Origin of the sequence: Streptomyces sp. NPDC047042 (assembly GCF_040644035.1) — a bacterium.
GTDB lineage: Bacteria > Actinomycetota > Actinomycetes > Streptomycetales > Streptomycetaceae > Streptomyces.
In genome coordinates, this window is sequence record NZ_JBEYVP010000009.1 from 57,672 (window position 1) to 115,342 (window position 57,671).

Below are 57,671 nucleotides of genomic sequence, written 5' to 3' on the forward strand. Positions count from 1 at the left end.
TGTACTTCCGGCTCGCGATCGGCGGCAACGACCTGGGCGCGTTCCACACCTGCTCGGGGATGGGCGCCGAGGTCGAGATGGAGACGTACGCCGAGGGCGGCAACAACGACTTCACCTGGCAGTTGCCGGGCCGGGTGACCTGGTCGAACATCACGCTGACCCGGCCGGTCACCGCCGACACGGCGAAGATCGCCCGCTGGCTGGACGAGACGCTGCGGCGGGTGGAGCCGAAGGACGGCGAGATCGTGGCGCTGCGGCCCGACCTGAGCCAGATCATCAGCTGGCAGGTCTTCGGGATCGTGCCGGTGCGCTGGCAGGGCCCGTCGTTCGACCCGGCGGATTCGTCGGCGGCGGTGGAGACGCTGGAGATCGCCCACCAGGGGCTGCGCCCCTCCTGAACCGACAGTCGCAGCACAGACCCACAAACGACCGAACGCAAGGAAAGGAGGTCCCGGCATGTCACCGGCCCGCTCCAGCCGCGTCAGGGCCCAGTTGACGCTGAAAGAACCGCCGCCGTCCGTCGGCGCGAAGCCCGGTGGGACGATCGCGCGCCTCGACCTCCAGTTCAACCCCTCGACCCTGCAACTGAGCAAGTCCACCGAGTGGCGGCGCACCCCGTCCAGGATGGCCGGCCAGTCCGCGCTGCCCGAGTTCGTCGGCAGCGGCCCGCGCACACTCAGCCTCGAGGTGTTCCTGGACGCCACCGCCACCCACGACAACTCCGTGGAGCAGGCGGTGGAGAAGCTGATGAAGGCCTGCGTGCCCACCCCGACCAGCCTGGGCCGGAAGAAGCCCGCGAGCCCGTGGGTGCGGTTCGAGTGGGGAACGGCACGGACGACGTCGTTCGACGGGGTGCTGTCGAGCCTGTCGGTGTCGTACACGCTGTTCGACGTGGACGGCAGGCCCCTGCGGGCCACCTGCTCGCTCACGATCGAGGAGGCGACCGTCGACCCGGCGGGCCAGAACCCGACGTCCGGGGCGCGTACCGCCCGCAGCACGCACACCGTGGTCGCGGGCGACAGCCTCGCCATGCTGGCCTGGCGGGAGTACGGCGACGCGACGGCCTGGCGGGCCATCGCGGAGGCGAACGGGATCGACGACCCGATGGCCCTCGTACCCGGCACCGAACTGGTGGTGCCGGGGCTGCGGGACTCGGGGGCGGAGGAGGAACAGTGGTGAGGGCGACAGGGGAAGGGTCTTCTTCGGGCTCCGGGGGGCGTCGTGGCTGAGCGCAGTGGGCGGGCCTTCGCCGCCGACCCCGTCATCGAGACGCCAGGCGAACTGCCGCCCATCTGGGCCGCGCAGGTGGTGAGTTGCGTGGTCGACGAGAACGTGGGTCTGCCGGACGCGGCCGTCATCACCTTCCGCGACCCCGACCACGAGTTCCTCGCGGCGACCGGCATCACCATCGGCACCCCCCTGCGGGTGTCGGTCGTGACCGTCTCCGGGCAGGCCCGTGAGCGGCTGTTCAACGGCGAGGTGACGGCCCTGGAGATCGACCGGGACCGTACCGGCTCCTTCACGGTCGTCCGCGCCTATTCCAAGGCGCACCGCCTCCAGCGGGGCCGCAAGGTCGTGGCGTACCGGAACATGACGGCGTCGGCGATCGTCCGCAAGGTCGCCGCCGGTGCCGGGCTGCCCTGCGGCACGGTCGACGCCGCGCCGATCACCTACAAGCAGCTCTCCCAGGCGAACGTCTCCGACTGGGACTTCCTCCAGTTCCTGGCCGGTGAGAGCGGCGCCCAAGTCCGCGTGGACGACAAGGGGTTGCTCCAGTTCACCAAGCCGAAGAAGGCGTCCGGCGCACCGGCCCCGACCACGTCGGCCGTCCGTGACCCGATGGTCCTGGAGTACGGCCGCAACCTGCTCTCTCTGCGCGCCGCGCTGTCGGCCGCCGACGGCGCCTCCCAGGTGGAGGTGCGGGGCTGGGACGTCACCAACAAGAAACCCCTGGTGTCCCCGAAGCCGTCGGTCGTCAGCGACACCGTACTGCCGGGCCTGGCACCGCAGTTGGCCGCGAGGTTCGGCAAGTCGAAGCTGACGGTCACCGACACCCCGTACCGAACCGCCGCCGAGACGAAGGCAGTTGCCGACGCCGTCGCCGACCACGTGAGCGCCGGTTTCGCCGAGCTGGAGGTCCTCGCCGAGGGCAACCCCCTGCTGCGGGCGGGCAAGCCGGTCGCGCTCGGCAACGTGGGCAAGGCGTTCTCCGGGAAGTACACGGCCACCGCCGTCCAGCACGTCCTCGAACCGCACGGCGGCTACCGTACGACGGTCTGGGTCAGCGCCAGCCCCGACCGCTCCCTCACCGGTCTGGTCACCGGCGCCAACGCGCCCTCGCGCGGCCCGCGCATGCCCGGCCTCGCCATCGGGGTCGTCACCGACGTGCGCGATCCGGCGGGCGGCCAGCGAGGCGCCGTCAAGCTCAAGTTCCCCTGGCTGGACGACACTTACGTCACCGACTGGGTACGGACCGTGCAGTGGGGCGGCAAGGGCGGCGGCGGGGTGGTGAGCCCCGAGGTCAACGACGAAGTGCTCGTCGGCTTCGAACAGGGGCTGCTGGACAGCCCGTACGTCATCGGGGGCCTCTACAACGGCGTGGACCAGCCCTCCCCGCACGACGTACCGCTCGTGGACGGGACGACCGGGAAGGTCAACCGGCGTTCAGTGGTGTCCCGTTCGGGACATCGGGTCGAACTGCTCGACGCGCGGGCACCGGGCCCGTCCGGGCTCAGGCTGCGCACCGCCGACGAGCGGCTCGAGGTCTTCCTCGACGACCGCCGCGACCGGATCGAGCTGACCGTCTACGCGCGCGGGAAACGGCAGTTGACGTCCGTCGTCCTCGACACGAAGGGCATCACCCTCGACGCGGGGCGCGGGGACGTGAGCGTGTCCGGGCGCAACGTGGACATCCAGGGGCGGGTCGACGTGAAGATCGGCGGGCGGAACGTGGGCGTGGACGGACAGAACGTGAATGTGAAGGGCAAGGCGAACGTCACCGTCGACGGCGGGCTGCTCGGCGTCCTCAAGGCCAAGCTGATCCGGATCAACTGACCCTGTACAGCGAGTACTTCACGCGTAATCCGCGCGCACGTCGCGTGTGTACCCAAGGAGAGTGACATGCCTGCCGCAGCCCGCACCGGTGACCCCACCAACCACGGCGGAGTGATCGCGACACCGCCGCCCGCTGCCGCGAGGGCCGTGGCGACCGTACTCATCGGCGGCCGGCCGGCCGCTGTCATCGGGAGCGTGCACACCTGCGCGATGCCGCCGCATCTGGCGTTGGGCCCCGCGAACGTGGTCATGCCGAACCCGGCGGGGCTCACTTCGGGCGTCGTGCTCATCGGCGGACTTCCGGCGGCGCGGGCCAGGGACCAGACGGCGTGCGGGGCGATGATCGTCAGTGGCGCACCCAATGTCCTGATCGGAGGCGTGTGATGCCCGATCGTGCTGTTCGCCGGGACGTGCGGAACGGAGACGGGTCGTGAACGAGCGCTTCATAGGCCGGGGTTGGGCCTTCCCCCTGCGCGTCGGCCCGACCGGCGGCATCGCCATGGTCGAGAAGGACCGGGAGCTGGAGGAGGCGATCCGGCTGGTCCTCGGCACCGCGCCCGGTGAACGCCCCATGCGCCCCGAGTTCGGCTGCGGCATCCACGAATACGTCTTCGCTCCCGGCGACGGCGCCACCGCCGGCCGCATAGCCCAGCAGGTCCGCGAGGCCCTGGAACGCTGGGAACCGCGCATCGCCGTCGAGGACGTGGTGGTGGCCTACGACGCCGTCGAGGCCGGGACCCTCTACATCGACGTGCACTACACGGTGCGTTCCACCAACGACCGGCGCAACCTGGTCTTTCCCTTCTACACGATCCCCTCCGAGGAGGGGGCCGAGGAAATGGTCGCCGACTGATGGCCCTGCCCTCCCCGAACCTGGACGACCGGCGTTTCCAGCAACTCGTCGACGAGGCGAAGCGGTACGTCCAGCAGCGCGCGCCCGAGTGGACCGACCACAACGTCTCCGACCCGGGCGTCACCCTGATCGAGACGTTCGCGTATCTCGTGGACCAGTTGCTGTACCGGCTGAACCGGGTCCCGGACAAGAACTACACAGCTTTCCTGGACCTGTTGGACATCCGGCTCTTCCCGCCGACGGCCGCTGCCGCCGAGGTCGACTTCTGGCTCTCGGCCCCGCAGCCCGACACGGTCACCCTGCCCCCGGGCACCGAGGTGACCACGGCACTCGGCGAGACCTTCACCGACGACGATGCCGTGGTCTTCACGACTGCCCACGAACTCCCCATCGTCCCCAGCGAGTTGATCCGTCTGGTCACGGCTCCCCGGACCGGTGAGCAGACCGACCGGACCCGCACCCTCGACGAGGGCGGCGACGTACCCGCCTTCCAGCAGACCCCGGAACCGGGCGACGCCCTGCTGTTCGGCCTCCCGACCGCCGTCCCTCGCTGCATCGTCGCCGTCAACCTGGACAGCCGTGTCGAGGGCATCGGCGTGGACCCGCGCCAGCCTCCGCTGGTCTGGGAGGCCTGGGACGGGGCGCGCTGGCAGGAGTGCGAGACCGGTTCCGACACCACGGGCGGCCTCAACCGCCCCGGTGAGGTGGTCCTCCACGTCCCCGCAGGCCACACGGCCTCGGTCATCGGCGGGACACGGGCGGGCTGGCTGCGGTGCCGGGTCACGGAGCCCGAGCCCGGGCAGCCGTTCTACTCCGAGTCGCCGACCGTCCGCGAGGCACAGGTGTTCACCGTCGGCGGCACAATGACGGTCGAGCACGCGGAGACGGTTCTCGATGTGCCGCTCGGCACCTCGGAGGGGGTCGCGGGACAGTCGTTCCGGCTCCCTCGACCGCCCGTACTTCTCGACGGCGACCCGCCCGACGTGGAGGTGTCCTCGGCCGACGGCTGGCAACGCTGGGACGTGGTCGACCACTTCGGCCGCTCCGGCCCCGACGACCGGCACGTCCGCGTCGACGCCACCACCGGCGAGTTCACGTTTCCCCCCGCGCTCCGCGAACCGGACGGGACCCTGCGCCAGTGCGGCGCGGTACCGCCCAAGGGCGCGCAGATCCGGGTGGCGCGCTACCGCACGGGCGGTGGCCCGGCGGGGAACGTCGCCCGGGGCGCGATCTCCGTACTGCGCAGCTCCGTTCCGTACGTCGCACGCGTCATCAACCGCGAGGCGGCACGCGGAGGGGTGGCGGGGGAGACCATCGACAACGCGAAACTCCGGGCGCCCGAAGTGCTGCGCATGCAGGAACGCGCGGTGACCGCCGAGGACTACGAGATCCTGGCCCGCCAGGCGGCACCCTCGGTACGCCGCGTGCGCTGCCTGCCGGTGGGCGGGGAAGCGGGTGCGGTACGGGTACTGGTCGTGCCCGACGCCGTCGCCGACGAGGGGGACGACCGGCTCCGCTTCGAGCAACTCATCCCGTCCGAACAGGTGTTGACGGCGATCACGACCACACTCGACGAACGACGCCTGATCGGCACCCGGTTGGTGGTGGAGCCGCCGGTGTACCAGGGGGTGACGGTGGTGGCCCGGTTCGCGGCGCCCGCGTCGGACACCGACCGGGTCCGTGAGTCGGCCCTCGACGCCCTGTTCCGGTACCTCAACCCGCTGACCGGCGGCCCCGACGGCACCGGCTGGCCGTTCGGCCGGCCCGTCCAGTACGGCGAGATCTTCGGCGTCCTGCAACAGGCGACGGGCAATGTGCTGGTGGAGGACGTGCGGCTGTTCGCGGCCGACCCGATCACGGGACGCCGTGGGACCCCGACGGACCGGATCGACGTGGGGCCGGGGGCGCTGGTGTTCTCGTACCAGCACCAGGTGGTCGTGACGGCGTCGGAGCCGGGGGCCGGCGGATGACCCGTGCCGCCGTCCCCGGCCTGCCGAGCCGGTACCCGATCGGCGGGCAACTGCCCGCCCTCTACGCCGACGACGACTTCGCACAACGCTTCACCTCGGGCCTCGACACCGTCCTCGCCCCCGTCTTCGCGACCCTCGACAACCTTCCCGCCTACTTCGACCCACGGATCGCCCCCAGCGACTTCGTGGTCTGGCTGGCGTCCTGGGTGGGCGCCGAGGACGATCCCCGCTGGCCGCTCGCCCTGCGCCGGGAGGCGGTCGCCCGCGCGGTCGAACTGCACCGGTGGCGCGGTACGGCACGTGGCCTGGTCGAGGCCCTGCGCCTCACCCTCGGCGTCCACGCGGAGGTCACCGGCGACGGTGGCGCGGCCTGGTCCTCGTCCCCCGGCGCCGACCTCCCGCCCGCCTCGGCGGACGGTCCCCTGGTCCGCGTCCGGCAGGACGGGAACGCGAACGTCGACCCCGCCAGGGTCCACGCGATCGTCCGGGCCATGTGTCCGGTCCACACCAACTGCCGGGTGGAAATCCTCCCCGGCCCGCCCACCGACGAAGGGAGGTGACCCGTGCGCGCGTGTCCCGTGTGCGGGACGTCCAACGGGGCCACGGATGACTTCTGCGGCAACTGCGGGGCGTATTTGGGGTGGTCGGAGAGTACGGGACCGGGGTCGGCGTCGCCGACCCCGGATGCGTTGGGTTCGGGGCCTCAGGGCTCGGGTTCTCCGGGTTCGGATGCGTCGGGGTCGGGTTCTTCCGGTTCCGGGTCTCAAGGTTCGGGTTCGGCGGGTTCGGATGCGCCGGGCTCGGGGTCTCGGGGTTCGGGTTCTCCGGACTCGGATGCGTCGGGGTCGGGTTCTTCCGGTTCGGGTACGGCGGGTTCGGACACGTCGAGTTCGGGGACCCCGGGTTCGGGTACGGCGGGTTCGGATGCGTCGGGTTCGGGGGCCCCGGGTTCGGGTACGGCGGGTTCGGACACGTCGAGTTCGGGGACCCCGGGTTCGGGAGCGGCGGGCTCGGATACGTCGACCTCGCGTTCTTCGGGTTCGGGGGCGGAGACTTCAGGGACTTCGGGGCCGAGCACGTCGGATTCGGACACCCCCGCTGCGAGTGCGCCGCGTTCGGGTGGCCCAGGTTCGAGTGGCTCGCCTTCGAGTACCTCAGCGTCCAGTGGCCCGGCGTCCAGTGCACTTCCCTCCAGTTCCCCGGCCCCCAGTTCCCCGGCCCCCAGTTCCCCGGCCTCCACCTCCCCGGCCTTCAGTTCTCCGGCGTCCAGCGCCCCCGCTTCGAGAACCCCCGCTTCGGGCACCGCTTCACGCATCCCCGCTCCGAATACGACGGAGTCGCGCGCGCCAAATCCGGACGAGCCGTCCCCGGAAGCGACCCCGCAGACGCCGACCCGGACCACACCCCCGGCGCCCGCGACACCACCGTCCCCTGCACCAGCCTCACCGCCGCCGGCGCCGGCGCCGGCCGCAGAGGACCCCACCTCCACATCCACCACTCCGCCCCGCACCTCGTCATTGCGTGCCCGCCTGACGAGCCGTACCCGAGGCGGGTCCACGGAGCGGAGTACGACACCCACCCCCGCCGAACCGACACCCCCCACCACTCCCGCACCTCCTGCCCCCACCGCACAACCCCCACAGGCACCACCCCCCGTGCGCCCCACCCTCAACGCCCCAGGTCCGCGAACCCCCACCTTCACAGCCACCCCCACACCCATCCCCGAACCCGATCCCCCCGCCCCGATCCAGCCCGTACTCCCCGCAAAGGCAGCCGCCCCGCGCCCCACGCTCCGCCCCGTACCGGCCCAGGACGAGGTGACCGGCCCTCCCTGTCCCAACTGCGGCACCCCCAACCCCCCGGGTCGCCGCTTCTGCCGCCGCTGCGCGGCCGAGTTGACGGCGACCGCCCGCCCCGCCGCCCTCCCCTGGTGGCGGACGGTATGGCCCTTCCGCCCCCGCCGCGTACGAGCCAGCTCAGGCCGGGGAACGCGCCTCCTGGTGATCCTGGCCGTCGTGCTCGCCCTGTGCGTCGCGGCGTTCTTCTTCCTCCCCGCAGGCCGCGCCCTCTTCGAGGACACCAGGGACAAACTGGGCAAGGCCACCCCCATCACCCCGGTGGACATCAAGGCGAGCACGGAAACCCGCGACCATCCGGCGGCGAACACGTCGGACGGCGTGAGCAACAGCTACTGGGGGGCGACGTCCCCCGGCGCCTCGATCACCTACACCTTCCGCGCCCCCTTCCGTCTGGTGGACGTCATCATCACCAACGGCGCGGGCGCCACCCCGAAGGAGTACGCCGCTCAGGCCAGAGCCCTGGAAGTGGATCTCGAGACGACAACCGACTCCGGTGAGAAGCAGACCAAGAAGCTGAGCCTCAACGACAAACCGGGCCCGCAGACCTTCGTCACAGCCATCAGCGACGTGAAAACAGTCCGCCTCACCCTCAAATCCCCGATGGGCCTCACCCAGGGCCGTCAACTGGCCGTGGCGGAGGTGGAGTTCTTCAAACGATCCTGAGGGCCGCGGGGCTCTCGCTCACTGCCACCGATAGAACCCCTGACCGGTCTTGCGGCCCAGCTCGCCGCGAGCGACCTTCTCCCGCAGCAGTCGCGGCGGCGCGAACCGCTCGCCGAGCGTGGCGTGCAGGTGCTCGGCGATGGCGAGTCGTACGTCGAGTCCCACGACGTCGGTGAGGCGCAGCGGGCCCATGGGGTGCCGGTAGCCGAGGCGCATGGCCGTGTCGATGGCCTCCGGGTCGGCGACGCCTTCCTCGACCATGCGGATCGCCTCGAGACCGAGGGCGAGGCCGAGGCGGCTGCTGGCGAACCCGGGCGAGTCCTTGACGACGACGTCCTGTTTGCCGAGGGCGTGTGTCCAGCGGACCGCGGCGGCCAGCGTCGCCGCATCGGTGTCGGGCGCCAGGACCAGCTCGACGAGGGTGGACACGGGCACGGGATTGAAGAAGTGCATCCCGAGAAACCGCCCGGGACGCCTCAGCGCCGCCGCGAGTTCGGTGACGGACAGAGCGCTCGTGTTGCTGGCCAGCACACATCCGTCGTGCACGACATCCTCGGCGGCGGCGAGCAACTCGCCCTTGAGAGACGCGTCTTCGAAGACGGCCTCGACGACCAGGTCCGTGTGGCGGGGCAGTTGGGTGACCGAGGAGACGACGGTCACCAGGTCCGGCACCGTGAAATCAGTCCGCCCGGCGAGTGTCCCGCGCTCGGTCGCCTGCCGAAGTCCCTTGGTGATCCGGTCCATTGCCGCTGCAGCCGTGGCTCCGTCGCGCTCCACCACGACCACCCGCGACCCGGCGGCGACGAAGGACTGGGCGATACCCGCGCCCATGCGACCCCCGCCGACGACTCCCACCACGGCGGGTGGTGCTGCTGCCGAGGTCATGCCCGGCCTCCCTTCTTCTCCAGGAAGCGCGTCATGCGCTCCTCCTTGTCCGGGCTCTCGAAGAGCACCGCCTGGGCGAGATCGTCGGCCAGCGGATGCGCCCCGTCGGCGTCGGTGACCAGCTTCGTGAGCCGCAGCGCGAGCATCGAGGAGCGGGCCATCCGGTCGAGCAGCGCGTGCGCCTCCTCGACCAGCCGGTCCGCCGGTACGACGTCCATGACCAGCCCGCAGGCGAGTGCGGCGGGGGCGTCGAGGACGCGTCCGGCGAGCAGGACCTGCTTGGCCACCGACTCACCCACCAGCTCGCGCAGCCGCCAGCACGCACCGGCGGCGGCGAGGATGCCGAGGCCCGGTTCGGGATTGCCGAAGACCGCGTCCGTCCCGGCGATCCTGAGGTCGCAGGCGTAGGCCAGCTCGGCGCCGCCGCCCAGCGCCCACCCGGGCACGGCGGCCACGGTGGGCAGCGGCAGCCCGCGTACCCGCTCGAACAGGCGGCTGTTGATCCCCGCCAGCGCCTCGTCCCGCCCGCGCCGCCGAAGTTCACCGATGTCGGCCCCGCCGGCGAAGACCCCGCCGTGCCCGGTGAGCAGCAGAAGCCTCGGGGTTCGCTCCAACTCCTCGCACACCCGGTGCAGTTCGGCGACCATCCGGCCGTTGATGGCGTTGCGTGCGGCCGGTCTGCGCAGGGTGACAACCATCCGGTCGCCACGCTCCTCGACCGTCAGCGTCTCGTACGACGTCGTCTCGTACGACGCGTTCCCGCGCGGGCTCACACCCGCTCCACGAGCATCGCCACGCCCTGTCCGACCCCGACGCACAGGGCCGCGAGACCCCGTCGGCCGCCCTCCCGCTCCAATCGGCCCAGCAGGGTGAGGACGATACGCGCGCCGGAGCAGCCCAGCGGGTGACCGAGGGCGATGCCTCCGCCGTCGGCGTTGACGCGCTCGGGGTCGAGTCCCAGTCGTCGTACGACCGCCAGAGCCTGGGCGGCGAAGGCCTCGTTGAGCTCGATCGCGTCGAGGTCCTCGGCGCTCCAGCGCGCACGTTCCAGGGCCGTGGTGGTGGCCGGCACCGGACCGAGCCCCATCAGGTGGGGCTCGACCCCGGCCGAGGCGGCGGTGACGACCCGGGCACGGGGAGTCAGTCCGTAGCGCACCACCGCCCGTCCGCTCGCCACCACGAGGGCGGCGCCCCCGTCGGACAGCGGTGAGGAGTTGCCCGCGGTGACGATGCCGCCCTGACGGAAGACGGTACGCAGGCCGCTCAGCTGCTCCAACGTGGTCGTCGGGCGCGGCCCCTCGTCCTCGGTCACCTCACCGCCCGCGACCGGCACGGGGACGATCTCCGCCGTGAAGCGGCCCGCCGTCCGCGCGGCCACCGCCCGGCGGTGGCTGCGCAGGGCGAAGGCGTCCGAGTCCAGACGGCTGATGCCGTCCAGGGCGGCGAGGTTCTCCGCGGTCTCGCCCATCGACACGGTCGTCGTCGCGGGCAGCCGCGGGTTGGTGAAGCGCCAGCCGAGCGAGGTGTCGTGGACGTCGCCGGGCCGCGCCCAGGGTGTGCCCGGCTTGGCCATCACCCACGGCGCACGGGTCATCGACTCGACCCCGCCCGCCACGACCACGTCGGCCTCGCCCGCACGTATCGAGTGCGCCGCCGACGCGACGGCCGTGAGCCCCGAGGCGCACAGCCGGTTGACGGTGTACCCGGGCACGGTGTGCGGAAGTCCGGCCAGCACTACGGCCATTCGCGCGACGTCACGGTTGTCCTCCCCGGCCTGGTTGGCGGCACCGAGGATCACCTCGTCCACGGCGTCGGCCGGTACACCGGCCCGGCGCACGGCCTCGCCGACGACGAGCGCGGCCAGGTCGTCGGGACGCACGGAGGCCAGCGCGCCGCCGTAACGGCCCTGCGGGGTACGGGCTCCGTCGATCAGGTAGACGTCATCGGACATCGGTGTGCTCCTCGGTTGGGCCGGACGTTCGGTCGGTGGACGGGTGGCGGGCGCCCGGACACGAGCGCGGCGAGACGGGAAGGTCGGAGGGCCGGTCAGACGTCGGTGAGCAGGATCGCCGGGCGTTCCACGCAGTCGGCCACGAAGCGCAGGAACCCGCCGGCCGTACCGCCGTCGCAGACCCGGTGGTCGAAACTGAGGGAGAGCTGAGTGACCTTGCGGACGGTGAGCGCGCCGTCGACGACCCAGGGTTTGTCGACGACACGGCCCATGCCGAGGATCGCCGCCTCCGGGTGGTTGATGATGGGCGTGGATCCGTCGACGCCGAACACCCCGTAGTTGTTGAGGGTGAAGGTGCCCCCGGTCAGCAGGGCCGGCGGCAGGCTGCCGGTACGGGCCAGTTCGGTCAACCGGGCGAGTTCCGCAGCCAGTTGGGCGGTCGTGAGCCGGTGGGCGTCGCGCACGACGGGGACGACGAGCCCTCGGTCGGTCTGGGCGGCGAAGCCCATGTGCACCTCGTCGAGGCGCACGATCTCCCGACGTTCGGTGTCGACGGTCGAGTTGAGCTCGGGGTAGCGACGCAGACCGGCCACGCAGATGCGGGCGAGCAGCGCCAACAACCCGATACGGCGGCCGGGTTGGGCGGCTTCCAGCGCCCGCTTGGCCTCGAGCAGACCGGTCGCGTCGACGTCGACCCAGGTGGTGGCGTCGGGGATCTCGGTCCGGCTGCGCGCCAACTTGTCCGCGACGGCCTTGCGTACGCCGCGCAGGGGGATACGGACCCCGTCACCGGCGGGAGGCGCTGACGCGGGTCGCGTCGGTGCTGGTGCCGATGCCGATGCCGATGCCTGTCGGGCGGCGGCCTGTTCCACGTCCCGTCGCAGGACCACCCCGGCCGGGCCCGAAGGCGTCAGCGCGGCGAGGTCGATCCCGTGCTCGCGGGCCACCCGCCGGACGAGAGGCGAGATGACACGGGGAGCATGCGCCTCCGGCGCCGGCGCGGGCGTCTCCGGTGCGGCGGCGGCCGTACGTCGGCGGCGACGGCGCGGCGCGGGTCCGTGCCCGGTGCCGTAGCCGATCAGGACGTTGCCCGAACCTGCCTGTTCCTCCTCGCGGTACCGCTCGGCGGCGGCGCCGACGCTGATGCCGGCCTCGACGACGGCCGGCTCCGGTACCGCCGGTGCGCTCGCGCCCACCGTGATCAGCGGCTCGCCCACCCCCAGCGGCGTACCCGCCTCCGCGTGCAGCCGCAACACCGTGCCCGCGTACGGCACCGGCACCTCCACCGCCGCCTTGGCGGTCTCCACCTCGACCACGATCTGGTCGATCGTCACGGTGTCGCCGACGGCGACCTTCCACTCGACGATCTCCGCGTCGGTCAGGCCCTCACCGAGATCGGGCAGCCGGAACACCTGCTCGTTCAGCGTCGCGGTGGTCATGCGACCGCTCCCTTCACCAGGTGCCGGGTGTCGGGCTCGTCGGCGAACTGCAGACGGTCGACGGCGTCGAGGATCCGGTCGACGCCGGGCAGATGCGCGTGCTCCAGCTTCGGCGGCGGATACGGGATGTCGAAGCCGGCCACCCGCAGGACGGGAGCGGCGAGCGAGTGGAAGCAGCGCTCCTGCACCCGCGCGGCGATCTCCGCGCCGACCCCGGCGAAGCCCTGCGCCTCCTGCACGACCACACAGCGCCCGGTCCTGCGCACCGACTCCGTGACCGTCTCGTCGTCGAAGGGCACCAGGGTCCGCAGGTCCACGACCTCCAGTTCGATCCCGTCCTCGGCGGCGGCCTCGGCCGCGGCCAGGGCCACCGGCACCGAGGGGCCGTACGCGACGACGGTGACATCACGCCCCGGGCGCCGGATCGCCGCGCGCCCGAACGGCAGCGCCCCGCGCGTGGTCAGATCGGTCTCCTCGCGTGACCAGTACAGCTTCTTCGGCTCGAGGAAGACCACCGGGTCGGGGTCGGCGACCGCGTCCCGCAGCAGCCAGTACGCGTCCTCGGCCGTGGCCGGGGTGACGACCTTGAGGCCGGGGGTGTGCGCGTAGTAGGCCTCGCTGGAGTCGCAGTGGTGCTCGACCCCGCCGATCCCGCCCGCGTAGGGGATGCGGATCACCATCGGCAGACCGACCCGGCCGCGGGTGCGGTTGCGGGTCTTCGCGACGTGCGAGGCGATCTGCTCGAACGCCGGATAGGCGAACGCGTCGAACTGCATCTCCACCACGGGCCGGAAGCCGCCCATCGCCATGCCGACCGCGAGGCCGACGATTCCTGCCTCCGCGAGCGGGGTGTCGAAGCAGCGCTGCTCACCGAAGTCGCGGGTCAGCCCGTCGGTGATACGGAAGACCCCGCCGAGCGGGCCGACGTCCTCACCGAAGACGAGGACTCGTTCGTCCTCGCGCAGCGCGTCCCGCAGGGCGGTGTTGAGCGCCTGCGCCATCGTGACCTTGGCCATCGTCGTCAGTCCTCCTGGGCCTGGGTGGTGTCGGCGAGCTCGGCCGCCAACTGGGCACGCTGCTCGCGCAGTTGAGGGGTCGGCTCGGCATAGACGTGCTCGAACAGCTCCAGCGGGTCGAGTGCCGAGTCCGCGTTCAGACCGGCGCGCACCCGCGCCGCCAGCTCCTCGGCCTCCTCCCGTACGGCCGCCACGACCTCGTCGGTGAGCGCGCCGCGCGAGCGCAGACAGCTCTCCAGCCGCTCGACCGGGTCGGCGGCCCGCCACCGCTCGACCTCGTCGTCCTCCCGGTAGCGGGTGGCGTCGTCGGCGTTGGTGTGGGCGTCGATGCGGTAGGTGTGCGCCTCGACGAGAACGGGACCGTGCCCTCCGCGGGCGTGTTCGACCGCCGAGGTCAGCACCGCGAGCACCGCGACGAGGTCGTTGCCGTCGACCTGCTCGGAGCGCATCCCGTAGCCGATGCCCTTGTACGCGAGGGAGGGCGCCGCGGTCTGCCGGGCCAGCGGTACGGAGATCGCGTACTTGTTGTTCTGGACGAAGAAGACGACCGGCGCGCGGAGGACGGCCGCGAAGTTCAGCGCCTCGTGGAAGTCGCCCTCGCTGGTCGCGCCGTCCCCGACCAGCGCCATGGCCACCCCGTCCTCGCCCTTGCGGCGCAGGGCCTCGGCCATACCGGTCGCGTGCAGCACCTGGGTGGCCAGCGGCGTGCACTGGGGCGCGGTACGGGTCGCGGCGGGGTCGTAGCCGCAGTGCCAGTCGCCGCGCAGCAGCGTCAGCACCTCGACCGGGTCGATGCCCCGGGTCACCAGGGCCACGGAGTCGCGGTACGTCGGGAACAGCCAGTCGTCGGGGCGCAGGGCGAGCGCGGCGGCGATCTGGCAGGCCTCCTGGCCGCGGCTGGACGGGTAGACGGCGAGGCGGCCCTGCTTGGTGAGGGCGGTCGCCTGGGTGTCGAACCGGCGGCCCAGGACCATCCGCCGCCAGGCCTCGAGCAGGGCCTCGACGGAAGGCGCTGTGTGATCGGCGGGCGGCCGGGCGAGCGGTGTGCCGTCCTCGGCCACGAAACGCACCGGCGTCAGCGACGGCAGGAGGCCCTGGACCGTCTGGCGGAGGCTCTTCACGGACATGGAGGGCACTCGCTTTCTTCTGGACACTTGACAGGAGAATGGTGGCTATAGCGGAATATCTGTTCAATAGCTCGGCCGAACCGGCGATGAACTGCCGAATCAAAGCGCCTGGGAGGGCAAAGTGTCCGAGGAAACCACGCTGCCGGGGGCAGTGGCCGGACGAACTGCCGTCCCGCTCGACGACATCGACCGCGAGATCCTGAGCCGGCTCCTCCAGGAAGGCCGGATCTCGGTCCGCGCCCTCGCCGAACAGGTGCACATCTCCCGGGCCAACGCCTACACCCGCATCGGCCGGCTGGTGGCCGAGGAGGTCATCACGGGCTTCACCGCGCAGCTCAACGCCCAGCGGGCGGGCCTGGGCACGAGCGCGTACGTCACGATGAGCATCGAGCAGAACGCCTGGCGCGACATCTCACGCGGGCTGCGCGAGATCCCCTACGTGGAGCACATCTCCCTCGTCACCGGCGACTTCGACGTCCTGGTACTCGTCCGCGCCCCCGACAACCTCGTACTCCGCCAGGTCGTCCTGGAGAAGGTCCAGGCGATCCCCGGGGTGCGCTCCACCCGGACCTGGCTCGTCTTCGACGAGGTGCGGGGGCGCGGCGCCGTCTGGACGGAGTGACAACCGGCGCGGTCATACGTCGACCAGGTCGGCGGCGACCTCGAGCCGGGCCGGTGCCGGTGCGGGTGCCGGGACGGGGGGCACCGGCGTCGCGTGGCGCCGGGAGCGCACCACACGGAACCGTCCGGTGACGAAGTGGGCGCCGGAGCCCGGCAGTTCGGCGAGGGCCGAGGACGGGTCGGCGGGCAGGTCGTCGAGGTTCTCCACCAGATGCACCCCCGCGTCCAGCGCCGCCGTCTCGGCCGCCGCCAGCACCAGCGGGTCGGTGGAGTGCACGGAGGCGTACAGCGCGCCGTGCCGCCCCACGGTTCGGCGCAGCAGCGCGAGGCTGTGCGAGGTCGAGTCGGTGCCCACCAGGAAGGAGACGAGCCCGGGCCACTCGTGCGTGTACACGCGTTCGTCGCAGGCGCGCAGCCGCACCAGCAGCGGGCTGCGCAGGTCGGCGTACGGGAGGCCGGGACGGTCCACCGGGCCGGAGGCGTGCAGAACAGGTCCGTACCGCGCGGCGTCCGTGAGGGCGTCGCGTACCTCGTCGGCGCTGATCGCGCCCAACTCCCTTGCCGCGCGGGCGGGATGTGCGAGCAGCCGGTCCACGGCGTCGCCGAGGTCGGCCCCGAGGTCCCGCAGCGTCTTGTGCCCCTCGTCGGTGCCGAAGCCCCGCTCCGGGACCAGGATGTTCTGCGGATTGGTGCGCACCGTTCCGCTGCACCGGCACGAGGCGAGGGCGAGACCCCGCACCAGGCCCCGGTAGTCGTCGGTCGAGTCCACGACCACGGTGTTCAGCCCGGTCCGGTTGGCGAACACGGTGGCCTGGTGGGCGTGTTGCTCCAGCCAGTCGGCGAAACGCGCGGGGCCCGTGTAGTCGACGATGCGCATCGCGGGGTCCGTGGCCAGCCGCCGGTGCACCTGCCGTTCGGGTTCGGCCACGGCCAGGGTCACGAGGTCGGGGGAGTGACCGGCCTCCGCCAGCACCTGCCGGGCGACCCGCACGGTGATCGCCAACGGCAGCACGGAGCGCGGGTGCGGAGCCACGACGACCGGGTTGCCGGTCACCAGGCTGGCGAACAACCCCGGATACCCGTTCCAGAGCGGGAAGTCGGGACAGCCGACCAGCAGCGACACCCCCCGGGGCACCAGGCTGCAACTGCCCTCCACTGGCCGCCCTCCCCGTTCGGCGCTCATCCAGCGCAGGTCGGCGGGGACGCGTTCCGACTCGGCGAAGGCCTGGGCCACCACCTCCAGGGCACGGTCCTGGGCGCGTGGCCCGGCGGCGCGCAAGGCGCCCTGGAGGGACTGACCCGTGGTGTGATGCACGGCGAGGGCCAGTTCATGGCTGCGCGTGTTGAGACGGCGCAGGATCTCCACGGCGAGTCCGGCCCGCTGGTACGGTCCGGCGGCCCGCCAGCCGGCCGCCGCCCGCCCGGCTGCCGCGACCAGCTCCGCGGGATCGCAGCGCGGGTAGTCGATGGCCAGAGCGAGACCGTACGGCGACGACTCCGTGCGCACCCGGCCGAGTTCGCCGGGCTGCCCCAGCTCGAAAGGCCGCCCCAGCAGCGAGCGGAACACCTTTCCCGCCGTACGGGCCGACCTCATGCCCGCGTCGGCCGCGTCCCGGCAGGTCGCCTCGGTGAAGGGGCGACGGGACTCACCGGCGGCGATCGCGCGACCGACGCTCAGCAGCAGCTCGCGGTGGCGCTCGTAGGGACCGGCGCGCATGGCCGTCAGCCTCGCCGGCTCGCCGCGAGCGCGAGGAGGGCGTCGTTCTCCTCGGGCAGCCCGATCGTCACCCGGACACCCTCGCCGGGGAACGGGCGGACCAGCACCTTCCCGTCGGCGCAGTGCTCGGCGAAGCCCACGCTGTCCTCACCGAGCGGCAGCCACACGAAGTTGGATCCGGAGTCGGGCACCTCGTGCCCCAGGGCCCGCAACCGCTCGGTGACCCGCTCGCGTTCGGCGACCGTGAGAGCGGCTCGCCGGGCGACCTCCGCGCCCTCGCCGAGGGCGACCACGGCCGCCCGCTGGGCGAGAGCGCTGACACTGAACGGCACCTGCGTCCGGCGCACATGGGCCGCGATCCCGGCCGGCGCGACGCAGTAGCCGACCCGCAGCCCCGCCAGGCCGTACGCCTTCGAGAAGGTCCGCAGCACCACCACGTTCGGCCGGTCGCCGAGGAGGGCGAGCGCGTCGGGGACCAGGGCCGGATCGGCGTACTCCCGGTAGGCCTCGTCGACGACGATCAGCACGTCCCGGGGCACCCGGTCCGCGAAGTCGGTCAGGGCCTGCGCGCCGACCGCCGTGGAGGTCGGGTTGTTGGGGTTGCACACGAAGACCAGCCGGGTCCGGGCGGTGATCGCCGCGGCCATGGCGTCGAGGTCGAGGGCATGCCCGCGCAGGGGCACCCGCACCGCCGTACCCCCCGCCACGGCGGTAAGAATGGGATACGCCTCGAACGAACGCCAGCCGAAGACGACCTCGTCACCGGGCCCGACAACGGTGTGCAGCAACTGCCCGCACACCTCGGAGGAACCGGCGCCCACCGCTATCCGGTCCGGCTCGACTCCGTGGTGCGCCGCCAGGGCCTCGACCAGGGAGGCGGCGTGCAGATCGGGATACCGCGAGACGCCGCCCGCGGCCTCCGCGAGGGTTTCGGTCACCCCCGGCAGCAGCCCGTACGGGGATTCGTTGCTGGCCAGTACGACCGCGCCGGGCAGTTTGCGGCCCGGGACGTAGGCGGGCAGCTGGGACAGGGACGCACGGACACGCACCATGCTGGTCTCGCTTCTGCAGCGCTGGGACCCGAGGCCTGGCGAGGCCCGGCCGTCGGGCACTTGACAGGGCAAATCGTGCGGAGCGGACGACAGGCGCTCAACTGTTTGGGAAATTCGGCTACGAATCGCCGAAATCCGGATACCTGACCGGCAAACCGTCTTCCGGCGCCCCCCGCCAAGCCCTCACCACGAGACGGACGGCACGCCCGAAATGACGGTGACGACAGACCGCCAAGTGCCGCGCGCGGCGCGGCGCGGCGCGGCGCCCATGGCGCGGGTGGCACCTCTAACGCCGGCCCGCACCCTCAGCCCGTCCGGCGTTTGAGGACAAGGCCCGTTCAGGGCCGTAGGGGGGGTCTGGGGGCGCAGCCCCCAGGAACGGGATGGGACGGGTAGGGGCGGCGGGGGCGAAAAACCTACACGAACCGTCCGCCCACGCCGAGAACGTGTCGGTACACCCGTTCGTTGTCGTCGTCGAACACGACGAACACCACGCGGTCGAACCGCCCCGGATGCGCCGAGACCCACTCCACGACGGCACGCAGCGCAACCGGCGCAGCCTGCTCAACGGGATACCCGAAGACGCCCGTGCTGACGGCACAGAAGGCGAGGGTACGAATGCCCTCCACCTGCGCCGCCAGATCCATGCACGCCCGATACGAGGAGGCGAGACCCCGCGCGTCACGCGCACGTGGCTGCCCCTCGACGACAGGGCCGACGGTATGCAGGACGTACCGCGCCGGCAGATGATAGCCCCGGGTGATCTTGGCCGCACCGGTCGGTTCCGCACCACCCTGCGCTGTGACAATCGTGTCGCAGTCGTCGCGCAGACGAGGCCCGGCGGCGCTGTGAATGGCGTTGTCGATGCAGGGATGCATCGGCCGGAAGCAGCCGAGCAGTTGGCTGTTGGCGGCGTTGACCACAGCATCGACGGCCAGCGTGGTGATGTCACCCCGCCACAGCACGGCCTCGGCCGCGGCCTGGAAGGTCGTGCCGGGAAACTCCTCCTCGACCGTGGGCAGTCGAAGCGCCGAGAAGACGGGCCGCAGCTGCCGCTCCGCACCGAGGAGCGCGTCCAGTTCCCGGTCCGCTCCTTCCGGCAGGGGACCAGGATCGCGGACGGTCAGCAGCGCGCGCAGCACCCTGCGGGCCACGGCCGCACCGGCATCGGAGCCGGCGTCGGCATCGGCATTGGCATCGGGATCGGCATCGGCCAGGCTCCTCAGCGCCTCGGAGTCCAACCCGAGCCGGGCCACGGCCGGATCGGTGCTGAGCAGGCGCAGCGCAGAGCGCACATGCGCGTCCACCCGTGCGGCAGAGGCAGGGGCCACCGTCGGGTGGAAGGGCTCGTCGAGGGCGACGGCTGACCGGTAGGCGGTCAGAGGCAGTGCGTTGATCGGTGCCTCCGTCGGGGCGGTTGGACCAGGTATGGGCGGGTGGACGAAGGCTACCGATGGCCGGGCGCCCGCACATAGGCGTGTACGGGGCCGGGCCACCGGCGGGCTCACATCCCTGCGAGTGCGCCGAGGCGACTTCTCCTCGTGGCGCCCCCGGGGTGAGATCAGAACAGGCCGTTGCCGTGCGGCAGTTCGGCCGGTACGGGCGCGATGACGTCCCAGTGCTCGACGATCTTGCCGTCCGCGACACGGAAGAGGTCGTAGTACGCGACGGGCACACCGAACTCGCCCTCGGACTGCGTCAGGACGAAGTCGCCCTCGGCGATGACCTTGTGGACCTTCTTGTAAACGAGGTTCTTGCCCTGCTCGGCCCACTTGGCCGCGGCCGCCCCGAAACCGTCGAGGCCGTCGGCGGCCTCGGTGTTGTGCTGATGGTAGGTCTCGGTGGAGATGTAGTCGGTGAGCACCGAGTAGTCGGCGCCGACAAGGACCTTCTCGGCGAACGCGACCACCAGGGCGCGGTTGGCCTCGGTCTTGTCGGAGTCGGTGACCGCGGCGGGACCGTCGGTCTGTGAGCGGCCGGAGACGGTGTCCTTGACCAGCGGGGTCAGGGCGTCCCAGTGCTCGGCCAGCTTGCCCTCGGCGTCGACCCGGAAGATGTCGAAACCGACGAGAGGGTCCGGACCGAAGCCGTGGTAGGTGCCGTGCAGGGCGACGAGGTCACCGTCGGCGATGACCCGGGCACCGTCGTAGCTGAAGTCCCCGCCCAGGCTTCCGACGAGCCCGCGGAGGGCCTCGGGCCCGTCGGCGGCGAGCGCGCTGTGCTGCTTGTAGTCCGCGGCCACCCAGCGGTCCACGGCGGAGGGATCCTTGTCGCCGAACAGTTCACCGGCGGCCTGAAGGACGATGTTCTTCGCGTTGCTCATGACTGTCTTCCTGGTGGAGGGGCTGTGTATTCAAAATATGTCGCCGATGCCTGCCTCATCGGGGTGAATGGCGCCTCCTTATAGTCAAAAAGCGACACCCTTGTTGATGACGTCCGCAAGTGGCGTGGCCGGGCGGCCGGTCAGACGGGGAACGGCGTCGCTGACGCCGTCGAGTTCGCCGGAGGCGATGGCCGTGTACGTGGACACCCAGGCGTCCAGCTGCCACGGCGGAGCGCCGTAGGAGGCACGGGAGGCGTAGGCCTCCTCGACCGACTCCTGCTGGTAGGTGACGGTGCGGCCGAGCTGCGCGGACAGGATGGCGGCCACTTCGTCCAGCGTGAGGGACTCGGGCCCGGTCAGGTCGTAGGCCGTGCCCGCGTGGTCGTCCGGCCGGAGCAGCACCGCTGCTGCGGCGTCGGCGATGTCCTCCTGGCCGACGAACGCGGCGCGCCCCCGCCCGGCCGGGCCGCGGATGACACCGTCCTCACCGACGAGGTCGGGGACGAACTCCGCGTAGAAGTTGTCCCGGAGGAAGGTGTACGCCAGGCCGCTCGCGCGGATGTGCTGCTCGGTGTGGAAGTGGTCGCGTGCCAGGGTGAAGGTGGCGTGGGGTGCCGCGCCGTAGAACGAGACGTACACCAGGTGCCGTACACCCCCCTCGGCGACGGCGTCCACGAACGCCTTGTGCTGGGCGAGCCGGTCGGCGCTCTCCGAGGCGGAGACCATGAAGACGGTGCGGATGCCGACAAGAGCCGCCCGCACGGCGTCCTGGTCGGCGTACTCGGCTCGCACGGCCACCGCGCCGGGAAGCCGTGGAGCCCGTTCCGGCCTGCGGGCCAGGAGTTTCTGCGGTACACCTCGCTCGGCCAGCCGTCGGGCAACGCGTCCGCCGAGCCGGCCGGTGGAGCCGGTGACTGCGATGGTGGGGGCGGGTGTCTCGGATGCGTCGGGCATGGTGCGTTGTTTCTCTTCCTGTGGTGACGAGGGTGCGCTGCCGCCGCGTGTCAGGGACGGAGCCCGTAGAACAGCTCGTCCGCGCCGAGGGGGACGGACAGAGCCCGTGGTCCGAGATCCGCAGGGACCTCGGGATGGCCGAGGTTGATCCGGACGAGCCTGGCCCGGGGCGTATGGCGTACCAGGTTCTCCATGGGCCGACGGATCACGCCGGGGGTATTGAAACCGGCCCCGATCTCCAGCACGAGCAGGGCGCTGTCCGGGGGCGCGTCGTCGAGCCACCGACCCAGCCGGTGCCCAGCGGGGAGGTAGGAGTCGTCGACGAACTCCGGACCGACCCGGATGTTGGGGAAGACGTCGGCCCCGCAGCGCGGACAGCGGGGCAGGGCGTGCGGGTCGACAACCCGGCCGGAGTCGCGGTCGTAGGCGGCGAGGAGCGTGTCGAGGAACGGTCTGCTGGACCAGGTCTCCCGCGAGCACGGGACCGTGCACTGGAAGCGCCCGTAGTCTCCCTGCGGGGTGAAGACCCGGTCCGCCTCGAAGCCGTTGCGGGCGAAGAGGGCGTCGACGTTGGACGTCATCACCCAGTGGTCGCGGTCGCCGACCAGTTCCCTGAGCGTCCGGTAGAGGGGGTTGGGCTCAGGGCTGAAGCGGATGTCGTCGATGTGGACGGCCCAGTAGCCCCACATCATGACCGCCGGCAGGGGCGCTCCGAGGAGGTAGCGCGAACGCAGACCGAGCCGGTACAGCGCGGGGAGCAGTTCCCGGAAGCGGTCGGTGTCGCCGTAGTCGTAGCCGGCGGCGGCGCTCAGGCCCGCGCCGGCCGCGATCAGGACGCGGTCGGCCTCTTCCAGCCAGGTGCGGACGGTCTCGCAGGCCGACGCGGCCGGCATGGCGGTGTTGTCCGCCGTCAGGGCGGGAACGTCGTCCACGGTGCTCACGGCGCGCGGGTCCTCTCCGATTGATTTCCTGTTTCCGCCAGGGGACGCGTTCCGCTTCCACGGCGGCACGACCAACCTACGGAGAGCACAGGGAGAAAGCCGGATAAACTTCTGACCGATGATGGCCAAAAACCGACACGAATCGCCGCGCGAGATCCCGGAGATCCCGTTCGCCGCACCCGCGGGTACGCCCGCCGGGGTCGAGGTCATGTCGCTCGCCGAGCTACGACGGCGCGTCCCCGCCGAGACCCTGACCCGGCCGCAGCGCCCCGACTTCCATCACCTGCTCACGCTCACCGAGGGCGACCTCTGGCACGTCATCGACTTCGACGGCCACGCCCTGCGGCCGGGATCGTGGCTGTGGGTGCGCCCGGGGCAGGTGCATCAGTGGGGCGACATCACCCAGGCCGAGGGCACGCTCATCCTCTTCCGGCAGGACGTGCTGGACCCGGCCACGGCGACGGCCGCCCGTGTCGACGACCCGCACGCGCCCGTCGTCACCACCCCCGTCACCGCCGACGCCGAGGCGGTGACCATGGCCGCGGAGCACCTGAACCGTGAGTTCCAGGCGCTCGGCCGGCTGCCGCTCGACGTGCACATCGCGGCGCTGCGCCACCTTCTGGCCGTCCTCCTGCTGCGCCTGGCCCATCTCACCGTCCCGGTCGGCGGCCCCGCGCCGGACCCCGACGAGACCTATCTGCGGTTCCGTGACGCGGTCGAACGGCACTTCACGGCGACCCGCCGGGTGGAGGACTACGCGCAGCTGCTCGGCTATTCGGGACGGACCCTCGCCCGGGCGACCCTGGCCAGCGCCGGGCTCAGCGCGAAGGAGTTCATCGACCGCCGGGTCGTGCTGGAGGCGAAGCGTCTGCTGGCGCACGGCGACGAGACCGCGGCACAGATCTCGGACCACCTCGGTTTCGTCACGGCCTCCCAGTTCAGCAAGTACTTCATGCAACGGACGGACCAGACCCCGATCGACTTCCGCAGAAGCATCCGGGGACAGACGACGGGCGAGCCGCATCCGGACCATCGGAGCGAGGCCCGGCCAGGGCTGGGCTCCGGGACGGTCGCGGCTGCTGCCGCGCATGGCCATGGGCGGCCCGGATGACACGGGTCAGGCCTGGAGACGCCGCAGTGCTCGACGTCCCGGGCGGGCGGTATCGGCGGTGTGCGGGGGAGCCCCGAGGCGGCGTACCGGCCGGCCGTAGTGCTCGACGCGCGGCGGGGACGGCAGGCGGCCGCGCACCAACACTCGTCGTCGCGCACCCCGGGCGCGGTCCTCTAGGGCTCCTCGAGCAGATGCCGAGCCGTGGCGATGTCGGTGATCAGCGCCGTGATCCAGCGACCGCGTACCGCCGCGCGTACGGCCGTGTACTTGCGCTCACCGCCCGCGACGGCGATGCGGCGCGGGACCGTGCGCAGTTGGTCGACGGAGATGCCGATGGTCCGCTCGCCCAGTCCCGCGTCCACGTGGACGCCGTTCTCGTCGAAGAAGCGCTGGCAGATGTCGCCCACCGCGCCCAGGGCACGCAGCCGGGAGATCTCCTCCTCGGCGACCGCGTTGCCGCTGAGCTGGAGCAGGGGGGAGGGTTCGAGGCTTCCGATGCCCACCAGGACGGCGCTGAGTTGCTGCCACGCCTGACTGACCTCCACGACCGCCGGGTCCCGCAGGAGGGAGAGGCGGGCCTCCGCTGAGCCGACGAGCCCCGGTGCGCGCACGAACAGCGGGGTGGCGCCGGTGAGTTCGGCGAGGCGGGCGGTCAGACGGGTCGCCTGTACCTGGCTCCGGGGGTCGCCGATACCGCCCATCAGCTGCACGACCTGGGAGGCGCCGGGGGCCTTGGCGAGCTGCATGGTCTCCACTGCCGCCAGCAGTGTCTCGCTCCAGGTGGAGACCCCGATCAGATCGCCCGAGCGGAAGGCCGTCTCCAGATGGCTCGCGGCCGCCGAGCCGAGCCCGCGCAGCAGCGTGCGCGCGTGTTCCGGCTGGTCCTCGTCGTCGAGGACCACGACGTCGGTCAGGTGGTACCGCTCCGCGAGGGCGTCCTCCACGTCGCTGTGGATGCCGGGCGGCGAGACGACGACGGTCCGGACCACGCCCTGGTCCGCCGCCGAGCGGAGCAGCCGGGACACACCGGCCTGGGACAGGCCCAGCGCGTCGGCGATGTCGGCCTGGCGCATGCCGCGCTCGTGGTACATGCGGGCCACGCGCACGATCAGCCGCATTTTGTCGACGGACTCGCCGCTGGTGAGGTCAGAACGCTGGGACACACCCCGCACCCTACTGATCTCCGGCCGCAGGGGCGGAGCCGTCATGTCGCTATCGCCGGGTCCGGCGGCGCGGTGGACGTCGTCCTCGCCCGTGACACCGCTTCGTGCCAGGCACTGAGACGGTCGGCGCGCCGCGCGGGCGACCACTGCGGGTGGTAGACGTCCGCCGGACTCGTCGTGCTCGTCAGGCTCTCCTTGGTGAACAGTCCGAGGGAGCACCCCGCGAGGTGCGCCGCGCCCAGGGCGGACATGGCACGGGCGCGGGGGCGGCGCAGGGTGCGCCCCGAGATGTCCGCCTGCAGTTGCATGAGCGTCGTGTTGTCGGTGGGGCCACCGTCCGCGAGCAGGGTGGCGACCGGGGTGCCCGGCGCGTCGAGCCCGGCCACGACGTCCTCGACCTGGAAGGCGATCGATTCGAGGGCGGCCCGGGCGAGCTCGGGCAGCCCCGCCGCGAACGTGAGCCCGCAGACCAGCCCGGCGGCCTCGTTGTCCCACCAGGGCGCGCCGAGCCCTCCGAAAGCCGGGACCAGATGCACGCCCGCTGCATCCGGCGCCGCCCGTGCGGCGAGGTCGCCCTCGTCGGTGCCGAACAGGCCGGCGAGCCAGCGCAGTGTGGCGCCGGAGGAGCGGATGTTGCCCTCCAGGGCGTAGGCGGGTGTGCCGTCGTCCCAGGCGATGGTCAGACAGAGGGGTGAGTGTTCCGCCTGTGCCGGGGTGTCGATCAGCCCCATGACGGACGAGCCCGTGCCGTACGTCACCTTCACGCTGCCGGGTGCGAAGACGCCGTGCCCGAAGAGGGCGGCATGGGAGTCGCCCAGGACGGCACCGACCGGCGTACCGTCCGGCACCGCCGACAGCCGTCGTACGGCGGGGAAGGGGCCCATCGAGGCCACGATGCGGGGCAGTACCTCACGGGGAACGCCGAAGACGTCCAGGAGCCCTTCGTCCCAGTCCCGGGTGCGCACGTCGAGGAGCTGGGTGCGGGAGGCGTTGCCGATCTCGATGACGTGGGCGGTGCGCCCGCTCAGCTGCCACAGCAGCCAGGAGTCGACGGTGCCCAGGCACAGTTCGCCTCGCCTGGACCGGGTGCGGTCCGGGTCGTACATGTCGAGGAGCCACTGCGCCTTCAGGGCGCTGAACATCGGGTCCAGGGGCAGGCCGGTCGTCGTGCGGACCAGCGGGCCCAGTCCGTCGGCGAGCAACTTGGCGCAGGCGGGTGCCGTACGGCGGTCCTGCCAGCCGAGCACCGGCCCGAGTGGCCGCCCGGTGGCACGTTCCCAGAGCAGGCAAGACTCCCGTTGACTGGACACGCCGATGCCGGCCACGTGTGCGCCGTCCCGTCCGGCCAGGCACGCCTCGACGGCCCGGGTCACGCTGCGCCAGATCTCCTCGGCGGACTGCTCCACCCAGCCGGGGCGCGGATGTGCGGCGCCGATCGGCACCGACGCCGAGCCCACGACGGAGCCGACGCCGTCGATCACCAGCGCTTTGGTCGCGGAGGTCCCCTGGTCGACGGCGAGGAGGAGCGGGGCGGACGTCATGAGGCCGAGGATGGCAGACCGAGGGCTTCGCGCGCGGCACGGTACATGGCGCCGGCGGTCAGTCCGAAGTGCTCCAGCAGTCCCTCGGGGCTGCCGGTCGGTGCGAAGCCGGACACGCCGAGCAGCCGCAGCGGGACGGGGGAGTGCTGGCCGGTGAGCGAGGCGACGGCCGCGCCGAGTCCCCCGCTGACGGTGGCCTCCTCGGCTGTCACGAGGGCCCGGGTCTCGGCGGCGGCGCGCAGGATCGCGGCCTCGTCGAGGGGGTCGACGAACGGGGTGTTGAGCACCCGGGCCGAGATGCCCTCGGCGGCCAGCCGGTCGGCGGCGATCAGCGCGCGCGGGACCATCGTGCCGATGGCCACGAGGGTGACGTCGCTTCCCTCCCGCAGGGTCAGCGCGCGCCCCGGTGCGAAGGGGGCGCCGGACGGAGTCACGTCGGGCACCTTGAAGCGGGGCACCCGGAGATAGCTGGGCCCGTCGTGGGCGTGGGCCCAACGCACGGCGGCGCGGGTCTGGGCGCGGTCGGTGGGCACGACCACGGTGAGGTCGGCGACCGCGCGGAGCCAGGACAGGTCCTCCACCGAGTGGTGCGTGGGGCCGAGTTCGCCGTACGCCATGCCGGGGCTCTGGCCGCACAGGATCACCTTGTGCCCGCTGTAGGCGCAGTCGGCCTTGATCTGCTCCAGCGCGCGGCCGGTCAGGAAGGGGCCGGCGGCGGAGACGAACGGCACGTAACCCGCGTTGGCGAGGCCCGCCCCGACGCCCACCATGTTCTGCTCGGCGATGCCGACGTTGATCAGACGGTCGGGGAACTCGTCGCGGAACCCGGAGAGGTTGCTGGAGCCCACCGAGTCGTTGCACACGACGACCACACGGCTGTCCTCGCGGGCGAGCGCGATGAGCTCCTCGGCGAAGACCTGTCGGCAGTCGTAGGCGGGCGCGTCGGCGAGAGGGTGGGCGACGGTCTCGGCCGTCGGGTCGGCCGCTGATTCGGCCGTAGGGTCGGCCACCTGGCCGGTCGTCCTCGCCGGGGAAGTGGTCTCGGTCATCGGGTCAACTCCTCGACGGCGGCGCGCACTTGGTCCTGGTCGGGCACCTTGTGGTGCCATTCGGCGCGGTCCTCGATGAAGGAGACGCCCTTGCCCTTGACGGTGTGGGCGATGACGGCGACCGGCCGTCCGCTCGTGGAGGGGGCGAAGGCGGCGAGCAGGGCCGCGTGGTCGTGGCCGTCCGTCTCGCGCACCTCCCAGCGGAAGGCGGCCCACTTCTCCGCCAGCGGGTCGAGGCCGACGGTCTCCTCCGTACGGGCTCCCTGCTGGAGCCGGTTGCGGTCGACGACGGCGTACAGCCCCGCCAGCTCCTGGTGTCCGGCGGTCATCGCCGCCTCCCAGTTGCTGCCCTCCTGCAGTTCCCCGTCACCGAGGACGACCACGGTCCGGCTGCCGTCCCCCCGCAGCCGGGCGCCGAGTGCGCAGCCGACCGCGACGGGAAGGCCGTGGCCGAGCGGTCCGGTGTTGGTCTCCACACCGGGCACCTTGCGGCGGTTGGGATGCCCGTTGAGCGCGGAGGCGGCGGTGGTGAAGCCGGCGAGTTCCGAGCGCGGGAAGTATCCGCAGTGGGCGAGCGTGGCGTAGAGGGCCGCGGCGGAGTGGCCCTTGCTCAGGATGAACCGGTCGCGTCCGGGGGCGTCGGGGTGCTCCGGATCGACGTCGACGACCGCTCCGAAGAGCGTGGCGAGGATGTCGGTGACGGAGAAGTCGCCGCCGATGTGTCCCATCCCCGCCCTGTCGATCATGTCGAGAACCATGAGGCGGATCTCCGCGGACATGGCGCGCAGTCGCTCGACGGTCTCGTGAGGGCGTTCGGAGGGGAGGGAGCGCCGTAGTCGGCGATACTCCGCGGCCGCACCTGGATCAGCGGTCAACATCTATGAATATCCATTCAGTGATTGATATCTATTAACCACGGATGGTGGAGGGTGCCTGTCGTGACCGTCAACCCCCTGCTGGAAGCCTTGACAGTCGGTCGAGCGTCGACCTAGCGTCCAGTCAGGTGAAAGGGAATAGAGTGAATAAAAATTCAGGAGGTCGAGCATGAAGCCCGAGACGGCTCCCGCCGACCGCACGTTCACCGGCGGCATGTGGACCTTCGGCCGGATCATCGACCGCTACGCCACCGACGGCTACGGCCCGACCGTGCCGACCCTCCGGGCGATCGAACTGGCCGCCGCGTCCGGGCAGTTGGTCGGTCTCGACCTCAACTACCCCTTCGACGGGGACGTGACCGTCGACGACGTCGGCAAGGCCCTCACCGCGCACGGTCTTTCGGCGGTCAACATCACACCGGTGATCTACGACCGCGGCTTCCGCAGCGGCTCGTTCACCAGCGCCGACGCCTCCGCCCGCGCACGTGCCGTCGAACTCGCCCACGAATCGGTCGACGTGGCCGCCCGACTCGGCGCCCGCTACGTGAAGTTCTGGCCCGGCCAGGACGGTTACGACTACCCCTTCCAGGTCGACTACGCCGAACTGCGCCGCCACGCCATCGAGGGCATCCGGGACGTCGCCCGGAACTTCCCCGACGTCACCTTCGCCATCGAGTACAAGCTCAAAGAACCCCGCAATCGTCTCTTCTGGTCGACGGCCGCCACCAGCCTGCTCGCCATCGAGCAGATGGGCGTGGACAACGTCGGCCTGGTCGTGGACTTCGGCCACTCGCTCTTCGCCAAGGAGAATCCCGCTGAAGTCCTCACGCTCGCCCACTCCATGGGCCGTCTCGTCGACATCGAGCTGGACGACAACTACCGGGAGTGGGACGACGATCTGACCGCCGGAGCACTCCACCTCGTGGAGACCCTGGAGTTCCTCCACGTGGTCCGCCGGATCGGCTGGGACCAGCCGCTGAAACTGGACCTCTTCCCCTACCGTGAGGACCCGGCGGACGCCGTCCGCGAATCCGTCGCCACCCTGCGCGCGCTGGAGGACAAGGCGGCCCGTCTGCCGCTGCCCGAACTGCGTGCCGCACAGTCCGCGCACGACGCCATGGCCGTCCAGCGCATCGTCCGCACGGCCCTGCTCGGCTGACACAGCCCAGCATCCGACCGGACTCCCGACCGCCGACCAGTCGTCCCACCCTCGTCTCCTCCGTACACCTCCCCGTTCCAAGGAATCAGGAATGCCCTACGGCCCCGAATCCGTCCTCGGCGACGTCCTGCGCGACAAGCAGGCCGAAGCCGTGGTGCGCAAGTACGTGCCCCGCCTCGACGACGAGTTGACGACGGTCCAGTTCCGCTACGGAACGCTGCGGCAGCTCTCGTTCTTCATCGAGCGGCTGCGGACCGACCCCGAAGCCCAGGCCGCCCTCTACGCCGAACTGGCCGCCCTCCCCGAGACGGTGCTCGAACCGACGTCCCCGGCCGCCGAGACGGACATCGTCCCGTCTCCCGATTACGAGTCGGCCGATGTCCCCATCGGCAGCGCCCGGTGCGTGCGACAGGAAGCCGCGACGCGGTGGCAGCCGTTCGAACTGGAGCTGCACGGGCCCGAACACGGCAACCCGTTCACGGACGTCGCACTCCGGGCGGAGTTCCGCCACGGAGAACGCACGCTGACCGCGCACGGCTTCTACGACGGAGCTGGCGTCCACCGCATCCGGTTCCTGCCGGACGAGGAGGGGACCTGGACCTTCCGCACCGCGAGCAACGCCCGCTCCCTGGACTCGGTCGAGGGCACTTTCCACTGCGGCCAGGCCCGTCCGCACGACCACGGTCCGGTACAGGTCCACGAACGATTCCACTTCCGCCACACCGACGGCACCCGCTACTTCCCGGTCGGGACCACCGCGTACGCCTGGACCCACCAGGGCGCCGAGCTGGAGGAACAGACCCTCCGGACCCTCGCCGACGCCCCCTTCAACAAGATCAGGATGTGCGTCTTCCCGAAGTCGTACCTCTTCAACACCGACGAACCGCCCCTGTACCCCTTCGAGGGCTCACCCGACTCCGGCTGGGACTTCCGCCGGCCGAACCCCGCCTACTTCCGGCACCTGGAGGAGCGGATCGCCCAGCTCGGCGAGCTGGGCATCGAGGCCGACCTCATCCTCTTCCACGCGTACGACCGCTGGGGCTTCTCCGACATGAGCCCGGTCGCCGACGACCGTTATCTGCGCTACCTGGTCTCCCGGCTCGCCGCACTGCCCAACGTCTGGTGGTCGCTGGCCAACGAGTACGACCTGGTGTGGTCAAAGAACACCGAGGACTGGCACCGGATCGCGGCCGTGATCCGCGCGCACGACCCGCACGGACACCTGATCAGCGTGCACGACTGCATCGAGATCTGGGACAACGACGCGGAGTGGGTCACCCACTGCAGCATCCAGAAGCCCCCGGCGGGCACAGCGGACTGGCGTTCCCGGTGGGGGAAGCCGGTGGTGCTCGACGAACTGGGCTACGAGGGCGACATCGAACAGGGCTGGGGGAACCTCACCCCGCAGGAACTGGTCCGCCGCTGCTGGGAGGGCGTGGTCCGGGGTGGATACGTCACCCACGGGGAATGCCGGCTGGCCGACGACGACGTGCTGTGGTGGGCCAAGGGCGGCGCCCTCAAGGGCGAGAGCACGGCACGCCTGGGATTCCTGCGCGGCATCCTCGAAGAACTCCCTGCCGACCTGCCCGGTATCCAACCGCTCCCGTCGCCCTTCGACTTCCCGTTCGGCGGCGTCGAGGGGCGCCGGCTGCTCGCCTACTTCGGTACCGGGCAACCCCGCCGACGGACCTTCCTGCTTCGCCCCGGCGTCCGTTACCGGGCCGACGTCCTCGACACATGGAACATGACGGTCAGCGAGCTGCCCGGCACGTACGAAGGGGAGTTCACACTGCCGCTGCCCGGCCGGCCGTACATCGCGGTCCGGCTGCGGGCAGTTGAGGACTGAACATCCAGAGGGGGTCCGTACATACAGGTGTGGGGCGACCGGTATGACACCGCGCCGCCCCAGAAACATGTTTCCCGCTGACGGCCGCTCGCCGGCGGCCGTCTCTCAGGCTCAGGCCAGCTGTCGGGCCACGGCCTCGGCGACCGCCCTGGCGCTGCCGGGGTTCTGACCGGTGATCAGTCGGGAGTCCTCCACGACATAGGTGTCGAACGGCTTTTCGGCCTTGCTGTAGGACGCCCCCAGCTCCTTCAGCCGGTCCTCCAGGCTGTAGGGGACGGCGTCCGCACGCTGGGCGAGTTCTTCCTCGCGCCAGGAGAAGCCGGTCACGTTCTTGCCCTTGACCAGGGGTTCTCCGTTGCTCAGTGTGACGTCGAGCAGACCGCACGGCCCGTGGCAGACGGCCGAGACGATACGGCCGGTCTCGTAGAACCGCGCGATGAGTGCTTCCAGGGTCGAGCTCTGGTGGAAGTCGAACATCACGCCGTGACCGCCGGTCAGATAGATGGCGTCGTAGTCGTCGACCTCGGCCTGGGACACGGAGATGGTCTGCTTCAGCTTGTCCATGAACGCGCGGTCGGTGTACCGCTTGTCGGTTCCGAGATCGCTGAGGACGTTGTGGGCGAGGCTCTCCGGGTCGAGCGGAACGGGGCCGCCTTCGATGCTCGCGATGGTGACCTCGAAGCCGGCCTCTTCGGCGACATCGTAGAAATGGGTCAGTTCGCCCAGCCAGAGGCCGGTGCGGTAGCCGACGGTCTCGTACTCGCCGATGCTGGTGACGATTGCCAGAACGCGCTTGGTGCCGGACATGAATCCTTCTGTGGGGGAGAGGGAGGGGCGGGACAGGGGGTGTCTGATTCTAATCCGACGCGGATAAGCGCGAGGTGTGAACTCAGGCCGGGCCTCCATGCCCCACGACGTCCTCGATCCGCCACTCGTCCCGCCACTCGATCACCGGCATGTCCCCGTCGAAACGCAGCGGAAGCCAGACATGGTCGGCCATCGATGTGTCGAACTCCTGCGGCGGGAGGGACACTTCCGCCCCGCCGCTCACCTTCTCGCCGAAGTGCCGGCCGAAGTACCGGTGGAACGCCTCGGTCTGGTCGGACTCCTCCTCCGACAGATGGGGCAGCCATCGGTCGGCGATCGCGATGTAGAGGTCCGGGTGGGCCGGATGCCTGAAGACGGAGCTGATCTGCGACCGGAACGACGTGCCGCTCGCGTCCGAGGGATGCGGGTCGCCGAGGACGGTGTACGGCCCGTGGTAGGTGTCCGCCACCGCCACCTCTGAGCGGTTCGGGAAGTAGCCCGAAGTACCGGAGGTGATCAGGTAGTGCCGGCCGTCGCGTCGGAAGTACGCGGGTGCCTCGCGCACCATCGGGGGGTGCCGGTGGGGGAAGTGCGTCGAGTAGTAGCCGGTGACATCGGTGTACTCCTCGGTGAGGTCGGCGCAGACGAGTTCGCTGTGCACACGCTCGAAGTAGTAGTAGCCCTTGCCGTCCACGGGGTCGACGACCAGGTCGAAGTCGCCTGCGTCCATGCTGAGCGGCCGGATGCCGGTGCGGACGATCTCGTAGGGGCCGAGAAGCGAGTCGGCGGTGAGGACCGTGGAGCGCTGGCTGCCGTCCTTGTCCATGATCTTGATCCAGCACACGTACTTCCCCGTGCGCGGGTGGCGGACGATGTGCGGCCGGTCGACGAACTGCGACGGGTGAAGGGGTGACGACGGGTCGTCGAGGACCGGGGGAATGATCAGCCCGCGGTCCTCCCAGTTGTAGAGGTCCGTCGACGAGTAGCAGCGGATGCCCCAGGTCCAGACGTCACTGCCCGGCTTGGAGTGCTCCTTGTTCTCGCCGTACCAGTAGTAGGTGCCGTACTCGAACAGAAGCGAACCGCCGTGCGCCTGGATGCGCTTGCCGTTGGTGTCGAGCCAGAGCCGGCCCGGGCGGATGGAGTCGTAGGTCTCAGGCACGTTCGGTCACCGTCTCGGAGAGGAAGGCCCGCTGGGCGCTGCTGAGTTCACGCGGCTCGCCCACCAGGTCGAGGGAGCCCGTGAGCCGCTGGTCGTCGGAGTCGAAGCCGAGGAAGAAGTCGACGCGCGCCGGTTCGACCGCGAACGCACGAGCGGCGTTGGTGTGGCCCAACTGGGCGGCGGCGACATGGAAGTTGACGCGGTGGGAGTCGCCCGGCGCCACCTCGATCCGGTGGAAGCCCGCCAGTTGCTGCGCGGGCCGGGTGACACCGCCCTTGCTGTTCACCCGGACGTAGAGCTGCACGACGGTGGCACCCGTCACCGTGCCGGCGTTGGTGACGGTGGCGGCGATCCGGATCGTCCCGTCGGTGTCGGCCTGTGTGTCGTGCGACAGGTCGTCGAGGGTGAAGTCGGTGTAGCTCAGGCCGTGTGCGAAGGGGTAGAGCGGCGTGGCCTCCAGGTCGAGGTAGTGCTTGTCGACGCTCGGGGGCAGCGGGTTGCGGTAGCCGGAGCCGGCCTTCTGGTGGTGGTACACCGGGACCTGACCGGAGTGCCGGGGGATGCTGTACGGCAGTTTGCCGCTGGGGTTCGTCGCGCCGAAGAGGACCTCGGCGATCGCTCTGGGCCCGAACGGGCCTGCGTAGGACGCGATGACGATCGCCGGAGCGTCCCGGACCACCTCGGGCAGCGCGTAGGCACGGCCCTGCACCAGCACGACCACCAGGGGCTTGCCGGTGGCGGCGACGGCCTCGGCGAGCCGCGTCTGCGCGGCCGGCAGCGAGATGTCCGCCGTGTCGCTGGCCTCTCCCTCGGTGCGCTCCCCGGTGAACCACAGACTCGCGCCGCCCAGAGCGAGCACCACCACGTCCGCGTCCTGGGCGACCTTCACCGCCCGTGCGACCGCGTCGTCCCCCAGCGGCCAGGTCAGCGTGCTGCCCTGCTCCGTCCGCACCTGCCCGGCGAAGTCGGAGATCTCCTCCGCGATCGAGCGGGCGCCGAACCGGTCGTGGACCAGCTGCTCGGGGTCAGTGGGTGTCACGAGGGCCTTGTACCAGGGGTCGGTGACGTCGTCGGAGCCGAGCATGTTGCCGAGTTCCCCGCTCAGCACGGCGTCCGTCGCCTCCCGCCAAGCCGCGTAGGTGTAGGTCGCGAACTGGAGCTTCGCCGAGTCCGCGTGTGGACCGACCACGGCGACCCTCACCCCGCCCGTCAGGGGAAGGATGCCGTCGTTCTTCGCGAGGACCACCGACCGCCGGGCCAGCTCCCGCGACAGTTCCGTGCCCTCGGCCGCGACGGAGGCCACGTCGATGCGCTCCGCCGGATACGGGTTCTCGAACAGCCCGAGCTCGAACTTGGCCCGCAGCACCCGCCACACGCTGGTGTCGACGTCGGCGAGGTCCGCGTTGCCCCGCCTGACCTCCTCGGCGAGCACCTGCCCGTAGCCGTACGGCTTGGGCATCTCTACGTCGAGGCCGGCCGCGATCGCGAGGCCCGCGGCCTCCGCGGGGGTGTCCGCCACCCGCTGGCGCTCGACCAGCTGGTCCAGGGTCATGTAGTCCGACGACACGAAGCCGTCGAAGCCGAGGACCCCGCGCAGCAGGTCGGTGAGCACCTCGCGTGAGGCGCCCACCGGGATGCCGTCCACGTCTCCGTAGGAGTTCATCACCGACCGCAGACCGGCGAGCTGGATCGCTGCCTCGAAGGGGTAGGCGAACAGGTCCCTGGTCTGGCGCGCGCCCCCTTCGTACGCCGAGGTGTTGACGCCACCGACCGGGAGGGCGTAGCCGAGGAAGTGCTTGCCGGTGGCGAGGACGCCCTGGCTCAGGTCGTCGCCCTGCAGCCCGCGGGTGAAGGCTACGGCGAGGGCGGCGGCCAGGTACGGGTCCTCGCCGTAGGTCTCGTGGACCCGGCCCCAGCGGGGGTCGAGCGCCACGTCCATCACGGGGGACAGCGCGTGTCGTATGCCCGTGCGGATCATCTGACGGCGGATCAGCTCGGTCATCTCCTGGACCAGCTCCGGGCTCCAGGCCGCCGCCAGGCCCGTACCGGTCGGGAAGGACATGTGCCCGCCGGCCAGGAACCCGCTGAGCGCCTCCTGGTGGAACAGGAGGGGAATCCCGAGCCGGGTCCGCTCGACAGCCTGCCGCTGCATGCTCCCGACCAACTGCGCGAGCTTCGCGGGGTCGTCGGTGATCAGCTGCGCGACATGCCCCGGCGGGTTCCGCAGCCACTTCTCGGCCTCGTCGGAGTCCGAACCGTCGGCGCGGACCAGGGTCCAGGGCATGACGGAGACGAGCTGGTGGCACTTCTCCTCGACCGTCAGCTCCCGCAGCAGCAGGGTGGCGCGTTCGCCGGCGGGCAGGCGCACGTCGCGGTGATCGTTGCTGGACATGGGGGTGTTCTTCCTGTGGTGCGGATCGGTTGGTGCGGATCGGTGTCAGACGGGGCGCAGGCCCAGGATCGAGTCCAGCCGCTGTTCCAGTGCCCTGGTCGCGGAGTTGACCTCGTGCGGCGCGAGGGCCTTCGGGAGCACGGCCACCGGCGAGTCGAAGTACGGGGCGAGACGGGAGGCGACGTCCGGCTCGCCGCCCGGGACGACACCGGTGTCGACGGCCGACGCCACGACCTGGGACCACATGCCCGCGTCGTCGAGCAGGTCGCGGACCGTGGCCACGGCGCCGGACCCCCTGTCACCGGCCACCGGATCGGGCGCGTCCCAACGGTGGTCACCGTGTCCGACGGTCAGGGGTTCGTCGGCGCCGGGCAGATGCACGTGCGCGGTGGCACCGACCGGGACGCGTACGGTCAGACGGAAGGTTCCCGCGGCCCTCTCCCAGGCGACATGGGCCTCGCCGTACGGAGTGATGTGACGGGCCGACGCGGACGTCAGTTCGGCGGAGGGGCGCGGCTGGACGAGGATCTCGCGGTAACCGGGCGCGGCGGGGGCCAGTCCGGCGACCGTGCGGTGGAGCCAGTCCGCGACGGCGCCGAGCGCGTAGTGGTTGAACGACGTCATCCCACCGGTGTTGACACTGCCGTCGGGCATCATGCTGTCCCAGCGCTCCCAGACCGTCGTGGCACCCATCGTCACCGGGTAGAGCCAGGAAGGGCACTGGGTCTGCAACAGGAGGCGGTAGGCGACGTCGACGTGTCCCGTGGCCACCAGCGCGTCGGTCACCAGCGGCGTTCCCACGAAGCCGGTGCTGATCCGGAACGCGTTCGCACGCACCAGGTCCGCCAGCCTCCGCCCCGCGTGCTCGCGTTGCTCGGCGCCGGGCAGCAGCGCCCACTGGACGGCGAGGGCGTACACCGTAGGGGCGTCGGAGAGGACCCGGCCGGTCCGGGTGACATACGCGTGGGCGAACGCCGTACGCACCTCGGCCGCCAGGGCGCTGTAGCGGTCGGCGTCGGCCGTGCGGCCGAGCACGCGCGCTGCCTCGGCCACGACTTCCGCCGAGCGGGCCAGGTGTGCGGTGGCCACGACGTCCGGATCGGCCTTGGCCCGGGCGGCGTCTTCGGCGGGAGCCGTCGGGTCGAGCCAGTCGCCGAACTGGAAGCCGCCCGACCAGAGGCGGTCGGGGCCGGCGAGGCCCGCCACATGATCAACCCAGGCGCGCATGCTGGGCAGTTGACGCTCCAGGAGCCCCAGGTCGCCGATGCGCTGGTACAGCGTCCAGGGGACGAGCGCGGCGGCGTCGCCCCAGGCCGTCGCGGCGGGCGACGGGGTCCGGATCACGTCCGGCACCACGTACGGCACCGACCCGTCGGGCTGTTGCTCGGCGGCCAGGTCCGCGAGCCATGAGCTGAGGAAGCCGGCGCTGTCGAACAGGAACATGGCCGTGGGCGCGAACACCTGGATGTCCCCGGTCCAGCCGAGCCGTTCGTCGCGCTGGGGGCAGTCCGTGGGGATGTCGACGAAGTTGCCGCGCATGCTCCACACCACGTTCTCGTGGAAGCGGTCCAGCAGGGCGTGGGAGGAGCTGAACCAGCCCGTGCGGCGCAGATCGGAGCCGATCACCACGGCGTCCACGTCCTCCGCGCGCAGACCGGGTACGCCCGACACCTCCGCGTACCGGAAGCCGTGGAAGGTGAGGGAGGGCTCCAGGGACTCCTCGGTGACGCCGCTGACGAGGTAGCTGTCGGTCGCCTCGGCCGAGCGCAGGGGGAGAGTGGCGAGTTCACCGTTCTCCAGGACCTCCGCGTGCCGGACCACGACCTCGGTGCCGGAGGCCAGACCGCGCACGCGCAACCGCACCCAACCCACGGCGTTCTGGCCGAAGTCGACCAAGGTGCGGCCGCTGGGTGACGTCCACACCTTCTCCGCGGGGAGAAGGCAGCCGACCCGGACGGGCGGCCCCTCGGGGGCGACGAGGCGTCCCAGGTCGCCCGGCACCACCTCCACGGCGCTCGCGGTCGAGTGCCAGCGCGCGTCGCGCCGGCGCAGGTCGGTGCGCTGGCCGTCGTAGAGATCGTCGGCGAGCACTTCGCTCTCCCGCGCGGTCCAGGTGCCGTCGGTGGCGAGAACGTGCACCTGGCCGTCGGTCGTGGTGACCTCGAGCTGCGCCAGCAGGGCGAGCCGGTCGCCGTACAGGGCGCGTTCGGCGTTGAAGCCCAGACGCCCGCGGTACCAGCCGTTGCCCAGCAGGACGTCCAGCTCGTTGTCGCCCTCGCGTACGAGGTCCGTGACGTCGTACGTCTGGTAGCGCAGCCGGTGTTCGTACGCGGTCCAGCCGGGTGCGAGGACCTGGTCGCCGACGCGGTGACCGTTGAGGGTGGCGGTGTACAGGCCGTGCGCGGTGGCGTAGAGGCGGGCCTTTCGCACCTCGCCCGGCACATGCAGGGCCCCTTGGAGTACCGGCGCCGGCATGCGCAGGCCGCCGATGTCCACCGGGCTGACGAAGGCCGCGGACCAGTCGGCCGCGTCGAGCAGTCCGGCCTCCACGACCGAACGCCCGCTCCACTCACTCCAGTGGGAGTCATGGGCCACGCGCACGCGGACCGAGGCGAACTCACGGGATCTCAGCGGTGCCGCCGGCCAGGGCACCAGCACCTGTTCGGCGCTGTCGACCCGGTGGTACTCGGTGTTTCCGCCGCGCGAGATCTCCACCTCGTAGGCGGTCTGGCGGTAACCCGCGTCGGCGTGCGGGATCGTCCAGGAAAGTCGGGGTGAGCCCGTGCCGATACCCCGCAGTGGGGACGGGTCGGTGAGGTGCTCGAAGTGGGGTGCGTGGGGAGCGGCTGCCACGGCCATGCAAGTCTCCAGACTTTTCAGGCAGTCGGTGACCGGGCCTGGAGCAGGCTTCGTGGCCTTGCCCAGGAACGCCCGCGCGCGGTGCTGAGCGCTGTGTGGCGGGCCGGTGTCGTATAACGTTCTACGCGTGCAGCGTAGGGAGCGCTGCTCGGGCGTGTCAAGGACGAGGGAGGGCGTCGATCGATGGGGGCGGTCGGCGTAGGCGGCGCTTGTCGCATGGCGCGTATCCACACCAGCTCTGCTGACGGGCGGGGGATGGGCTCAGCCGGTGGAGCGCGAGCGTCGTGTGGCCGTCAGGATGCGGATGGCGCCGCAGCCGTGTCGCGTTCCACCACGCGGGGTGCGACGACGTAGTGCACGGACTTGCCGCGTCCCTCGATGCGTTCGAGGAGAAGCCGTGCACTGACGGAGCCGGTGAGCTCGCCGGACTGGTCGACCGTCGTCAGTGAGACGCGGCTGATGCGGGCGGCGAAGATGTCGTCGTAGCCGACGACCGTCACGTCGGAGGGGACACCGAGGCCCTTGTCCGCCGCGGCCCGCAGCACTCCGAGGGCCGCTGTATCGGCGCCGGCGAAGATCGCGGTCGGCGGTTGCCGTCGCGCAAGGAGTTCGGTCGCTGCCTTGTGGCCACCGACTTCCGAGTACGAGCTCACGACGACGTCCGGCTTGAGACCGTGGCGCCGCATGGCCTTCTCGTAGCCGTGCCGACGGGCGGTGTGCGAGAGCACATAGGGCTCCTGGAACGGGCCGTCGGGCATCGCCGTGTGCGCGATGCGGCGGTGGCCGAGTTTCACCAGGTGGTCCACCATGAGCGCGGCGCCGAGACGGTCGTCGTTGGTCACGGTGTCCACGTGCTCGGGAGCGCCGTGCAGGGCCACCGCGACTGTCGGGATGCGTGCACCGAGCTGTTCCAGCCAGTCCACCTCCATCCAGGGGGCGATCAGGATGAGCCCGTCGACCTGGCGGTCCACCAGCGCTTCCACACAGTGGCGCTGCCGAGTCGGCTCGGTTCCGCCGATCGCGATGATCTCCTGGAAGGGGCCTTCATCCAGCGCCGAACTGATCGACTGGGCGATTTCGGTCTGGAACGGTGAGGACAGGTCGGTCAGGACGACCCCGACGGTGAAGGACTTGCCGCGCATGGCCCGCGCCCCGGCGTGCGGCCGGTAGTCGAGGCGAGTGATCGCCGCGGTGACCTTCTCGCGCATCTCCGCACTGACGCCGTACGCGTCGCGCAGCACCTTGGAGACGGCCGAGATCGAGACGCCGGCTTCCCGCGCCACGTCCTTGATCGTGGCGCGGGCCGGCGCCTGCTTGCGTCCCGGCTGCACGTCGGTCATGCGCGGCATCCTATTTCAGCCCGCGCAGTACGGGAACGCGACGTCAGAGGCGGGAACGCGACGTCGGAGGACCGCGATGCGTACCCACGGCGGAGCCGTTCGGGCGAGGGGGCGTGGCGCGGACCGGATGGTAGAACGTTCGCCAACCCTCGCTTAGGATGCGACCCATGAGCACTGCGAGGGGCGGGGGCTCCGTCACGCGGGCCCAGACACCGGCCCGCACTCGGCGAGTGACGATGCAGGATGTGGCGCGCGAGGCGGGTGTCTCCGTGTCCGCGGTCTCCAAGGTGGTGCGCGACGCCTACGGCGTGAGCACGGAGATGCGGGAGCGTGTCAACTCGGCGATCGGGCGGCTGGGTTATCGTCCGCATGCCGGCGCGCGGGCGATGCGGGGCAGCACGTTCACGGTGGGCATGGTGCTTCCGGACCTTTCCTCGCCGTTCCCCACGGAAGTCGCCCATGGCGTGAGCCGGGAACTGGGTGACACGCCCTTCCAGGAGATCATCGCGCTGGGCGGCGTCGAGCCCGAGACACAGCGCAGGGCCATAGAGGCGTTGGTGGACCGCCAGGTCGACGGTCTGGTCCTGGTCGCGCCCTGGCTCGAGGTGGCGTGGATCGAGGAACTGGCCTTCCGGATCCCGGTCGTGGCCGTCGCCCTGCACGGAGCCCCGGGGAACTTCGACACGGTGATCAACGACGACCGGTTGGGCGCGGCCCTGCTCGTCGACCACTTGGCCGCGCTCGGCCATCGGCGGATCGCCCACACCGCGATGCCCGACGGCCCGTTCCGTGAGCCGTTCATGCTCTCCCACACGGCACGTCGGCGTGGCTACGAGACGGAGATGCGCCGCCGCCACCTGGAACCCGAGGTCGTCGTCACGTCGTACAGCGAGGAAGGCGGACATGAGGCCGCACAGGAGCTGTTCGCCCGCGCCGAACCGCCGACCGCGATCCTGGCCGGTGCCGACGTCGCCGCGCTGGGCGTCCTGCGCGCGGCCGAGGAGCGAGGCCTGTCCGTCCCCGGTGACGTGTCGATCGTGGGCTACGACAACATCATGCCCAGCCGGATCGGGCGGATCTCCTTGACCACGGTGGATCAGTCGGGGCCGCTGACCGGATCGGTGAGCGCACGACTGCTGCTCGAGCGCATCCAGGGCCGCAAGAGGCCCGTGCACTATGTCATCGCGCCACGGCTCGAGTCCCGCTCCACAGTGGCGGCCCCCCAGTCTGTGGAGCCCTGAGCGGGCCTGACCCGGGTGCGGAGGGCTTTCCGACGTGAAACGTTGCACATACTCTGCCTCCATCCTCGCGGAAGCCGTGCCCCATGCGCCGCACAGCCCCCGCGATAGATGCCTCCCGCACTGAACCGCCCAGTGCCTCCCACGGAGATTTATCAGGAGAGCCCCAGGGCCGCTTCGGAGGCCCCGGCAAGGCACCTTTTCCCCGCATACCGCCCCGCGTCCGCGCGCCACGAAACCCGAGGTGCGCGCCGGTTCGGAGCGCACCTCGGGAGCGCGTCCCCGTTCCTGAAACGTGACTTCTCGCCCTGCGCGGTCTATTGACGCTCGAGTTGGCCAGAGTTACGGTCCCGTTCGTAAAACGTTGCACAAGCTGTGCGGTGTCTGCTTCCCGCACAGCTACCCTCTCGCACCACTTTGCCCTAAGGGGTCACCCATGAGACGCACACTCCCTCTCGCGACCAAGACCGTTGCTCCGCTGGCCGCGGCGGCTCTTCTGCTCACCGCCTGCACGGGTCAGTCCAGCAGCGGCGGCGATGCGGGGGCGGGCGGAACCGGCAAGGACAAGCTGGTCCTCGGCCTGACCGCCGACATGTCCGGCTGGGACCCGTCCACCGCGCCCGACTACCAGGCGTGGGGGTACGAGGCGGCCTACGACACCCTGGTGAAGTGCAACAAAAACGGGAGCCTCGCGCCGGCCGCCGCGACGAGCTGGGAGATCGGCGCAGACAAGAAGTCCTTCACCGCCCACCTGCGGTCGGACATGAAGTTCTCCGACGGCACCCCGGTCACCGCCCAAACGGTGAAGGAAAGCTTCACGCCGCTGGCCAAGACGGCCTCCGACCGCTACGGCGGCATCAAGTTCGACATCCCCGACTCACGGACCGTCACCATCACCTGGCCCGACCCGCAGCCCCTGATGAGCGTCCGGACCTGCAGCGTCGAGCTCGTCTCGGCGAAGTACCTCGCCTCCAAGAGCAGGAACACCGCCCCGGTCGGCTCGGGCCCGTACACCTACGACGCCAAGGCGTCCACCGCCGGCTCGGTCTACGTTCTCAGGAAGAACCCGGACTTCTACGACGCCAAAAAGTACCCGTACAAGACCCTTGAACTGCGCGTCCTGAGCAGCGCCACCGCCGCCCTGAGCGCGCTGAAGACGGGGCAGATCGACGGCACGGTCGTCACGGCGGACACCTACAACGAGGCCAAGAAGACGCCGAATGTCAACGTGATGGCGATCGAGTCGGGCGTCACCGCGCTGATGCTCACCGACCGCGAGGGCAAGAAGATCCCGGCCCTCAAGGACCTCCGTGTGCGCAAGGCCATGAACATGGTCTTCGACCGTGACCTCGTCGCGAAGAAGCTCTACAAGGGCCTGGCCTCGCCGACCTTCCAGTTCTTCAACAAGAACGGCGCGGCCTACGTCAAGGACGCGGGCGCCCCGTACCCGTACAACGTTGCCGAAGCCAAGAAGCTGATGAAGCAGTCCGGCTTCGAGAAGGGATTCACCCTCACCCTGCCCACCATGGAGGGCCAGGCGTGGACGGTGCTGCTGCCGTACGTCACCCAGCAGCTCGCCGAACTGAACATCAAGGTGGAGACCAAGACCCTCACCGGCCCCGACGCCATCACCGAGCTGCTCAGCGGTGACTACCCGGCCCCGCTGTGGACGGTCGGCGCTGTCGCCAATTCCGTCCAGGACATCTCCATCGGCGTCATCCAGGCCGGCTACTGGAACGTCTCCCACCAGCCCGACGCCACTGTCGAGAAGTACTGGAAGACCATCGTCAACGGCAGCACCAGTGAGTCGGAGGCGGCTCAGCAGGCCATCGGCAAATATGTCCTGGACAACGCGTGGTACGTCCCGCTGGTCAACCCGCAGGTCTTCTACGCGTACACCGACAGTGTCAGGATCCCCGAGTCCACCGACCCGAACGACGCGCATCCGATCCTGCGCGACTTCAAGTGATCGACACCCCGTTACAGCCCGAAGCGGCCGAACAGAACCCGAAGAGGACAAGGAACGGACCCTGTCATGCCCGCACTGCTCCTGAGACACCTGGCGCGCGCCTCCGGCATCTTCCTGCTGGTGACCTTCTCCACCTTCTGCCTGATGTACGGCAACGGAGAGGGCGTCGCCAGAGCCACGCTCGGCATGAGCGCGTCCGCCTCCGACGTACATCGCCGGATGGTCGAGCTCGGCCTGGACCGGCCGCTCCTGGTGCAGTTCGGCGACTGGCTCGGCGGGGTTTTCACCGGTGACTTCGGGCAGTCCTACCTCACCGGTCAGTCCGTGGCCGGGGCGCTGCAGGTGCGCGTCCCGGTCACCCTCGCCCTCACTCTGATCACCCTGGTCCTCACCGCCGTCATCAGCGTGATCCTCGGCGTGACGGCGGCGGTGCGGGGCGGCTGGGTGGACCGGATGGTGCAGTTCCTCTCGGTGCTCGGTACGGCCGTTCCCTCCTTCATCATCGCGATCGTGCTGGTATTCGCCTTCGCCGTGCACTTCAGAGCCTTCCCGGCCACCGGGTACACCTCGCCCGAGATCAGCTTCGGCGGGTGGATCTCCTCCGTGACGCTGCCGGTGCTCGCCCTGCTCATCGGGTCCGTGGCGAGTGCCGCGGTCCAGTTCCGGGCGGCGTTCCTCGACAACCTGGGGCGGGATTACGTCCGTACGCTGCGAGCCCGAGGCGTCCCCGAACGCGCGGTGCTCTTCCGCCATGTCCTGCGCAACGCGGGCGGCCCCGGTCTCACCGTGCTCAATCTGCAGCTCATCGGCACCCTCGGTGGCGCTGTCTTCGTCGAGCAGATCTTCGCCCTGCCGGGCATGGGCCAGCTCGGCAATCTCTCCGCCCAGTCGGGCGACGTTCCCATGGTGATGGGCACGGTCCTCGTCACCATCGCGATCGTGATCGTCGTCAACATCCTCGGTGACCTGGCCACCATGCTCCTGAACCCGAAGGCGAGGATCCGATGACCGTGCCCGACGTCCCGGCGCCCGACGCCGGCACCGCGGCTTCCTCCGTCGCCTCCGCGGAACGCTCCTTGTTCGTACGGCTGTTGCGCAATCCGCAGGCGGCGATCTGTCTCACCTTCGTCGTCCTCATCGCGCTCGTGGCGATCTTCGCACCGCTCCTCGCCCCATACAGCGCCGCCTACACCGACCTCGAGGCAGTGGGCGCCCCCGCCTTCAGCACGGGCCACGTTCTCGGTGGTGACGCGGCCGGGCGCGATGTGCTGTCCCGCCTCATCTGGGGCACCCGTCAGAGCGGCCTCGCCAGCCTCATTGTCCTCGGTGTCTCGCTTGCCGTCGGGGCGGTCAGCGGTCTGGTCGCGGGCTACTACCGGGGTCGCTTCGAGACCGTCTCCGGCTTCGCCACCGACGTCGTCATGTCGCTGCCCGGCGTCGTCCTGCTCATCGCCCTCTACTCCCTGACCGGTCCCGACATCCCCGTCGCGATGGCCGTGTTCGGCCTGCTGGTCGCTCCTGGCTACTACCGTCTGGTGCGCGGCGTCGTCCTGGGCGTACGCGGGGAGCTGTACGTGGATGCCGCCCGGGTCGTCGGCCTCTCCGACCTGCGCATCGTCGGCCGCCATGTGCTGTGGGCGGTGCGGGTGCCGATCGTCATCCAGAGCTCCTTCGTCCTCGCCGCGGGCATCGGCATCGAGGCCGGTGTCACCTTCCTCGGTCTCGGCGACAGCAACGCGGGCTCGTGGGGTGTGGTGCTGCAGAAGGCATTCGAGGACATCTACAACAACCCGCTGGGGATCGTCTGGCCGGCCCTGCTGATCAGCCTCACCATCCTCGCGCTGATCCTGCTCGGCAACGCTCTCAGCGACGTCCTGCAGGCATCGGCCCGCAGCAAGCCGGTGACGGCGCGGCAGCGCAGGGCGGCGCTCGCCGACGGGACAACCGATGTGGGGAAGCCCGCGGACGACGCACTCCTGTCCCTGCGCGGCATCCGCATCGCCTACCCACAGGGCGACGAGATCCGCGAGGTGGTGCACGGCGTCGACCTGGACGTGCGGCGCGGCGAGATCCACGGCCTGGTCGGCGAGTCCGGCTCGGGCAAGTCCCAGATCCTTTTCTCCGTGCTCGGCATCCTGCCGCGCGAGGCCCTCACCCTCGCCGGAAGCGTCCACCTCGACGGCGTAGACCTGCTCGCCGACGAAGGCCGGATGCGCGCGGCCCGCGGCCGCCGTATCGCGTACGTCCCCCAGGAGCCGATGTCCAACCTCGACCCCTGTTTCACCATCGGCCGCCAACTCCTTTACTGGTTGCGGGCGTCCAGCGACCTCGGGATCGAAGAGGCCCGGGAACGGATCGTCGCGCTGCTCACGCGGGTCGGCATCAAGGATCCCGAGCGTGTGATGGGTCTGTATCCGCACCAGATTTCCGGTGGTATGGCTCAGCGTGTCCTGATCTGCGGCGCGGTCGCCTCCGACCCCGACGTGATCGTCGCCGACGAGCCGACCACCGCTCTCGACGTCACGGTTCAGGCCGAAGTCCTGGAACTGATGCGTGAGTTGGCGCGCGAGCGCGGCCTCGCCATGATCATCGTCACCCACAACCTGGGCGTGGTCGCCGATCTGTGCGACACCGTCAGCGTCATGAAGGACGGCCGGATCGTCGAACAGGCCGCGGTGGACGACCTGTTCGAGTCGCCGCGCGAGCCGTACACCAAGGAACTCCTGTCCGCCTCCCGCCGCGTCGAGCTGATGGAGATCGAGACCCCGTGACCGAGCCCGTATCCGACACCGCACCGCTCCTCAGGGTCGAGGACCTGGTGGTCCGATTCGCCGATCGCCGGGGCCGTGGCAAGACGGTCATCGACGGCGTCAGCTTCGACATCGCCCCCGGTGAAACCCTGGGCCTGGTCGGCGAGTCCGGCTCCGGCAAGACCACCATCGGCCGCGCGATCCTGGGCCTCACCCCGGTCAGCGGCGGCGAGATCACCTTTCGTGGCAAGACCATCAGCAACGTTTCGCGCGCCCGCCGACGGAAGATCGCCAGCGATATCCAGGTGGTCTTCCAGGACCCGTACTCTTCGCTCAACCCCGCCATGACCGTGGGCAGCATCCTGGTCGAACCCCTCGACGCGGCCGGCGTCGAGGGCGGAGCGGCCAGGATTCGTGAACTCCTCGACGCGGTCGGCCTTCCCGCCGACTCCGCCCGCCGCTACCCGCGCGAGTTCTCCGGCGGCCAGCGCCAGCGCGTCGCCATCGCCCGTGCCCTGGCCCTCGCCCCGTCTGTCATCGTCTGCGACGAACCGACCAGCGCCCTGGACGTCACCACCCAGGCCAAGGTCCTGACCCTGCTGAAGAACATCCAGGACGAAACCGGCGTCGCGTACATCTTCATCAGCCATGACCTCGGAGTCGTCAACGACATCAGCGACCGAACCGCGGTCCTGGACGGGGGCCGGATCGTCGAACTGGGGGAGTCCGCCCAGGTCGCGACGGCGCCGGTCCATCCCTATACCCGCATGCTCCAGATGGCGGCACCGGTCGCGGACCCGAAGCGACAGCGCCTCCGCCGGGCGAAGCGGCTGAGCCTCGCCGCCGACGCGGGCACCGGCGTGCCCGAGACGACGGACGCCCGCTGACACACCGCCACGCCCGACGGCCCGTCCACCCCTGAGTACCGGCGGCTCCCCGGCATGCCCTGTCACCGACGGGGCCGCCCGGTATCCGCCGGAGACCCGCCATGCCCCGCACCAGCCCGGAACCCACGTCAGCCCACCACGAACCAGCGCAACACTCCCTTCCCAGGAGAAGCACATGAGCGTACGACGACCCTCCCGACGCGATTTCGTCCGCACCTCGGCGGCAGGCACCGCCGTCGTGCTGGGAGCGACCCCGCTGCTCAGTACCCCCGCCTCGGCCGAGGGCCGCCCGGTGTGCGCGGCGAGCGGCCCCGGCGGCCCGTTGCAGATCACATCCGACTGCGACGACCCCACGTACAACCGGCCCGTCATCGACAGCGAGGAGGACCTGACCTCGCCCGTCCGGCACCGCAAGGTGTCCGGCCACTTCGAGGGCACGTCCAAGAAGTTCACCGTCTACCTGCCGCCCAAGAAGCAGTGGCAGGGGAGGTTCTTCCAGAAGGTGTACCCCACTCAGGACGAGCAGGCCCCCGCCGATGTCGTGGCGTTCGGCGCGGCCAGCGGCGCCTACACCGTCCAGACCAACGGAGGCACCGGTTACCGCGTCGAGGCGGCGGCGGCCAAGTTCTCCAGGACCGTCGCGGCGAAGTACTACCGCTCCGACCGGCGGATCTACGGATACGTCTACGGAGGCAGCGGCGGCTCCTACCAGACCATCGGCGCCATCGAGAACACCGTGGGCGTGTGGGACGGAGCGGTGCCGTTCATCCCCGGCAGCCCGGTGTCCATCCCGAACAGCTTCACCGTGCGCGCCCTGGCCAGGCTCGTGCTGCGGGAGAAGGCCGCCCGCATCGCCGACGCGGTCGCCCCCGGCGGCTCTGGCGATCCCTACGCCGGGCTCAACAGCGTCGAGCGCGCCATGCTGCGCGAGGTGTCGAGCATGGGTGTTCCGCTCCGGACATGGGAGGACTACTCCTACGTACTCAAACTGCCGGTGGACCCCGACAACCTGCTGGGGTTCGTGGCCGTCGTGCGCAACCTCGATCCCACGTACGCGGACGACTTCTGGTCGAAGCCGGGCTACCTGGGCACCGAGAAGTCATCCCTCGGCGATCTGGTCCGTGCCGCGCGGATCGATCACACAGCCACCATCACCGAGGTGCGCCGCAACGCGGACAACGTGCCGACAGCTCTGCTCCTCGACGGCGTGCCGTCCACACCGATCACGACACCCCTCGACTTCACGGTCCGCGGTGCGGACGGCACGACGAACCTCGGCACGCTGACGGGTTCGCTGGACGTCGCCGCCAAGGTGTTCACCCTCGCGGACGGAAACAGCGCGAGCGTCCTCGACGCCCTCGCCGCCGGTGGCAGGTTCCAGTCCGACAACCGCTGGTTCCTCGCCTTCCACGCCTACCACCGGCACCAGGTTCCGACCCGGCCCGGTTTCCACACCTTCGACCAGTACCGAGGACCGGACGGACAGCCCCTGTACCCGCAGCGGGCGATCCAGATCGGCCCGCTCATCTCCAAGAACACCAGCGACGGCGGCACGCACACCGGCAAGGTGAGCGGCAAGGTCATCGTGGTCGCCAACCTGCTGGACTGCGATGCCTGCCCCGTGCCCGGTGACTGGTACGGCGCCCAGGTGAAGCAGGCCATGGGCGACCGCTTCGACGACACCTACCGGCTCTGGTACAACGACAGCGCCGACCACCTGGAAGGTCCCGCCACCGGGGCCCGTGCGACCCGGCTGGTCGACTGGAACGGCATCCTGGAGCACGCACTGCGTGACCTGAGCGCCTGGGTGGAAAAGGGCAAGGCACCGGCGCGGACGACGTCCTACCGCATGAGCGACAGCCAGATCGCCGTGCCGGCGCGGGCCCGCGCCCGGCTGGGTGTCCAGCCCGTCGTCGACCTCACGGTGCACGGCCGGGACCGCATCGAGGTCACCGCCGGACGACCGGTCGTCTTCCGGGCCAGGATCGAGGCACCCCCGAAGGCCGGCCGGATCGTGTCCACCGAATGGGACTTCACCGGATCCGGAACCTTCACCGCACGCCCCTGCGGTCCCGCGCGGGAAACCGTGGAGATCCAGGCCGCCTTCACCTACGACAAGCCAGGCACGTACTTCGTGGCACTGCGCGCCACCGCTCAACGCGAGGGCGACTCGCACACGCCGTTCGCCAGGGTGCGGAACCTGGGCCGAGCAAGGGTCGTCGTGCGCTGACCCGGGTGCTCATGCCGGGGCTCCTGACAGTTGCCGCGCACACACCCGGCCGATCCCGTGCCCCTCGCACCCTCGCACCCTCGCACCCTCGCACCCCCGACAAGGCAGGACCAGCCATGACAGCACCGAACCCGCACCCGGCCGCACCCCTGCTGCCGAACCCGCTGATCCCCGGCTTCAACCCGGACCCCAGCTGTGTCCTCGTCGACGTCACCTGGTACCTGGTCACCTCGTCGTTCGAGTATCTGCCGGCGCTCCCGGTCTACCGCAGCACCGACTTCGTCACCTGGGAACACATCGGCAACGTGGCGACCCGCGAGGAGCAGGTCGGCGTCGCGAACGTGCCGGACTCCGGGGGAGTGTGGGCCCCGACCGTCCGCCACCACGACGGCCTCTTCCATGTGATCGTCACGGTGGCCACCAGCCCACGTGGCTGCGTCGTGTTCACCGCCGCCGACCCGGCCGGTCCCTGGAGCGACGGCATCACCCTCGACGGAATCATCGGCATCGATCCCGACCTGGCCTGGGACGAGACCGGCGCCGCCTACGTCACCTACAGCGGCCTGCACCTGGACGGTACGACAGTCGTCGAGCACCGGGGCATCCTCCAGGCCCGGGTCGACCTCGCCGAAGGACGGGTGCTGGAGGAACCCCGCGAGCTGTGGTCAGGGACGGGACTGGTCGCGCCCGAGGCACCGCACCTGTTCCGGCGCGGCGACCACTGGTATCTGATGATCGCGGAAGGCGGCACCGGGTACGGCCACGCGGTGAGCGTCGCGCGGGGGCCGAGCATCGAGGGGCCGTTCGAAGGCGCCCCGGGCAACCCGCTGCTGTGCGCCTCGGGCACCGAGCGGTCCGTCCAGTGCACCGGCCACGCCGACCTGGTCCGTGGCCCGCACGGCGAGGACGTCCTGGTGCTGCTCGGCACGCGCCTGGCGGGCAAAACCTCACCCCTGGGCCGCGAAACGTACGTCACCGGCGTGGAATGGGCCGACGACTGGCCGTACCCGGCGCCCGTGGAGGTGAACCCGGGCCCGGAACCACTGGACGAGTACTTCGAGTTCACCGACCCGGCAGCCCTGTCCGACCCCGGCTGGCTGGCGGTGGGCCGCGCCCCCGCCGACGTCGCCTCCCTCGACGCGCGACCCGGTCACCTGACCCTGAGTGCGGACTCCGGCGGCCTGGACACCTTCCGGCCCGACTTCGTCGGCCGCCGGCAGCGCCATCTGAGCAGCGTGTTCGACGCCTGCGTCGACCCGGCGGACGGCAGGGGCGGGCTCGGCCTGCGCTTCGACGAGCGGTACACGATCACGCTGGTCGCCGAGCGGGCACCGTCCGGCGTCGGCCTCCTGGTCACGGCACGGGGCAGCCTGCCCTCACTGACCCAGACCTGGACCATCGAGGTGCCGGGCCACCAGGTGCTCCTGCGGCTCGAGACCCGGATCCCCGAACCGCACAAGGTGCCCTGGCTGCCGCCGGGCGACACGATCAGGCTCGCCGTCGTGGACGAGGCCGGCACCGAGACGACACTCACCGAACTGGACGGCCGCTTCTGGTCCGTCGAACTGGCGTCCCCCTTCACCGGCCGCGTGACCGGCGTGTTCGCCGAGCACGGCACCGTCCACTTCACCGACTTCCGCTACCACGGAGAGGGCTCGTCATGACCTCGCCGCCGCGCCGCGCCGCGTTCTGTTCGGCGCGGCCTACTACCACGAGTACCAGCCGTACGACCGTCTCAAGGACGACCTCGATCTGATGGCCGAGGCCCACTTCACCGTCATCCGGGTCGGCGAGTCCGTCCGGTCCACCTGGGACCCCGTCCTCACCGGGGACTCAGCCGGTAGAACTCGGTCGCCGTATCGGCGAGTATCGCCCGCGTCTCCGTCCCGGAGCAGCCGCGCAGCAACTCCTCGACGGTGGCCGCCCAGGCGTTCCAGCCACCGGCGAGTCGGCAGACCGGCCAGTCGGAGCCGAACATGAGCCGCTTCGGGCCGAACGCGGAGAGCAGGACGTCCCACACGGGCCGGATGTCCCCGATCTCCCACTTCTCGTGGTCGGCCTCGGTGATCAGCCCCGACATCTTGCACCGGACCTGCGGGTGGCGGGCCAGCAGGCGGATCTGCCGTTCCCAGTCGGCGAGGTCGCCGTCGGCGAGGGGCGGCTTGCCCGCGTGGTCGAGGACCAGCGGCAGGCCGGGAACGCGCTCGGCGAGCCTGATCGCCTGGGGCAGTTGGGGGGCGCTGATCAACACGTCGTACCCGAGCCCCTGGTCACGTACTGTGCGCAACCCCGACTCCACGACGGGCCGTTGCAGCCAGTCGGGGTCCGACTCGTCCTGGACGAGGTGGCGCACGGCGCGCAGACAGGAGCCGCCGGGCCCGGCGCGCAGCGTGTCGAGCATGTCGACGATGGCCAGCGAAGTGAGATCCACCCAGCCGACGACACCGCCGATCAACGGGTCCCGCTCGGCCAGGGCCAACAGCTCGCGCGTCTCGGGCAGGGACGCCACACATTGCACGACCACGGTCCGCTCCAGGCGCCGGCCCGCGATCGTCCGGGTGGCGGTCATCCGCAGGTCATCCATGCCGAAGGAACGGCGGATCGGCCCGTGTGTCGTTTCGTCCAGCCAGGGCTGGGGCCGCCGGTCGAGATTCCACACATGGTGATGGGCGTCGACGAGGCCGTAGCACGGGCGGTCAGACACGGGCCGCGCCCGCGTCGTCCCAGTCGTTGCGGAGAGCGCCGACGGAGGCGGCGAGGCGAGCTGTCGAGCGCGCGGAGGACGGCATGACGACACTCCTGAAGGAACGTCCGAAGGGGGACCAGTTGCCTCGCGAGCCGCACGGCGTCGGCGCGCGTCGCGGAGTGAGTGATCGCAGGGCTGGTGCTGCGGTGACTGTAGACGGCATAGGTCGAGCTGGCAACTCATTGCTGGGATGTATTGAGTGAGCTCGTCCCAAGTCTGTGTCCGCTACGGGCGACGTGTGTCAGGTGTCCGAAGGCTGCCCGGGAGATACGGGACGCGACTCTCCGGCCGGCCATGGAAGACGTGGGTGTGGTACCCGAAATCCGCGTTCCGGAATCTCCGGTCGCCGCCAACGTCCCTGCTACGTACGGGTAACCAGAGAAAGCGGAGTTCAGTGGGTTGGGCATCGTGGCCGGTCCGGGCGGGGTCGCTCCCCCTTCCCGGGCTCTCGAGTCCCCGGCCGGAAGAATCGGTACGAAAGGACTCTTGTCATTTCCTGTCATGTCGCCGTAACGTCCTCGCAGCTCGGGAAACATCCCAGCAATCGAGGGTCGGTAGGCGTCGTAGCCCTCGCTCCCGCGCTCTCTCCCGTCAACCGTTCGGCACATTCGTTGCCCTGGAGGTCTCGTCATGTCGAGAGCGATCAACAGACGGCAGTTTCTGGCCGGCACCACCGCCGTCGCGGCGGCCGCGGTCGCGGGCGGCGTCTTCGGCTCCGGCCGCGCCCTCGCGGCACCGGCCACCTACACGCCCACATGGGCCTCGGTGAACCAGCACCCGGCGGCTCCCGAGTGGTTCCAGGACGCCAAGTTCGGCATCTACTTCCACTGGGGTGTCTTCAGCGTTCCCGCGTACGACAGCGAGTGGTACCCGCGCAACATGTACTTCAACGGCAGCGGGGTCAACAACCACCACGTCGCCACCTACGGCACCACCTCCGCGTGGCCGTACCACAACTTCATCAACGGGGCGAACGACAAGGCGGGCAACTTCACCCAGTTCAAGCCCAGTCTGAAGTCGGCCGGCGGCAACTTCGACCCCGACGAGTGGGCGCAGCTGTTCATGGACGCCGGAGCGCGGTTCGCCGGCCCGGTCGCCGAGCACCACGACGGGTTCTCCATGTGGGACAGCCAGGTCAACGAGTGGAACTCGGTCGACAAGGGCCCACAGCTCAACCTGCTGAAATTGTTCACCGACGCGGTCCGCGCGAAGAACCTCAAGCTACTGGTGTCGATGCACCACGCCTACAACTACCTCGGCTACTTCCAGGCCGTCCCCGCGCAGTCCGACCCCAGCCTGAAGAAGCTCTACGGGCAGTTGGACAAGACCACGGAGGACCAGCTCTGGTACGACAAGCTCAAGGAGGTCATCGACCTGGCCGAGCCGGACATCATCTACCAGGACGTCCACCTGGACCAGATCGCCGAGACACAGCTGCTGAACTTCCTCTCCTACTACTACAACCAGGCCAACTCCTGGGGCCGCGAGGTCATCGCCACCTACAAGGACGCCTTCAACGGCCACGGCGAGGTCTTCGACTACGAGCGCGGCGGCCCCGCCGACATCACGTCCCCCTACTGGCTGACCGACGACAGCGTCTCCAGCTCCAGTTGGTGCTACACCGAGGGCATCGGCTACTACACGGCCCAGTTGCTGCTGCACGCCATGATCGACCGGATCAGCAAGAACGGCACCGTTCTGCTCAACATCGCGCCGAAGGCCGACGGCACCATTCCCCAGGGCCAGCGCGACATCCTGGTGGGCATCGGCGACTACTTGAAGCGCTTCGGTGAGTCGGTGTACTCGACCCGTGCCTGGACCGCGTACGGGGAAGGGCCGACCAAGATGGGCGGCGGCACCTTCATGAACCCGAGCGCCGGCACCGCGCAGGACATCCGCTTCACCCGCAACAAGGCGAACAACGTCCTGTACGCGACGGTGCTCGGCTATCCCGGCAGTTCGCTGACCGTCAGGACGCTCAGCTCCAGCCGTATCAACCTGGGCTCGCTGACCTCGGTGAAGCTGCTGGACAGCACGGCCGGTACTTACATCGACCTCCCCAGCCGCACCCAGGACGCCACCGGGCTCAAGGTGACGCTGCCGTCGTCGGCGCCGTACTCCGCACCCATGTACGTACTGAAGCTGACCTTCTCCGGCCAGATCCCCGCCCTGCGGCCGGTCGACGGCGCCCTGGTCTTCACGGACGTCAACTACAGCGGCATCTCCGCCACGCTCGGCCTCGGCGACTACACCGCCGACCAGCTCGACCTGCACGGGTTGCCCGCGCTCTCCATCTCCTCGCTGAAGCTCGCGCCGGGCCAGCAGATCGTCGCCTACTCCGGCGACAACTTCACCGGCACCCAGTGGACCTTCACCGCCGACAACGCCGACCTGCGGGTCACCGGCCAGAACGACCAGATCACGTCACTGAAGGTGCAGTTCAACCCGTCGACCTACCTCAAGGTCATCAACTACACCGACGGGCTCGCCCTGGACAGCGGCGGCAACGTCGCCGACGGATCCGCCCTCAAGCAGTGGCACTGGTTCGACAGCGCCAACCTCCAGTGGCAGGCGGTCGAGGTCGGAGGCGGCTACTACAAGCTGGTCAACCGGACCAACGGCATGGTTGCCGACAGCTGGGGCGCCACCGCCAACGGCGCCACCTGCAAGCAACTGGCCTGGAACGGTCACACCAACCAGCAGTGGAAGATCACACACCGCGGCGACGGCCAGTACAACATCGTCAACCGCACCACGGGCAAGCTCCTGGACGGCGGCGGCAACGTGCCCGAGGGCTCCGTCACCAAGATGTGGGCCTGGGGCAACAGCACCAACATGCAGTGGACGATCAGCCCCGTGTGATCCCTCCCCCCTCATGACCCGGCTCGGTGCCGGACTCCGGCCCGCGCCGCAGGCAGACGACCCCGATCACAAGTGAACAGGGATACCTCCATGACCATGAGACAACCGCTGCGCCGACTGAGCGCGCAGGTCACCGCGTTGACGCTGGCCGTCACGGGCGGGGTGGCGGTCCTCGCCGCGTCGCCCGCGCAGGCCGCGAGCAGCACGATCGGCGTGACCCTGACGACGTCCGACCTGAGTCAGGCGCTGACCCCGCAGCCGGGCATCGCCCTGGGGCCCGTCTCCTCGGGCAGTGTGAACCTGAAGGTGGACGACACCCAGTCGTTCCAGACCATCGACGGCTTCGGCGCCGCCTTCACCGACACCTCCGCGTACCTCCTGCAGAACAAGCTCAACGCCACCACCCGCGACCGGGTGATGCGTGATCTGTTCACCCGCGGCTCCGGCATCGGACTGTCCCTCATGCGCACTCCGATGGGCTCCTCCGACTACACGGCCACACCCGCGAGCAGCCCCGGCACCTACTCCTACGACGACAACGGCGGCGTCGCCGACCCGACTCTGGCGAACTTCTCCACCGCGCACGACGACGCCTACGTCATCCCCGTCATCAAGCAGGCCCAGGCGCTCAACCCATCGATGAAGCTCTTCGCCAACAACTGGAGCCCGCCGGCCTGGATGAAGACCACGAACACGATGCTGGGGACGAACAACGGCACCCTGCGCTCCGACATGTACGGGCCGCTCGCGCAGTACTACGTGAAGTTCCTCCAGGAGTACAAGGCCAAGGGCGTCGACGTCTGGGGCATCACCCCGCAGAACGAGCCGACGATCTCCCCGTCCACGTACTCGGCAATGCTGTGGCCCGCGGCCAACGAGGCGACCTTCATCGCCGACAACCTCGCCCCTGCACTCCAGCAGGCGGGCCTCTCCGGCACGAAGATCCTCGCCGGGGACGCCGACCACGTGGACACCAACTACGCCAACACGCTGATGGGCAACCAGGCGGCCCGAGACGCGATCTACGGCACCGCGTGGCACTGCTACCAGAACGACCTCGGCAAGATGACCACCATCCACAACTCCTACCCGGACAAGCGGCTCTACGAGAGCGAGTGCTCCACCGGCCCCGGCATCGCGCCGATGAACGCCGCCCAGCTCGCCCTGGAGTCCACCTTCAACTGGGCCAACGGCGCCCTGCTGTGGAACCTGGCCCTCGACACCGACGGCGGCCCGAAGATGGGCGTCGGCTGCACCAACTGCACCGGACTGGTCACCGTGGACCAGGCCACCGGCAAGGCCACGTACACCGACAACTACTATCAGCTCGGCCAGTTCTCGAAGTTCGTCGTCCCCGGCGCGACCCGGATCGGTTACAGCGACGGCGGCGGCATCTGGGCGCAGGCCTATCAGAACCCCGACGGCGGCGAGGTGCTGGTCGCCTACAACAACAACTCCTCCGCCACCACGTTCACCACCACGTGGAACAACGCAGGATCGTTCTCCTACACGCTGCCCGCGCACGCCACGGTCACCTTCACCCGGGGCGCGCAGACGGCCGCCGGACAGATCGTCGGCCAGGGTTCGAACCGGTGCCTGGACGACACCGGCAACCCGGCCAACGGCATCCAGCAGAACATCTGGGACTGCACGTCGGCGAGCGCCAACCAGCAGTACACGTACTCGGCGAGCCGTGAGCTGCAGGTCGCTGGCAAGTGCCTCGGCGCGTTCGGCAACGGCACGGCCAACGGCACCAAGGTCGTCACCTGGGACTGCAACGGCGGCGCCAGTCAGAAGTGGACCTTCCACGCGGACGGCAGCGTCACCAACGACCTGTCCGGCCTCTGCCTCGACGTGACCGGCACGGCCACGGCGAACGGGTCCAAGGTCCAGCTGTGGAGCTGCACGGGCGCCTCCAACCAGAAGTGGTCGGCCTCCAGCGGGGGTTGAGTGGAACGACGCGAGGCTGGGCCCCGCGGTCCAGCCTCGCGTCACCTCAAGTCCGGGGCTCTCGGCGCAGCAGGTCGGAGAGGGCGATTCGGGACGACACCTCGAGTTTCCGGTAGACGCGCGACAGATGCGTCTCCACCGTGCGTGGGCTGAGGAAGAGCCGTTCGGCGATCTGCCGGGTGCGCAGCCCCGTCGTCGCGAGTTCGGCGATCTCCCGTTCGCGGTCGCTGAGCAGGCCGAGCGGGTGGGCGGTGCCGTTGCCCTCGGAGAGTTCGGCGCGCGTCCGGGCCACCCGCTCCTGTACGAGCGCCGCCCCGAAGGTACGGGCGAGCGCTTCGGCCGCGTCGAGATGGCCCAGGGCAGTTTCGCGGCCCTGGGTGAGGTCGAAGGAGCGGATGCCGCTCGCCAGGGTCCAGGCGTGTTCCACGGGCATGTCGGCCGCCCGGAAGGCATCCGCCGCGAAGTCGAAGAGCTTGGCGGCCGCGTCGTGTTCACCGTCGGCCTGGTGGAGCAGGGCGCGGGCCCGGCGCGTGTACGCCTCCTGGACCGGCAGCCCGAGCCGCTCGGCCTCCGCCTCGGCGGTGCGGACCAGCCGGTGCGCCTCCTCGGGGTCGCCGCACTCGAGTGTGGCCGTGGCGAGCAGGGAGAGCAGGAAGGGCCGGGAGAAGGGCCGGACCGGCGGCAGACGGTTGCCGCCCTCGCTGTCCAGCAGGGTCCGCCGGCAGCCGGCCGCGTCACCGGCGAGCAGCCGGGCCTGTGCGAGCAGGCCCGCCGCCGAGGCCGTCCACCAGCTGTGGCCGTGCCGGCCGGCGCGCGGGGCCTCCTCGACGAGTGCGACGGCCTCGGCGGCGTACTCCCGGCCGCGGGACCAGACGAGGGATGTCGCGCGTATCGCCTGCGCCAGGGTGACCGCGGGCCGGACACCGAGGTCGCGGGCCAGGGACTCGACCTCCTGGGCGTGCCGTTGGGAGGCGTCGAGGCGGCCGGTCCACTGCTCGGCCATGGCGAGCCCCAGCAACCGGTGGAGCACGATGGGCTGCCGGGAGCCCGTACGGTCGGTTCCCAGCCCCCGGCTCAGATGGCGGGCGGCGTCCGTGAAGCGCTCCAGGTACAGCTCCGCGCTGCCGAGCAGGGCCAGGGTTTCCGGGGTGCGGCCGACGAGGGGGTCCGGAAGGGCGTCGACGAGCCGGACACAGCGGGTGACCTCGGCCATGGCCTCGTCGAGATCGCCGGCGTGGGTGGCACAGAGGGCGTTGAGGATCCGCAGCACGGTGTGGTCGGCTCCGTCTGCTCCGTCTGCTCTGTCCGCC

45 protein-coding genes (2 of these 45 cut by a window edge) are annotated in these 57,671 nt (G+C 70.6%); 21 read left to right on the top strand and 24 right to left on the bottom strand.

Translation table 11 applies throughout. The annotated features are described in order from the left end of the window. The 7 genes from ABZ855_RS12185 to ABZ855_RS12215 all read left to right on the top strand — a co-directional run. Positions 1–398, top strand: partial view of a phage tail protein gene (locus ABZ855_RS12185; protein WP_319203572.1) — the 3' portion only. 28 nt of this gene lie to the left of the window's left edge; only the last 398 of its 426 coding nucleotides appear in the window; its start codon lies beyond the left edge, outside the window; the stop codon is at positions 396–398. Positions 399–456: 58 nt separating this feature from the next. Further along, positions 457–1,179 carry a LysM peptidoglycan-binding domain-containing protein gene (locus ABZ855_RS12190; RefSeq protein WP_319203569.1) on the top strand — a complete coding sequence of 241 codons (723 nt, stop codon included), beginning with the start codon at positions 457–459 and terminating at the stop codon, positions 1,177–1,179. A gap of 42 nt (positions 1,180–1,221) precedes the next feature. Further along, a complete protein-coding gene (locus ABZ855_RS12195; protein ID WP_360805047.1) occupies positions 1,222–3,054 on the top strand; it encodes a VgrG-related protein in 1,833 nt (610 codons plus the stop codon). Positions 3,055–3,120: 66 nt separating this feature from the next. Next, the gene (locus ABZ855_RS12200; RefSeq protein ID WP_360805050.1) at positions 3,121–3,438 is read left to right on the top strand and encodes a PAAR domain-containing protein; all 318 of its coding nucleotides are present in this window, start codon (positions 3,121–3,123) and stop codon (positions 3,436–3,438) included. 46 nt (positions 3,439–3,484) lie between these two features. Then, complete coding sequence (locus ABZ855_RS12205; RefSeq protein ID WP_319203561.1) at positions 3,485–3,907, top strand: GPW/gp25 family protein; 423 nt, start codon at positions 3,485–3,487, stop codon at positions 3,905–3,907. Continuing rightward, entirely contained in the window at positions 3,907–5,877 is a 1,971-nt protein-coding gene (locus ABZ855_RS12210) for a putative baseplate assembly protein (protein WP_360805053.1), read from the top strand. Before ABZ855_RS12205 ends, ABZ855_RS12210 begins: the two co-directional genes overlap by 1 nt. After that, positions 5,874–6,437, top strand: coding sequence for a phage tail protein (locus ABZ855_RS12215; RefSeq protein WP_360805056.1), 564 nt, complete (start codon positions 5,874–5,876; stop codon positions 6,435–6,437). Before ABZ855_RS12210 ends, ABZ855_RS12215 begins: the two co-directional genes overlap by 4 nt. A 203-nt stretch (positions 6,438–6,640) precedes the next feature. On the opposite strand, the gene ABZ855_RS12220 is transcribed toward ABZ855_RS12215, so the two are convergent. Beyond that, a complete protein-coding gene (locus ABZ855_RS12220; RefSeq protein ID WP_360805059.1) occupies positions 6,641–7,192 on the bottom strand; it encodes a hypothetical protein in 552 nt (183 codons plus the stop codon). Positions 7,193–7,694: 502 nt separating this feature from the next. Here ABZ855_RS12220 and ABZ855_RS12225 point away from each other — a divergent pair. Beyond that, positions 7,695–8,399, top strand: a complete 705-nt coding sequence (locus tag ABZ855_RS12225; protein WP_360805062.1) for a zinc-ribbon domain-containing protein — start codon at positions 7,695–7,697, stop codon at positions 8,397–8,399. An 18-nt stretch (positions 8,400–8,417) separates the two neighbouring features. Here ABZ855_RS12225 and ABZ855_RS12230 read toward each other — a convergent pair whose 3' ends face one another. The 6 genes from ABZ855_RS12230 to pdhA all read right to left on the bottom strand — a co-directional run bounded on the left by ABZ855_RS12230 (position 8,418) and on the right by pdhA (position 14,817). Continuing rightward, positions 8,418–9,284: a 3-hydroxyacyl-CoA dehydrogenase family protein gene (locus tag ABZ855_RS12230; protein WP_360805065.1), complete on the bottom strand. Its 867-nt coding sequence runs from the start codon at positions 9,282–9,284 to the stop codon at positions 8,418–8,420. After that, positions 9,281–9,982 carry an enoyl-CoA hydratase/isomerase family protein gene (locus ABZ855_RS12235; protein WP_360805546.1) on the bottom strand — a complete coding sequence of 234 codons (702 nt, stop codon included), beginning with the start codon at positions 9,980–9,982 and terminating at the stop codon, positions 9,281–9,283. The genes ABZ855_RS12230 and ABZ855_RS12235 overlap by 4 nt, the downstream gene beginning before the upstream one ends. 71 nt (positions 9,983–10,053) lie before the next feature. Beyond that, the gene (locus ABZ855_RS12240; protein ID WP_360805068.1) at positions 10,054–11,235 is read right to left on the bottom strand and encodes an acetyl-CoA C-acyltransferase; all 1,182 of its coding nucleotides are present in this window, start codon (positions 11,233–11,235) and stop codon (positions 10,054–10,056) included. Between the two features lie 95 nt (positions 11,236–11,330). Further along, positions 11,331–12,674, bottom strand: coding sequence for a dihydrolipoamide acetyltransferase family protein (locus ABZ855_RS12245; protein ID WP_360805071.1), 1,344 nt, complete (start codon positions 12,672–12,674; stop codon positions 11,331–11,333). Continuing rightward, positions 12,671–13,690 carry an alpha-ketoacid dehydrogenase subunit beta gene (locus ABZ855_RS12250; protein WP_360805074.1) on the bottom strand — a complete coding sequence of 340 codons (1,020 nt, stop codon included), beginning with the start codon at positions 13,688–13,690 and terminating at the stop codon, positions 12,671–12,673. The genes ABZ855_RS12245 and ABZ855_RS12250 overlap by 4 nt, the downstream gene beginning before the upstream one ends. Before the next feature lie 5 nt (positions 13,691–13,695). Then, entirely contained in the window at positions 13,696–14,817 is a 1,122-nt protein-coding gene (pdhA, locus tag ABZ855_RS12255; RefSeq protein WP_360805077.1) for a pyruvate dehydrogenase (acetyl-transferring) E1 component subunit alpha, read from the bottom strand. A gap of 121 nt (positions 14,818–14,938) precedes the next feature. Here pdhA and ABZ855_RS12260 point away from each other — a divergent pair, with 121 nt between their 5' ends. Beyond that, complete coding sequence (locus ABZ855_RS12260) at positions 14,939–15,439, top strand: Lrp/AsnC family transcriptional regulator (protein ID WP_360805080.1); 501 nt, start codon at positions 14,939–14,941, stop codon at positions 15,437–15,439. Between the two features lie 12 nt (positions 15,440–15,451). Here the strand turns inward: ABZ855_RS12260 and ABZ855_RS12265 are convergent, their stop codons facing one another. The 6 genes from ABZ855_RS12265 to ABZ855_RS12290 form a co-directional block, all read right to left on the bottom strand. Beyond that, positions 15,452–17,155 (bottom strand): aldehyde dehydrogenase family protein, encoded by a 1,704-nt coding sequence (locus ABZ855_RS12265; protein WP_360805083.1) that lies wholly within the window; start codon positions 17,153–17,155, stop codon positions 15,452–15,454. A 5-nt stretch (positions 17,156–17,160) separates the two neighbouring features. Further along, positions 17,161–18,207, bottom strand: coding sequence for a histidinol-phosphate transaminase (gene hisC, locus ABZ855_RS12270; RefSeq protein WP_360805086.1), 1,047 nt, complete (start codon positions 18,205–18,207; stop codon positions 17,161–17,163). Between the two features lie 416 nt (positions 18,208–18,623). Next, positions 18,624–19,514 (bottom strand): macro domain-containing protein, encoded by an 891-nt coding sequence (locus ABZ855_RS12275; protein ID WP_360805089.1) that lies wholly within the window; start codon positions 19,512–19,514, stop codon positions 18,624–18,626. 254 nt (positions 19,515–19,768) lie between these two features. Continuing rightward, on the bottom strand, positions 19,769–20,530 hold the full coding sequence (locus tag ABZ855_RS12280; RefSeq protein ID WP_360805092.1) for a nuclear transport factor 2 family protein: 762 nt from the start codon (positions 20,528–20,530) through the stop codon (positions 19,769–19,771). A gap of 84 nt (positions 20,531–20,614) precedes the next feature. Further along, a complete protein-coding gene (locus tag ABZ855_RS12285) occupies positions 20,615–21,484 on the bottom strand; it encodes an SDR family oxidoreductase (RefSeq protein ID WP_360805095.1) in 870 nt (289 codons plus the stop codon). Positions 21,485–21,534: 50 nt separating this feature from the next. Continuing rightward, the gene (locus ABZ855_RS12290; protein WP_360805098.1) at positions 21,535–22,425 is read right to left on the bottom strand and encodes an NAD-dependent protein deacetylase of SIR2 family; all 891 of its coding nucleotides are present in this window, start codon (positions 22,423–22,425) and stop codon (positions 21,535–21,537) included. 118 nt (positions 22,426–22,543) lie between these two features. Here ABZ855_RS12290 and ABZ855_RS12295 point away from each other — a divergent pair, with 118 nt between their 5' ends. Further along, complete coding sequence (locus ABZ855_RS12295; RefSeq protein WP_360805101.1) at positions 22,544–23,536, top strand: AraC family transcriptional regulator; 993 nt, start codon at positions 22,544–22,546, stop codon at positions 23,534–23,536. A 173-nt stretch (positions 23,537–23,709) separates the two neighbouring features. Here the strand turns inward: ABZ855_RS12295 and ABZ855_RS12300 are convergent, their stop codons facing one another. Genes ABZ855_RS12300 through ABZ855_RS12315 form a run of 4 tightly spaced genes read right to left on the bottom strand, consistent with a single transcriptional unit; the run spans position 23,710 to position 28,167 of the window. Then, on the bottom strand, positions 23,710–24,699 hold the full coding sequence (locus ABZ855_RS12300) for a sugar-binding transcriptional regulator (RefSeq protein ID WP_360805104.1): 990 nt from the start codon (positions 24,697–24,699) through the stop codon (positions 23,710–23,712). Positions 24,700–24,740: 41 nt separating this feature from the next. Then, the gene (locus tag ABZ855_RS12305) at positions 24,741–26,240 is read right to left on the bottom strand and encodes an FGGY family carbohydrate kinase (protein WP_360805107.1); all 1,500 of its coding nucleotides are present in this window, start codon (positions 26,238–26,240) and stop codon (positions 24,741–24,743) included. Next, the gene (locus tag ABZ855_RS12310; RefSeq protein WP_360805110.1) at positions 26,237–27,289 is read right to left on the bottom strand and encodes a transketolase C-terminal domain-containing protein; all 1,053 of its coding nucleotides are present in this window, start codon (positions 27,287–27,289) and stop codon (positions 26,237–26,239) included. Before ABZ855_RS12310 ends, ABZ855_RS12305 begins: the two co-directional genes overlap by 4 nt. Beyond that, a complete protein-coding gene (locus tag ABZ855_RS12315) occupies positions 27,286–28,167 on the bottom strand; it encodes a transketolase (protein WP_360805113.1) in 882 nt (293 codons plus the stop codon). The genes ABZ855_RS12310 and ABZ855_RS12315 overlap by 4 nt, the downstream gene beginning before the upstream one ends. Positions 28,168–28,333: 166 nt before the next feature. Here ABZ855_RS12315 and ABZ855_RS12320 point away from each other — a divergent pair, with 166 nt between their 5' ends. Then, entirely contained in the window at positions 28,334–29,323 is a 990-nt protein-coding gene (locus ABZ855_RS12320; RefSeq protein WP_360805116.1) for a TIM barrel protein, read from the top strand. A gap of 91 nt (positions 29,324–29,414) precedes the next feature. Further along, positions 29,415–31,169 (top strand): DUF5605 domain-containing protein, encoded by a 1,755-nt coding sequence (locus ABZ855_RS12325; protein ID WP_360805119.1) that lies wholly within the window; start codon positions 29,415–29,417, stop codon positions 31,167–31,169. Between the two features lie 111 nt (positions 31,170–31,280). Here the strand turns inward: ABZ855_RS12325 and ABZ855_RS12330 are convergent, their stop codons facing one another. The 5 genes from ABZ855_RS12330 to ABZ855_RS12350 form a co-directional block, all read right to left on the bottom strand. Continuing rightward, a complete protein-coding gene (locus ABZ855_RS12330; protein ID WP_360805122.1) occupies positions 31,281–31,976 on the bottom strand; it encodes a type 1 glutamine amidotransferase domain-containing protein in 696 nt (231 codons plus the stop codon). A gap of 82 nt (positions 31,977–32,058) precedes the next feature. After that, positions 32,059–33,138 (bottom strand): family 43 glycosylhydrolase, encoded by a 1,080-nt coding sequence (locus ABZ855_RS12335; RefSeq protein ID WP_360805125.1) that lies wholly within the window; start codon positions 33,136–33,138, stop codon positions 32,059–32,061. Then, entirely contained in the window at positions 33,131–35,530 is a 2,400-nt protein-coding gene (locus ABZ855_RS12340) for a glycoside hydrolase family 3 N-terminal domain-containing protein (protein ID WP_360805128.1), read from the bottom strand. Before ABZ855_RS12340 ends, ABZ855_RS12335 begins: the two co-directional genes overlap by 8 nt. A 45-nt stretch (positions 35,531–35,575) precedes the next feature. Next, positions 35,576–38,389 carry a glycoside hydrolase family 78 protein gene (locus tag ABZ855_RS12345; RefSeq protein ID WP_360805131.1) on the bottom strand — a complete coding sequence of 938 codons (2,814 nt, stop codon included), beginning with the start codon at positions 38,387–38,389 and terminating at the stop codon, positions 35,576–35,578. 293 nt (positions 38,390–38,682) lie between these two features. Continuing rightward, on the bottom strand, positions 38,683–39,729 hold the full coding sequence (locus tag ABZ855_RS12350) for a LacI family DNA-binding transcriptional regulator (protein WP_360805134.1): 1,047 nt from the start codon (positions 39,727–39,729) through the stop codon (positions 38,683–38,685). Positions 39,730–39,896: 167 nt separating this feature from the next. On the opposite strand from ABZ855_RS12350, the gene ABZ855_RS12355 reads away from it, so the two are divergent. The 7 genes from ABZ855_RS12355 to ABZ855_RS12385 all read left to right on the top strand — a co-directional run bounded on the left by ABZ855_RS12355 (position 39,897) and on the right by ABZ855_RS12385 (position 50,467). Beyond that, positions 39,897–40,970, top strand: a complete 1,074-nt coding sequence (locus tag ABZ855_RS12355) for a LacI family DNA-binding transcriptional regulator (protein WP_360805137.1) — start codon at positions 39,897–39,899, stop codon at positions 40,968–40,970. Between the two features lie 433 nt (positions 40,971–41,403). Further along, entirely contained in the window at positions 41,404–42,936 is a 1,533-nt protein-coding gene (locus ABZ855_RS12360; RefSeq protein ID WP_360805140.1) for an ABC transporter substrate-binding protein, read from the top strand. A gap of 66 nt (positions 42,937–43,002) precedes the next feature. After that, positions 43,003–43,944, top strand: a complete 942-nt coding sequence (locus ABZ855_RS12365) for an ABC transporter permease (RefSeq protein ID WP_360805143.1) — start codon at positions 43,003–43,005, stop codon at positions 43,942–43,944. After that, positions 43,941–45,707 (top strand): dipeptide/oligopeptide/nickel ABC transporter permease/ATP-binding protein, encoded by a 1,767-nt coding sequence (locus ABZ855_RS12370; RefSeq protein ID WP_360805146.1) that lies wholly within the window; start codon positions 43,941–43,943, stop codon positions 45,705–45,707. Before ABZ855_RS12365 ends, ABZ855_RS12370 begins: the two co-directional genes overlap by 4 nt. Beyond that, positions 45,704–46,573, top strand: a complete 870-nt coding sequence (locus ABZ855_RS12375; protein ID WP_360805149.1) for an ATP-binding cassette domain-containing protein — start codon at positions 45,704–45,706, stop codon at positions 46,571–46,573. Before ABZ855_RS12370 ends, ABZ855_RS12375 begins: the two co-directional genes overlap by 4 nt. A 175-nt stretch (positions 46,574–46,748) precedes the next feature. Then, positions 46,749–48,803 carry a PKD domain-containing protein gene (locus ABZ855_RS12380; protein ID WP_360805152.1) on the top strand — a complete coding sequence of 685 codons (2,055 nt, stop codon included), beginning with the start codon at positions 46,749–46,751 and terminating at the stop codon, positions 48,801–48,803. A gap of 116 nt (positions 48,804–48,919) precedes the next feature. Beyond that, the gene (locus ABZ855_RS12385; protein WP_360805155.1) at positions 48,920–50,467 is read left to right on the top strand and encodes a family 43 glycosylhydrolase; all 1,548 of its coding nucleotides are present in this window, start codon (positions 48,920–48,922) and stop codon (positions 50,465–50,467) included. Between the two features lie 158 nt (positions 50,468–50,625). On the opposite strand, the gene ABZ855_RS12390 is transcribed toward ABZ855_RS12385, so the two are convergent. Then, positions 50,626–51,507: an amidohydrolase family protein gene (locus tag ABZ855_RS12390; RefSeq protein ID WP_360805158.1), complete on the bottom strand. Its 882-nt coding sequence runs from the start codon at positions 51,505–51,507 to the stop codon at positions 50,626–50,628. 672 nt (positions 51,508–52,179) lie between these two features. Between ABZ855_RS12390 and ABZ855_RS12395 the strand changes: the two genes are divergently transcribed. Both ABZ855_RS12395 and ABZ855_RS12400 read left to right on the top strand, forming a co-directional pair. Next, positions 52,180–54,411, top strand: coding sequence for an alpha-L-fucosidase (locus tag ABZ855_RS12395; protein ID WP_360805161.1), 2,232 nt, complete (start codon positions 52,180–52,182; stop codon positions 54,409–54,411). A gap of 90 nt (positions 54,412–54,501) precedes the next feature. Then, positions 54,502–56,361 (top strand): ricin-type beta-trefoil lectin domain protein, encoded by a 1,860-nt coding sequence (locus ABZ855_RS12400; protein WP_360805164.1) that lies wholly within the window; start codon positions 54,502–54,504, stop codon positions 56,359–56,361. Between the two features lie 46 nt (positions 56,362–56,407). Here ABZ855_RS12400 and ABZ855_RS12405 read toward each other — a convergent pair whose 3' ends face one another. Then, positions 56,408–57,671: the end of a LuxR C-terminal-related transcriptional regulator gene (locus ABZ855_RS12405; protein WP_360805167.1), read on the bottom strand. Its footprint extends 1,595 nt past the window's final position; only the last 1,264 of its 2,859 coding nucleotides appear in the window; its start codon lies beyond the right edge, outside the window — the gene reads right to left on this strand; it ends in the stop codon at positions 56,408–56,410.

Coding starts and splice junctions, on each gene's coding strand:
- ABZ855_RS12190 (WP_319203569.1), top strand. CDS start 457: ATGTCACCGGCCCGCTCCAGCCGCGTCAGGGCCCAGTTGACGCTGAAA.
- ABZ855_RS12200 (WP_360805050.1), top strand. CDS start 3,121: ATGCCTGCCGCAGCCCGCACCGGTGACCCCACCAACCACGGCGGAGTG.
- ABZ855_RS12210 (WP_360805053.1), top strand. CDS start 3,907: ATGGCCCTGCCCTCCCCGAACCTGGACGACCGGCGTTTCCAGCAACTC.
- ABZ855_RS12215 (WP_360805056.1), top strand. CDS start 5,874: ATGACCCGTGCCGCCGTCCCCGGCCTGCCGAGCCGGTACCCGATCGGC.
- ABZ855_RS12220 (WP_360805059.1), bottom strand. CDS start 7,192: ATGCGTGAAGCGGTGCCCGAAGCGGGGGTTCTCGAAGCGGGGGCGCTG.
- ABZ855_RS12230 (WP_360805065.1), bottom strand. CDS start 9,284: ATGACCTCGGCAGCAGCACCACCCGCCGTGGTGGGAGTCGTCGGCGGG.
- ABZ855_RS12235 (WP_360805546.1), bottom strand. CDS start 9,982: ATGGTTGTCACCCTGCGCAGACCGGCCGCACGCAACGCCATCAACGGC.
- ABZ855_RS12240 (WP_360805068.1), bottom strand. CDS start 11,235: ATGTCCGATGACGTCTACCTGATCGACGGAGCCCGTACCCCGCAGGGC.
- ABZ855_RS12245 (WP_360805071.1), bottom strand. CDS start 12,674: ATGACCACCGCGACGCTGAACGAGCAGGTGTTCCGGCTGCCCGATCTC.
- ABZ855_RS12250 (WP_360805074.1), bottom strand. CDS start 13,690: ATGGCCAAGGTCACGATGGCGCAGGCGCTCAACACCGCCCTGCGGGAC.
- pdhA (WP_360805077.1), bottom strand. CDS start 14,817: ATGTCCGTGAAGAGCCTCCGCCAGACGGTCCAGGGCCTCCTGCCGTCG.
- ABZ855_RS12265 (WP_360805083.1), bottom strand. CDS start 17,155: ATGCGCGCCGGTCCCTACGAGCGCCACCGCGAGCTGCTGCTGAGCGTC.
- hisC (WP_360805086.1), bottom strand. CDS start 18,207: ATGGTGCGTGTCCGTGCGTCCCTGTCCCAGCTGCCCGCCTACGTCCCG.
- ABZ855_RS12280 (WP_360805092.1), bottom strand. CDS start 20,530: ATGAGCAACGCGAAGAACATCGTCCTTCAGGCCGCCGGTGAACTGTTC.
- ABZ855_RS12285 (WP_360805095.1), bottom strand. CDS start 21,484: ATGCCCGACGCATCCGAGACACCCGCCCCCACCATCGCAGTCACCGGC.
- ABZ855_RS12295 (WP_360805101.1), top strand. CDS start 22,544: ATGATGGCCAAAAACCGACACGAATCGCCGCGCGAGATCCCGGAGATC.
- ABZ855_RS12305 (WP_360805107.1), bottom strand. CDS start 26,240: ATGACGTCCGCCCCGCTCCTCCTCGCCGTCGACCAGGGGACCTCCGCG.
- ABZ855_RS12310 (WP_360805110.1), bottom strand. CDS start 27,289: ATGACCGAGACCACTTCCCCGGCGAGGACGACCGGCCAGGTGGCCGAC.
- ABZ855_RS12315 (WP_360805113.1), bottom strand. CDS start 28,167: ATGTTGACCGCTGATCCAGGTGCGGCCGCGGAGTATCGCCGACTACGG.
- ABZ855_RS12320 (WP_360805116.1), top strand. CDS start 28,334: ATGAAGCCCGAGACGGCTCCCGCCGACCGCACGTTCACCGGCGGCATG.
- ABZ855_RS12325 (WP_360805119.1), top strand. CDS start 29,415: ATGCCCTACGGCCCCGAATCCGTCCTCGGCGACGTCCTGCGCGACAAG.
- ABZ855_RS12330 (WP_360805122.1), bottom strand. CDS start 31,976: ATGTCCGGCACCAAGCGCGTTCTGGCAATCGTCACCAGCATCGGCGAG.
- ABZ855_RS12340 (WP_360805128.1), bottom strand. CDS start 35,530: ATGTCCAGCAACGATCACCGCGACGTGCGCCTGCCCGCCGGCGAACGC.
- ABZ855_RS12345 (WP_360805131.1), bottom strand. CDS start 38,389: ATGGCCGTGGCAGCCGCTCCCCACGCACCCCACTTCGAGCACCTCACC.
- ABZ855_RS12350 (WP_360805134.1), bottom strand. CDS start 39,729: ATGACCGACGTGCAGCCGGGACGCAAGCAGGCGCCGGCCCGCGCCACG.
- ABZ855_RS12355 (WP_360805137.1), top strand. CDS start 39,897: ATGAGCACTGCGAGGGGCGGGGGCTCCGTCACGCGGGCCCAGACACCG.
- ABZ855_RS12360 (WP_360805140.1), top strand. CDS start 41,404: ATGAGACGCACACTCCCTCTCGCGACCAAGACCGTTGCTCCGCTGGCC.
- ABZ855_RS12365 (WP_360805143.1), top strand. CDS start 43,003: ATGCCCGCACTGCTCCTGAGACACCTGGCGCGCGCCTCCGGCATCTTC.
- ABZ855_RS12370 (WP_360805146.1), top strand. CDS start 43,941: ATGACCGTGCCCGACGTCCCGGCGCCCGACGCCGGCACCGCGGCTTCC.
- ABZ855_RS12380 (WP_360805152.1), top strand. CDS start 46,749: ATGAGCGTACGACGACCCTCCCGACGCGATTTCGTCCGCACCTCGGCG.
- ABZ855_RS12385 (WP_360805155.1), top strand. CDS start 48,920: ATGACAGCACCGAACCCGCACCCGGCCGCACCCCTGCTGCCGAACCCG.
- ABZ855_RS12395 (WP_360805161.1), top strand. CDS start 52,180: ATGTCGAGAGCGATCAACAGACGGCAGTTTCTGGCCGGCACCACCGCC.
- ABZ855_RS12400 (WP_360805164.1), top strand. CDS start 54,502: ATGACCATGAGACAACCGCTGCGCCGACTGAGCGCGCAGGTCACCGCG.